Here is a 43047-nt window from a genome sequence, read left to right on the forward strand (position 1 = left end):
GATCGGGTTCGTGCACGGCCAGGCAGATGCCCGGCTCGACCATCCCGATTTCGGCTATGCCTGGCTGGCCTCGCGCTATTTCGACATGATCGAGACGGCGATGGCGGACATCGCGGGCATCGCCGATCCGCGGCTGGTGGTGGCGCTGGCGCAGGTCGCGGGCGATGCCGACGGCAATGTCCCGCTCGGCCAGCTGGACCTGATCCGCGACGACCCCCGCGTCGTTTACGGTGGCACCCAGATGGAGTTCCAGAGCCTCTATCCCTCCACCGGCGGCAGCGACCATATCCATCTCTCGCCGCAGGGCTACCTGCATCTGGGCGAGACGCTGGGCCATTACCTGGGCGAGGCGCTGATCGGCCGGGCGGAGGATCCGATCCTCGTCTCCTCGGTCACCGCGCTGGCCCCCGACCTGCTGGAGGTCGCCTTCTCCGGCGTGGGCACAAGGCTGGTCGAGGACCGCTCGATCTTCGAGGACAACCCCGCCATCTCCGCCCCGGACCATTTCGGCTTCGCGCTGAGCCGCCCGGACGGCACCCGGCTCGCCATCGAGGAGGCCTGGATCTCGGGCGCGGACACGGTGCGGCTGCGCCTGGCCGAAACTGCCTCGGGCGCGATGCACCTGTCGCTCGGGCTGCATGGCCAGGATCTCTCGGACCGGATCGACGACGGCGCCTATGAAAGCTGGAACGGCACCAGCCTGCGCGATGCCGCGGCAGAGGCGGCGGTCTTGCCGCAAGGTTATGACGGCGATCTGCGCGCAATCCTCGAATTCGCCCCTACTCAGGAGGCCGATTTCTGGCTATAGAACCGGGTCAGTGCAAACGGTTGGGACCTGCATGATCCGCGTCGAGCGTAACGAAGATCTCCGGGTCCTGGCCCGCGAGCGGCCGGATCCGGCACAGAAGCGCATCCTTCTCTCTTTTACCGGCATCGGCAACCGCATGGGCGGCATGGATGTCCAGAGCCCGGAATTCTTCTCGGCCGGCAATGCGTTCGACAACATCCTCTTCATCAGCGACCTGAAGCGCAGCTGGGGCAACAATTTCGACCTCGCGGCGCTCTGCGCCCGGCTCGCCCCCTATCTCGAGGGGCGCGAGATCTACGCCCTGGGCAATTCCATGGGCGGCTTCCTGGCGATCGCCTCGACCTGCCACCTGCCGGTCACCGCGGTCGCGGCCTTCGTCCCGCAATTCAGCGTCGTGCCCGAGCTCGTGCCCGAGGAGACCCGCTGGCAGGACTACATCTCGGGCATCAGCGAATGGCGCATCCCCTCGCTCGAGGGCCGGTTCAACGCGACGACGCGCTACTATGTCTTCTCCGGCAGCACCGCCGAGGAGGGCATCCATGCAAGCCGCTTCCCGGTGCAGCCGAACCTGTTCCACGCGAGGCTGCGCCCGGCGACCCACGGGCTGGCACGCGCGCTGAAGGATGAGGGCACGCTGCGCGACGTGATCTCGGCCGTCTGGGAGGGCCGCCTCGACGCGCAGGGGCTAGCGAAGCTCTCGGGCCGCAAGGTCGAGATGCTCTCGGGCGGCGAGGAGAGCGGCGGCGCCATGCTCGACCGGCTGAAGCGGCTGATGCCGCGCAGCCCCGGATTTCCCCTGAGCCGCAAGAACTGATCCGCCCCCGCGGCGGCCAGCGCGGCCAGGGACCGACTGCGCGCGCTGTGGCCCTGCCGGGACAGGCGGCCGGAATTGCCCTGGCACATGCTGCGCCCCTGCGCTCTGGCCCCTGCCGCCCTGCCCGGCGGGAAGCGGCGCGGCCGCCTCCGCCGGGCATCCCGGCAGGCGGACCAAGGAGCAGCTGCCTGCGCGCCGCTGCTGCACGCGATCCCGTCCGGATGGCACGCGTCCTGCTTGGGCTATGCAGGACGCCAACGGCCCCCGCTCCCCGGGGGCGCTGCCAGAGGAAAGGATCCCTACCCATGGCCATGCAAATCGAAGCCGACCTGTGCACCTCCTGCGGCGATTGCGAACCGGTCTGCCCGACCGGCGCCATCATCCCCAGGAAGGGCGTGTTCTTCATCAAGGCCGATATCTGCACCGAATGCGCCCCCGACCATGACATGCCGCAATGCCTCAGCGTCTGCATGGAAGACGGCTGCATCATCCCGGCGGAATGACCGTGGCGGGCTCCGCACCGTCGCGCCGCCAGCTGCGCCAGACCCTGAAGGTGGTCTCTGCGGGCGACGGCTATGCCGAGCTCGAGGCGGCCCGCGCCGAAGCCTGCGGCGCCTGCGCGGGCCGGGCGGGCTGCGGCGCCGGCGCCCTGGCGGAGATGGCCGCCAAGGGCGACTGCCGGACACTGCGCCTGCCCACCGAGATGGGGCTCGCCCCGGGCGACCGGGTGGTGGTTGCGATGGAAAGCGGCGCCTTCCTCTCGGCGGCGATGCGCGCCTATCTGCTGCCGCCCGCCGCGCTGGCGCTGACCGCCGCGATCTCCGCCGCAGCCGGGCTGCCCGACCTGATTGCCGCCCTGCTCTGCCTGCCCGCCCTTGCGCTGGCGCTGCTGCCGCTGCGCCAGGCCGAGCGCCGCGGCCGCCTCGGCGGCAGCCTGCGGATCGAGGGACGCGCGCCGGACGCGCCGCAATGAGGCGCCGCGCGCTCCTGCCGCTCGGGCTGTGCCTCCTTCTCGCGCTCGCCCTCTTCTGGGGCCGCCAGGCCCTGGCGCCGCGGATCGAGACCCAGGTGCTCTATGTCTTCGGCACGCTGGTCGAGGTCGAGATCTCGGGCGTGTCCGAGCGCCGCGCCGGAGAGGCGACGGCCGCGCTCGGCCAGCTCTTCGCCCGGCTCCACCGCGACTGGCATGCCTGGCGCCCCGGCGAGCTCGAGGATCTCAACGCCGCCATCGCCCGCGGCGAGAGCTTCGAGGCCAGCCCCGCCCTCGCCTTGGTCCTTGCCGAGGGGCAGCGCCTCTCCGCGTCGAGCGGCGGGCTCTTCGATCCCGGCATCGGCGCGATGGTGGAGCTCTGGGGCTTCCACGACGACCTGCCGCCAGAGGGGCCGCCGCCCTCCGCCGCGGCCGTCGCCGCGCTGGCCGCGCGCCATCCGGGCATTGCCGATCTGCAGTTCGACGGGCGCCGGATCAGCTCTGCGAACCCCGCCGTGCAGCTCGATCTGGGCGGCTTCGCCAAGGGCGCCGCACTGGATCTGGCCGCCGCCGAGCTTGCCCGCCGCGGCATCCGCGACGCCGTGCTCAATGCCGGCGGCGATGTCTCCGTGCTCGGCCGCAAGGGCGCGCGGCCCTGGCGCGTGGCGATCCGCGATCCCTTCGGCTGGGGCGCCGTGGCCGCGATTGAGATGCGCCCCGGCGAGGCGGTCTACACCTCCGGCAATTACGAGCGCTATCTCGATGCCGGCGGCCACCGCTTCTCGCATATCCTCGATCCGCGGACCGGCCGCCCGGTGGAGGAGATCGTCTCCGCGACGGTCCTGGCCCGGCAGGGCGCGCTGGCCGATGCCGCCGCGACCGCGCTCTCGGTGGCCGGAGCCGATGCCTGGCGCCAGACCGCCCGGGCCATGGGCATCACCGCCGCGCTGGTGATCGACGGCCAGGGCCATGTCGAGATGACCCCCGAGATGGCCGCCCGGGTCGAGCTGCCCGGCCCCGCCGCGGCGCCCGCCAGCTAGGCCCCTGCCCTGTCGGGAACCCGACAATTGTCGGATCCCCGCCCCTGCCGCCGCCCGCCCGCCGCAGATGGCATGCCCACTGCTCCGCCTCTGCCGTCACCGCCCCTCAAACCAGCCGAGACCCCGCCATGACCCCTGTGACCCGCCGCCGCTTCCTGATGCAGTCCGGTTCCGCTGCCGCCGCCGCGCTCGCGGCCGGGGCGGTCTCCGCCCGCCGCGCCGCCGCCTCGGTGATGATCGTCGGCAGCGGCCCGGCCGGGATCGCCGCCGCGCTCGCGCTGCGCGCCGCCGATCCCCGCACCCGGGTGACGCTGGTCGAGCGCGATCCGGCGCGGCTCGCCCCCGCCGATAGCGCCGCCGCCGCCTTCCGCCGCCCCGCCCTCTCCGAGGACGCCGCCAGCCTCTCCCGCCAGGGCGTGGACCTCCTCCTCGACGATGTCGCCGCGATCGACTGGCAGGCCGGACGGCTGGAGCTCTTCAGCGGCCGCCGCGCCGCCTTCGACCGGCTGATCCTGGCGCCCGGCGTGGCACCTGCGCCGGAGGCGATCGACGGGCTCGATGCGCGGCTCCGCCATGACTGGCCCGCCGCCTGGGGCAGCGCGCGCGAGGCGCGCAGGCTCGCCGCGCAGATCGCCGCCATGCCCGCGGGCGGCAATCTGGTGCTGCGCGTTCCGCAGGTGCTGGCGCATGATCCCGCGCTTGTCGCCGCCCGCGCCGCGGCGCTGGCCGCCGCCCGTCCGGATATCCGCCTGACCGTGCTCGACGCGACCCCGGACGCAGCGCTCCGCCGCGCCTTCGCCGCCCGGGCCTCTGAGGAAACGGCCGCCCGCACGGCGTGGCGCGGCGCCGGCGCGGGCGGCCGCGTCCTCTGGACCGATGCCGCCGCCGGGCGGATCGGCACCGAAGCGGGCGAGATCCGCGCCGATGTGGTGAATTTCCTGCCGCGTCTCGGCGCCGGCGAGATCGCCCGCCGGGCGGGCCTGGCCGATGGCGGTCTCTGGTGCCCGGTCGATGCCGCGGGCCGCTCCAGCCTGCGCGACGCGGCGTTCGTGATCGGCGATGCCGCCGCCGGGGCGGTCCGCGGCATGGCCGCTGCCGTCGATGCCGGCGCCCGCGCGGCCCGGTCCGCCCTCTCCTGACATCCCTGCCCCGGGAGTGGGGCGCGCGCCTCCCCAGGGGAGGCGCCCGGCCGGGGCGGGCTCGATGCCCGTCCCGGCCGGTCTTCCTTCAGCAGGGCGGGCTCAGAACGCCGCCGGGGCGTCGAGCTCGACCACCTGCCAGGGCAGCCCGTGCTTGTTCAGCATTTCCATGTAGTGGTCGGGATCGAGCTGCTCCATGTTCCACACGCCCGGCTCCTTCCAGTTGCCCAGAAGCACCTGCGCCGCGCCGATCATCGCCGGCACGCCGGTGGTGTAGGCCACGGCCTGCGACCCGACCTCGGCGTAGCATTCCTCGTGGTCGCAGATATTGTAGATATAGAAGGTCTTCTCGCCCGAGCCGTCCTTGGCCGGCCCCGTCGCGATATCGCCGATGCAGGTCTTGCCGACGGTCTTCGCGCCCAGGTCGCCCGGGTTCGGCAGCACGGTCTTCAGGAACTGCAGCGGGATGATCTCGACGCCGTTGTGCATCACGGGCTCGATCGAGGTCATGCCCACGTTCTCCAGCACCGTGACGTGGTTGATATAGGCGTCGCCGAAGGTCATCCAGAACCGCGCCCGCTCGATCTCGGGGTTGTGGGCCGACAGGCTCTCCAGCTCCTCGTGATACATCAGGTACATGTTCTTCTCGCCCACGCCGGGGAAGTCGAACGCGACCTTGGTGGTCATCGCCGGGCTCTCGATCCACTGGCCGCCTTCCCAGTGGCGCGCAGGCGCGGTCACTTCGCGGATGTTGATCTCGGGGTTGAAGTTCGTCGCGAAGGGCAGCCCGTTATCGCCGCCATTGCAGTCAAGGATGTCGAGCACGCGGATGCCGTCGAGCTTGTGCTTCTTCAGCCAGGTCGCATAGACCGAGGTCACGCCCGGATCGAAGCCCGAGCCGAGGATCGCGGTCAGGCCTGCCGCCTTGAACTTGTCCTGGTAGGCCCATTGCCAGCTGTATTCGAACTTGGCCTCGTCCTCGGGCTCGTAATTCGCGGTGTCGAGATAGTCGACCCCGGCCTCCAGGCAGGCATCCATCAGCGCCAGATCCTGGTAGGGCAGAGCCAGGTTGACGACCAGCGCCGCGCCGGTCTGCCGGATCAGCGCCGTGGTCGCGGCCACGTCCATCGCGTCGATCCCGTAGGTCGCCACATCGACCCCGGTCCGGCCCTTCACCTCCGCCGCGATGGCGTCGCATTTGGACTTCGTCCGGCTTGCCAGGTGGATCTCGGTGAAGATCTCCGGATTCATTGCCATCTTGTGCACGGCGACAGAGCTGACCCCGCCGGCGCCGACAACCAGAACCTTGCCCATATGTCTCGTTCCTTCCCGTGAAGCGTAAGATTGAGAGGCCGCGCGGCTGACCGCGCGACCCGAGGATTGAGAGATGCCATGCCTGGCTGACAGGGGGATGACGGCCAATGGCCGCCGCCTGCCTGCGGGGCGTCACTCGAAATAGGTATAGCCGCCAAGGCTGTCCTTGTAGGCGGCGATCATCGCCCGGCGCTCGGCCGAATTGACCGTGCCCTTGGCCACCGCGCGTTCCACCGTCTTGCGGAAGGCGTCGAGGCAGTCGCCCGGATCGTATTCGACATAGCTGAGCACCTCGGCGATGGTGTCGCCCTCGGTCTCGTGCACGATGTTGAAGCCGCCGTCGCCCGTCAGGCTGACCGTGACGACATTGGCATCGCCGAAGAGATTGTGCAGGTCGCCCAGCGTTTCCTGGTAGGCGCCGACGAAGAACACGCCGATATGGTAGGGCTTGTCCTCTTCGAGGTCATGCACCGGCAGGGACTTGTGGATGCCGTCGCCGAGGATGAAGCTGTCGATCTTGCCGTCGCTGTCGCAGGTGATGTCGGTCAGCACCGCGCGGCGCGTCGGCGTCTCGTTCAGCCGCTGCAGCGGGATCACCGGATGCAGCTGGTCGATCGCCCAGACATCGGGCAGCGACTGGAACAGCGAGAAATTGCAGTGGTAGTAGTCGACGAAGCTCTCCAGCGCCTCCGACAGCGCCTCGCCCGCGCCGTTCTCCTGGATCACGGTATGCAGGCGCTTGAGGATGTAGAGGAAGCAGCGCTCGGCGGTGGCGAGCTGGCCGATATCCATCTGGCCGCGGCGGAACAGCGCGCGGATCTCGTCGCGGTAGTAGACCGCGTCGTTGAAGCATTCCTGCAGGCGGCCCGGCTTCACGTATTCCTCGATCGCCACCATGTCGTGGAGGAAATGGTGCTCTTCGTCGGTCAGGTCGGGGCGCTGCGGCACGCCGTAGAGCGTCGCGTCGAGCACGTCGAAGATCAGCATGGAGCTCAGCGCCACCACGAAGCGGCCCGACTCCGTGACCAGCGTCGGATGCGGATGCCCCGCCTCGTCCATCGCGTAGCCCACGGTCTCGACGATGGCGGCGGCGTATTCGTCCACCGTGTAGTTGACCGAATTCTCCGAGGCGCGCTTCTCGCCCGTGTAGTCGACGCCGAGCCCGCCGCCCATGTCGAGGAAGGCCAGCGGCACGCCGATCCGGCGCAGCTCGGCATAGAAGCGGCAGGCCTCGGTGACGGTGCGGCGCACGTCGATCACGTTCGGCACCTGGCTGCCCAGGTGGTTGTGCTGCAGCACCAGGCAGTCGAGGAAGCCGGTCTCGCGCAGCCGCTCCACCAGGGTCACGATCTGGTCGGCGCCGATCCCGAAGGACGACCGGTCGCCCGAGGAGGAGGCCCATTTGCCGGTGACGACCTGGGTCAGCTTGACCCGGACGCCGAGCATCGGCTTGATCCCCAGCTCTTCGGAGACGCGCTTGACGATCTCGAACTCCTTCAGGCTCTCCAGCACGATCACCGTGCGGAAGCCGAGGCGCAGGCTGAGGATCGCCAGCCGGATGAACTCGTCATCCTTGATGCCGTTGCAGATGATCAGGCTTTCCTCGGCCAGCGGCTGCGCCAGCGCGACGATCAGCTCGGGCTTCGAGCCCGCCTCCAGCCCGTAATTGTACTGGCGGCCGGATTCGACCAGGCGGCTGACCACCTCGGCCTGCTGGTTCACCTTGATCGGGAAGACGCCGCGGTACTCGCCCTTGTACTCGTTGGCCGCGATCGCGCCCTGGAAGGCCTCGTTCAGGCGGCGCAGGCCGATATCGAGGAACGACTCCACCCGCAGGAGGATCGGCGTGGCGATGCCGCGCTCGTTGAGCCCCTCGATCAGCGAGGGCAGCGAGACCGGGATGGCCGAGCCGTTCGTGCCGGGATCCGCGACCGCCACGTCGCCATTGGGCAGGACATGGACAAGCCCCTGGCCCCAGGCGCCGACGCCGTAGAGATCGGTGGCCGCGGATGCGGTCTGCTGGTCCTTCATGGCTGTCTCCCCATGCCCGAGAATCTTGCGCACGCCATACTTCATTCTGAGGACAACACAAGCAATGCCTGAATGGTTTCCGGTTTTCGCGGCGCCCGGCTCAGCGGTGCTGCATCAGCGGACGGATCTGGCATTCGGGCAGCAGCCGGGCCGTGTCCTCCGCCGTGCAGAGCCGCGTGGCCGGGGTCATCACCGCCGCGCAGGCGGCCGCCGTGCCGTGATGCAGCGCCTCGACCAGCCCCTCGCCGCGTGCCAGCGACAGCACCGCGGCGGCGACGAAGCTGTCGCCCGCGCCGATCTTCGAGACCACGGGCACCCGTGCCGCGCGGCAATGGGTGACTGCCTCGCGCGTCGCCAGCACCGAGCCGTCGGCGCCGCAGGCGATGATCACCGCCTCCGCCACGCCGCGCGCCACCAGCGAGGCCGCGAACTTGCCCGCCCCCTGCACGCCCGGGAGCTTCTCTCCCGCCAGCTCGCAGGCCTCCAGATTGTCAAAGCGCAGGAGCGCGGGCACCGCCGGGGCGCCCTCGGCCATGGCAACATGCCGCAGCGCCGGCCCCGAGGTGTCGACCGCCAGCCGCGCGCCGCCGGGCGCCAGCGCCGCCGCCAGATCCAGCGGGAAGCTGTCCGGCACCCCCGGCGGCTGCGAGCCCGAGAGCACGATCCAGGCGCCCTGCCCCGCCATCGCCGCGCAGGCCGCCATCGCCGCCGCGGTGGCCGCCGCGTCCCAGTCGGGCCCCGGCATCACGAAGCGGAACTGCAGTCCGGTGCGCCGGTCGGTGACCGCCAGGCTCTGCCGGGTCTCGCCCGGCGCCTCGAGCACATGCGGCGCGATGCCCTCGCCTTCCAGCAGCCCGCGCAGCTGCGCGCCGATCGCCCCGCCGAGCGCCACCACCGGCAGGCTCTGCCCGCCCAGCGTGCGGATCGCGCGGCTGACATTGATGCCGCCGCCGCCCGGGTCGGTCTTCGGCGCGGTGCAGCGCAGCTTGGGTCCGGGACGGATATCCGTGGCCGAAGTGGCCAGATCCAGCGCCGGGTTCAGGGTGACGGTGAAGATGTCGCTCTGTTCCAAGCCGGGGATCCTCCGAGTCTGTCCGGGACGCTGTGCTGCCACAGGCTTAGCGCGGAACGCCGCCCCCTGGCCAGTGCGCGGCCGGTCGCGCCCCGGGCCCGGGCCCGGCCAGAAGATGCGCCGCGCCGTCGCAGAGGTAGCGCTCGGCCAGCTCCAGCGTGCCGGCGGTATAGCGTTCCTGCCCGGCCCAGTCGGCGGTTTCCGTCTCGCCATGGCTGCCGATCCAGGCCGTCAGCAGGAGCCGCCGGAAAAGCACCAGATCGGGGATCATCGCGACATGCTCCGCCGCCAGCTCGGCGCGGCTGCGATAGCCCGCAACCCAGGCGGCCAGCAGCTCCGGCATGACCGGCCGGGCCTCGAGAAAGCTCGCCGCCGCGGCGAAGTCGTAGGCGAACCAGCTGAAGCCGCAATCGTCGAAATCGATCACCGAAAGCCCCGCGGGCCCGTCGAGCAGGTTCGCCAGCCGCAGATCCGCATGGATCAGACCGAAGCGGTCCGGGCCGCGGCCATAGGCTTCGCAGCGCTCCTTCAGCCGCGCCGCCAGCCGGTCCAGCAGCGCCCGCCCCGCCGCGTCGAGTCCCGGCGCCGCGCGCCAGTCGCCCCAGAGCGGCCGCGCCCCGAAGGCCGCCTCCCAGTCCCAGGTCTTGCGGCGAAACCCCGCGGGCGGCGTCCAGGCCGCCGCCTGGGCATGGAGGTCCGCGCTGATCGCGCCGAGCTGGCGGAACCCGGCGGCGAGATCGCCCTCGGGATCGGGCTCCTCGCCCGGCACGAAGGCGAAGGCCACGACATGCCGCGTCCCGTCCTCATGGGCGAAGCCGCCGATCCGCGCGCCGTCGCGGCAGGGCAAGAGCTCGGGCACCCGCGCCGTGCCCGCTTCGGCCAGCGCCGCGATCCAGTCGAGCTCCGAGGCGATCTCCGCCCGGTCGTGATAGCCCGGCCGGTGCACGCGGAAGACCCGCGGCGCGGCGTCCGGCGGCTCCGCCAGGAATGTGGCGTTCTCCGACAGGGCCATCAGCCGCAGCGGACAGTCCTCCGCCAGCCCCCATTGCGGCAGCGCCGTCCTCAGCCCGCGCTCCAGCGCGCTGACGAATTCCTCACCGTAAAGCCCGGCCATGCCGCCCTCCTCCGTTTGCCGCGCCCTCTCATGGCAAGCCGGGCCGCCGGGATCAACCGCTGCCGGTGTCACGGAATTTTCGCGCTGCCGACATTCCGCCGCAACCTGGCCGCTCCAGTCTCGGCCGGACCGACCCGGAGGAGCCATGCCGAGCCTGACTGTCCGAAACCTGCATCTCTTCCGTGGCGAGGCCGCCCGCCTCGACGGGCTGTCGCTCGCGGTCGGGCCGGGCGAGATCGCCTGCCTGATCGGCGGCGGCGACAGCGGCGCCGGGCTGCTCCTGCGCACGCTGCGCGGCCGCTACCGGCCCGATGGCGGCCGCATCTTCGTCGGCAGCCGAGATGTCACCGACCTGCCGGGGCGCCGCCGCGGCTTCTCCGCCTGGCCGCCGCTGCCGGGGGCCGCGCCGGGGGTGATCCTGCTCGGCGACCCGCCCTTTCCCGCCGATCCCGCCGGGCGCGCGGCCTGCCGGGCGAAGACCCGGCAGCTCGTCCGGGAGGCGGGCCATGCGGTCCTCTGCGCGACCGCCGACATTGCCGCAGCGCTGTCGATTGCCGACCGGCTCTACGTGCTCGAGGCCGGGCGCATCGCCCAGGAGGGCCCGCCCGAAGAGGTCTACCGCGCCCCCCGCTCGCGCCGCATCGCCGAGCTCGTCGGCCCGGCGAACCTGATCCCCGGCGAGGTTCTGGGCGAGGCCGAGCCCGGGCTCTGGCTGGTGCGCACGCCCCTGGGCGAGCTCTCGGTGACCGGGATGGAGCCGCAGGCGCGCCATGTCACGCTCTGCTGGCGCCCCGAACGCGCGCTCGAGGGCGAGGGGTTCGCCAATACCCTGACCGGCATTCTCACCGGCCGGGTCTTCCACGGCCCGCTGACCGAGCTGGAGCTCGATCTCGGCGGGCTGGCGCAGCGGCTCCTCCTGCCGCGCGCGGCCGTGGCCGAGGGCGCGCCGGTGACCTTCCATGTCGCGCCCGAGGATCTGGCCTTTCTCGACCCGGCGGCCTGAGCCGCCGCAGGGCTACTTGGCGTCCTTGCGGTCGAGCAGCTCGGCCTCGGGATGGATCGGCCGGTAGATCTCCACCCGGTCGCCCTCCTTCACCGGCTTGTCGAGCTTGGCGACCGCGCCGAAGATGCCGACCTTGTTGACCTCCAGGTCGATCTCCGGGAACTGCGCCAGGAGCCCCGAGCGCTCGATCACCTCGCGCACCGTGGCGCCCTCGGGCACCTCGATCTTCATCCAGACCTGGGCCGACTGCTTGGCAAAGGCGACGCCGACATTCATGCCTCTTCTCCCCTGGTGTCGGGCTTAAGCACGCCCGCGGCGGTGAAAACCTTCTCGATCCGGGCGTCGAGCGGATCGCCCGCGCGGTCCTCGGCGCGCTTGTCGAGGATCGATTTCAGCGCCAGCAGGAAGCCCAGCATGATGAACCCCCCGGGCGGCAGGATCAGGATCAGGAAGCCGCCGTAATCCGGGATCAGCGTCATCTCGAGGAAGCCGAAGGCATCCCCGAGCAGCACGTCGGCATTGGCGAAGAGCGTGCCCGAGCCGAGGATCTCGCGCGCCGCGCCCAGCACGACCAGCGCCGCAGTGAAGCCCAGCCCCATCATCAGCCCGTCATGGGCCGATTGCAGCGCGCCGCGGCGCGAGGCGAAGGCCTCGGCGCGGCCGAGGATCGCGCAATTGGTGACGATCAGCGGGATGAAGAGCCCCAGCACCTTGTGCAGGTCATGCACCCAGGCATTCAGCGCCATGTCGACCACCGTCACGATGCAGGCGATGATCAGCACGAAGGCGGGGATGCGGATCTCGGGCGTAATCGCGCCGCGCAGGAGCGACACGGCCAGCCCCGACATGACCAGCACCGCCAGCGTCGCCAGCCCCATGCCGAGCCCGTTCGTCGCCGTCCCGGTCACCGCCAGCAGCGGGCAGAGCGCCAGTAGCTGGCCGAAGACGATATTGTTGTCCCAGAGCCCGTTGCGGGCGATCTGTCCGTAGACCGACATCAGCTGGCCTCCTTCGGGGTCAGGATTTCATCGCGATGGGCGGCGAAGAACTCGAGCCCGCCCTTCACGGCCGCAACGACCGCGCGCGGGGTGATGGTGGCGCCCGAGAACTGGTCGAAGACCCCGCCGTCGCGCTTGACCTTCCAGTCCTCGGGCGCCGGATCGCCAAGCGAACGGCCGTCGAAGCCGAGGATCCAGTCGTCCTTGGCGGTCTCGATCTTGTCGCCCAGCCCGGGCGTCTCGGCATGGGCGAGCACCCGCACGCCGAGGATCGCGCCCTCGGGGTCGAGCCCGATCAGCACCTTGATCGCGCCGCCATAGCCGTAGCCCACCCGCTCGAAGGCGGCGGCGGTGACCTTTCCGTCCCGGGTCGCCTGGTAGACCGTGACCGGCGCCGCGCCGTCCATGACCTCGATCCGGTCCGAGGCCAGGTCGTTGTCGTGCAGCCCGTCCGGGATCACCTGCACCAGCGAGGCATTCAGATCCTCGGTGGCGCGGTCCGCGATCGGGCCGCGGGCCAGCTCGTCGGAGATCGCCAGCACCAGCGCGGTGAAGAGCGCGAAGAGCGCCAGCAGCACACCATGGGCGGCCGGGGCCTCGCGGAAGGCCGAGAGCCTCGCGGAGAGCGCGTTCATGCCTTGTCCCCCTTGATCGCAAGCGGCTTGCCCCTGCGGTCGCGGCCGAAGATGCGCGGACGGATATAGGTGTCGAGAAGCGGCGTGCAGGCGTTCATCAGGAGGACCGCGAAGGCGGCGCCCTCGGGGAAGCTGCCGAAGGTGCGGATCAGCACGATCAGCACGCCGATCGCCGCGCCGTAGATCAGCTGCCCCGTCAGGGTCAGCGGCGAGGTGACGTAGTCGGTGGCGATGAAGAACGCGCAGAGCATCATCGCGCCCGAGCCCAGATGCCAGGCCGGGGACGGGAAATGCGCGGGATCGGCCAGCCAGAGCGCGCCCGAGAGCGCCGCCGCCCCGCCCAGCACCGAGACCGGGATGTGCCAGGTGACGACCCGCGCCAGGATCAGCAGGATCCCCCCCGCCAGCAGCAGTACCGCCGAGGTCTCGCCCAGCGATCCGGCGACATGGCCGATGAAGAGGTCATGCAGGCTGAATGTCTGCGGCAGGATCGTCTCCAGCGTCGCGCCGCCGTCGAGCTGCGCGGTGACGAAGCCCAGCGTCGAGGCGCCGGTATAGGCGTCGATTTGCGGCGCGGCGCCGAAGGTGATCGCCAGCGCCTCGTGGAAGCCCGGCGCCCCGGCCGTGCCCGGCGGCTCGGGCAGGACCCAGGTGGTCATCTGCACCGGCAGCGCGATCAGCAGCATCGCGCGGGCGACCATGGCCGGGTTGAACAGGTTCTGCCCCAGACCCCCGAAGACCTGCTTGCCGATGACGATGGCGATGAAGCTGCCCGCGACGCCGACCCACCAGGGCGCCCAGGGCGGCAGGGTCATGGCCAGAAGCCAGCCGGTCAGCACCGCCGAGCCGTCGAAGAGGAACCGCTCCAGCGGGCGCCGCGCCAGGAGGAGGCAGGCCGCCTCGAACCCGGCCGCGCTCGCCACGGTCACTGCGAAAAGCAGCACCGCGGGCCAGCCGAACTGGTAGAATCCCATGCCCGTCGCGGGCAGCAGGCAGATCATCACCATGACCATCGTGCTGCCGACGGTCAGGCGCGAATGGGCATGGGGCCCCGAGACGATGGCGTGTCCGGCAGTCATTCCGCAGCCTCCTTCGATCCCGCAGGCCCGTCCCGCTCCGGCGGAACAGCCGGAGCCTCCCCGGCCGGGCCCGGTTCCGCCGCTGCCGCCGCCGCGGCGGCCTCGGCCTCCTTGCGCTTCTTCTCCTCGGCGGCCTTCTTCTTGGCCGCCTGCATCGCCTTGTGCTTCTCCATCGCCGCGCGCTTGGCCGCCGCGACGGCCTCCTCGCGCGCGGTGCGGGCCTCGGCCAGGCGCTTGGTCTCCTCCTGCTGGTGCTTCTGGCTCTGCTGCGCCGCAAGCTTGCCCTTGGCGTAGTTGAAGCTCTGCACCAGCGGGATGTTCGACGGGCAGACATAGGAGCAGGATCCGCAGGCGACGCAATCCATCAGCCCGATATCGACCGCGCCTTCCAGATCCTCGGCGCCGATCCGCGCCTGCAGCTCCAGCGGCGTCAGCCCGCAGGGACAGACGGTGACGCAGCCCGCGCAGCGGATGCAGGGCATCGACTGCTCCGGCCGGGTTTCCGAGCGCTCGAGCGCCAGCACCCCGTTCGTGCCCTTGATCACCGGAACCCGCACCGAGCGGATCGGCATCCCCATCATCGGCCCGCCCAGCAGCAGCCGGTCCGGCTCGCCCTTCAGCCCGCCGCAGAAATCGAGGATCTCCGAGACCGGCGTGCCGATCATCACCTCGAGGTTCTTCGGCTCGGCCACGCCGCGTCCCGAGACCGTCAGGAAGCGGCTGACCAGCGGCTCGCCATAGCGCACCGCCTTGTGGACCGCATGCGCCGTCGCCGCGTTATGGACGATCACGCCCAGCTCCGCGGTCAGCGCCCGGGCCGGCGTCTCGAGCCCGAGGACCGTGCGCACCAGGTGCTTCTCCGAGCCCATCGGATAGAGCGTCGGCACCGCCACCACGCTGGCCTCGGGGGCGGCCGCGAAGATGTAGCGGCGCATCTCGGCGATCGCCTTGGGCTTGTTCGCCTCGATTGCGACGATCACCCGGCCGACGCCGAGCGCCCTGGCCATCATCGCGATCCCGTCGACCACTTCCTCGCCGCGCTCGCGCAAGAGCCGGTCGTCGCAGGTCAGGTAGGGCTCGCATTCGGCGGCATTGATGACCAGCGTGTGCAGGTCGTATTTCCGCCCCAGCCCCAGCTTGACCGCCGAGGGGAAGGTGGCGCCGCCCATGCCGACGATCCCCGCCTCGAGCACCCGCTCGGCGATCTCGTCGGGCGTCGCCTCCTCGGGGCGCAGCCGCTTCAGGCGGGGCCCCCATTCGTCCCTGCCGTCCGGGCGGATGGTGACGGTCATCACCGGCAGGCCGCTCGGATGCGGCGCGGCGAACATGCCCACCGCCAGAACGCGACCCGAGGTCGGCGCATGGACATTGGCCGAAACCGGCCCGCGCGCCTGGCCGATCAGCTGGCCCTTCAGCACGCGGTCGTCGCGCTTGACTAGCGGCTCGGCCTGGGCGCCGATATGCTGCTGCAGCGGCACGCGCAGGATCGAGGGCACCGGCATCTTCTCGACCGGGCGTTCCGCGGTCAGGTACTTGCGGGTCTCGGGATGGATGCCGCCTTTGATGGCGAAGACGCCGGTGGAGCGTTTCAGGGCGTCGAGAGAGAAGAGCTTCATGTCCTGTTCCTCACGCTGCCGGATCATAGGCGTCGGGTTTCGGCCAGTGCCAGTTGCGCAAACTGCGGGGCTTGCCGCGCAGGATGATCGCCTCGGTCGGGCAGACCTCCACGCAGGCCTCGCAGCCGATGCAGGCATCGTTGACCACCGTGTGGATCTGCTTGGCCGCGCCGATGATCGCGTCGGTCGGGCAGCGCTTGAAGCACTTGGTGCAGCCGGTGCAGTGGTCCTCGAAGATGAAGGCGACCACCGGCTCCTGCTCGACGAAGCCGCCGGCATCCGCGCCGCCGCCGCAATCGACGCCCATGATGCCGGCCAGCTTCATCGCGGTCTCGCGCCCGCCCGGCGGGCAGAGCGTCACCGGCGCCGTGCCCCCGGCCACGGCCTCGGCGGCGCCGCGGCAGCCGGGAAACGAGCACTGGCCGCAATTGGTGCCCGGCAGGGCTTCTTCGATTTCGTCGACGATCGGCGGGGTTTCGACATGGAACTTCCGCGCGGCGACGCCGAGCACGACCCCGAGGCCGAGGCCGAGAGCGGACATGGAGGCGATGGCTGCGATCATGGATGCGTCCTCAATTGGCGACGAGGCCGGCGAAGCCCATGAAGGCCATGGACAGGAGGCCGGCAGTGATGAAGGCGATGGGCGGGCCCTGGAACGGCCCGGGGATGGCGGTGCGGGCCATGCGCTCGCGCATGCCGGCGAAGATCACCATGACCAGCGTGAATCCCGCCGCCGAGCCGAAGCCGTAAAGCAGCGACTGGGCGAAATCGTGCTCTTCCTGGATGTTCAGCAGCGCCACCCCCAGCACCGCGCAGTTGGTGGTGATCAGCGGCAGGTAGATGCCCAGCCCGCGATAGAGCCCGGGGCTGACCTTGCGGATGACGATCTCGGTGAACTGCACGATGGCGGCGATCACCAGGATGAAGGAAAGGATGCGCAGGAATTCCAGCCCGAGCGGCCGCAGGAGCAGCGTCTCCACCACCCAGGAGGAGGCCGCGGCCAGGGTCAGCACGAAGGTCGTCGCCAGCCCCATGCCGATCGCGGCGTCGAGCTTGCGCGAGACGCCCATGAACGGGCAGAGCCCGAGGAATTTCACCAGGACGACATTGTTCACGAGGGCAGTGCCCAGGAGGATCATCAGATAGTCTTCCATCGGCTCTCCAGTGGTGGCGGGGCGCGGTCTGGGGCTATCCAAGCACGGGACGTGCCATCTCCCGCGCCGGGCCGCCACGCGCGGACTCCCTCTCCCCTGGCGGGGGAGAGGGCCGGGGCGAGGGGGCGCCAGCGACAGCGCGAGGGGCGCCCGGGACGGGGCGCTGTCGGATTTCCGACATTTTGTCAGCCGCACGGACCCGCAGCCCGCCCGGACCCCGCCGGGCCGGAGATGGCACGGCGCATGCTCGGTCCTCCGAAAGCCCCGCAGCCGCCAGGGAGTCCCGCCCGTGCCATCCGCGATCACGCTTGCCCGCCCCGGACCCGGCTCGCCCGTCGAGCTGGCGCCGGGCGTCCACTGGACCGGCGCGCTCGATCCCGGACTGCGGGTCTTCGACGTGATCCTGCGCACCGCCAACGGCACCACCTACAACGCCTATACCGTCCGCGGCAGCGCAGGCGTGGCGGTGATCGACACGGTCAAGGCCGAGTTCGCAGGCGCCTTCTTCGAGCGGCTCGAGCAGGTGGCGCGCTACGAGGAGATCACCGCGCTGGTGCTGAACCATCTCGAGCCGGACCATACCGGCGCCGTGGCCGAGCTCCTGCGCCGCGCGCCGCAGGCCCGCATCCATGTCGCCCCGCGCGGGCTCGACATGCTGCGCGCGCTGCTGAAGGACGAGTTTGCCGATTACGAAGTGGTCCGCGTGCGCACCGGCGACACGGTCTCGCTCGGCGACCGCAGCCTGCGCTTCCTGACCACGCCCTATGTCCACTGGCCCGAGACGCAATGCACCTATCTCGAGGAGGAGGGGCTGCTCTTCACCTGCGACCTGATGGGCTGCCATTTCTGCGACGAGCGGCTCTTCAACGACGCGGTGGGCGATTTCCGCTTCTCGTTCGAATACTATTTCGACCATATCATGCGGCCCTTCCGCCGCCATGTCTCCGATGCGCTCGACCTGATCGAGCCCCTCGAGATCGCGATGATCGCCCCCGCCCACGGCCCGGTGCTGCGCAGCCACCCGCGCGAGTACATCACCCATTACCGCCGCCTCGTGACCAAGCGGCTGGCCTCGGAAGTCGCGCAGAAGACCCTGCTGATCTTCTATGTCAGCGCCTATGGCGCCACCTCGCAGATGGCCGCCGCGGTGGCCGAGGGCGCGGCGGAGAATGCCGATGTGCGGGTCTCGCTCTTCGATCTGGCGGTGGGCGAGGTCGCCCCCTTCGTCGATCTCGTGGAGGAGGCCGACGGCATCGTGCTCGGCACGCCGACGATCAACGGCGATGCGGTCAAGACGGTCTGGGACCTGCTGGCCTCCTTCGTCGATATCGAGACCAAGGGAAAGCTCGGCGGCGCCTTCGGCAGCTACGGCTGGACCGGCGAGGCCGTCGCCATGGTCGAGAGCCGCCTGCAGGGGCTGAAGATGCGCGTCCCGGTGAAGGGGCTGCGCATCAAGCTCCACCCGACCGAACCCGAGCTCGAGGACTGCCGCGGCTTCGGCCGCCAGCTCTCGGCCCATCTCACCGGAACCGCGGAGCCGCGCGAGATCGATTTCGCCTCCCTCTGACCCTGAAAGGAGCCTGCCATGGCCACTGCAAAGCTGACCTTCTCCGACGTGGCGCTGACCGTGAACGTGCCCTCGGGCACGCGCATCATCGAGATCTCCGAGAAAGTCGGGGCCGGCATCACCTATGGCTGCCGCGAGGGCGAATGCGGCACCTGCCTGACCAGGATCGAGTCCGGCGCCGAGAACCTGACCGAGCCCTCGGTCCTGGAGCAGCGCGTCCTGAAGGAGAACATGGCCGCCCGCGACGAGCGCCTCGCCTGCCAGTGCCAGGTGCTCGGCGGCGAGATCAAGGTCCGGCCCGCCTGAGATCCCTCACCGTCAGGAGGGTGTCCGCCTGCCCCGCGTCCGGTCCCGGCGCGGGGCTTTTTTCTGCCTGCACGGCCCTGTCTCCCGGTCCGGCCGGGATGATTTGCATCTACATTAATCTTTAGGCGGCAGGCTTCGGGCACTGCCCGCGCCTTCACCGCCGCGCCCGGCCGCGCCGGCTTTTTCCGCCGCCGCACGGCAAATAATCGTGGACAGGACCGGTTCCAGCCGGAATACATGAATAATCACGTTAATACGGGAGCGCACAGACATGACCCCGCCTCGCATCGCCATCATCGGCGCCGGTGCCATCGGTTCGGTCCTGGCCGCGCGGCTCTGCGGGGCCGGGCTCGACGTGACGCTCGTCGCCCGCGGCGCGCGCCTGGACGAGATCGCCCGCGACGGCATCCGCCTGGCCGACCTCACGGGGGCGCATCATGCCCGCCCGGCCGTGGCCACCGCGCTGCAGGAACCGGCCGACGCGCTGTTCCTCTGCGTCAAGGCGGCCGCGCTGGAACCGGCGATCCGCCAGAACCTGGCCGGGATCGGGCCGCAGACGCGGGTGATCCCGCTGGTCAACGGCATCCCCTGGTGGTTCTTCGACGATCTCGGCCATGCCGTCGAGGCGGTCGATCCCGGCGGCAGGCTCCTTTCCATGGTGCCCTTCGAGCAGATCGTCGGCGCGGTCACGATGATGACGGCCTCCTTCGGCGATGGCGGGCTGGTCTCGACCATTCCCCACCAGCTGGCGCTCGGGCCGACGGTGCCCGACGGGCCGCGGCCGGTCGACCTGGCCGATGCGCTCGACGCGGCGGGCATTGCCGTCGACCGCGCCGACTATGTCCGCCCGCTGGTCTGGCAGAAGCTCGGGCTGAACCTGGCGACCAATCCGCTCTCGGCGCTGACCGGCGAGACGCTGGCCGAGATCGCCGCCAATCCCGCCAGCCTCGCCCGCGCCACCGCGCTTGCGCAGGAGCTGGAGGCGCTTGCCGCGGCCTGGGGCGCGCGAGTGGATGTCTCGGACGGGCTCGGCGCAAAGCTGGCCCGGGCGGGCGATTTCCGCACCTCCATGCTGCAGGACGCCGAGGCCGGGCGGCCGCTGGAGCTGGCGCCGATCGTCCATGCGCCGCTGGAACTGGCCGCCGCGCGCAGTATCCCCATGCCCGAAACCCGGCGCCTGCTGGCGGATCTGACCGCCCGCCGCGCCGCCTGATCCGGAGACCGACATGACCCTCCAGACCCCCGAGCTGGCGCAGGCGAAGACCGAGGCGGAGCTGCGCGTGCAGCTTGCCGATTTCTACCATCTGGTCAGCTATCTCGGCTGGACGGAGCTGATCTTCAACCACATCTCGGTGCGCGTCCCGGGCGAGGGCCATGCCTATCTGGTGAATCCGTTCGGGCTGCATTACGACGAGGTCACGCCCGAGAACCTCCTCAAGGTCGGCGTCGACGGCCGCAAGATCGAGGACAGCCCCTTTGACGCGAACCCCGCGGGCTTCGCGCTGCATGGCGTGATCCACGAGCACCGCGCCGATGTCGGCTGCGTCGCCCATACCCACACCACCCCGATCAGCGCCATCACGCTGAAGGAGGGCGGGTTCGAGCATGACAGCTTCTACGGCGCGCAGCTCTTCGGCCGGGTCGGCTACCACGCCTTCGAGGGCATCACCCTCTATGACGAGGAACGGGCGCGGATGCTGGCCTCGCTCGGCGACAGGCACGTGCTGGTGCTGCGCAACCACGGCATCGCAGTCTGCGAGGCGGATATCCCGCGCACCTTCATGCTGCTCTGGACAGTGCAGCGCGCCGCCGAGATCCAGTGCGCCGCCAATGGCCTGCCCGGCGCGAACACGCCGCTGCCCGCCGAGATCAAGGAGAAATGCGCCAATGATGCCAAGCGGCTGGTCGATGGCGCGCGCTTCGCCGAGCTGCTCTTCGACGCGATGGTGCGCAAGATGAAGCGGGACCGCGGCGCGGCCTGAGTCGTCCGGGCGGGCTTCGCGGCCCGCCCTTTTTGCAGGCGAGATGCCCCGCTGGAAGCATCTGCCCGCAAATCCGGCAAGGCCAGGCACAAGGGCCGCCGGGATACGGATGCGGCGCCGCGGGAAAAGGCCGAAGGGTCGACCGTCGGCGCCAGACGACAGATTCAATTCAACAGGGAAACATCCATGACCATGACCCGGCTGGCCCCCGCGGCCCTCGCCCTCGCCTTTGCCCTTCCCGCCCAGGCGGAAGTGAAGCTGACCGTCGCCAACTGGCTGCCGCCCTCCCATCCGCTGGTCTCCGAGGTGATCGTGCCGATGACCGAGCAGATCAGCGAGGCCACCGGCGGCAATGTCGCGCCGATGATCCTGCCCGCCCCGCTGGGCCCGCCGCCGGCGCATTTCGACTTTGCGGTCAACGGCGTCGCCGACATCACCTTCGGCGTGCAGGGCTATTCGCCGGGCCGGTTCAAGACCACCAACCTGGCCGAGCTGCCCTTCCTCGGCGACAGCGCCGAGGCCATGTCGGTCGCCTACTGGCGCACCTGGGACGCGATGCTGAAGGACGCGGGCGAATACGACCAAGTCAAGGTGCTGGCGGTCTTCACCCATGGCCCGGGCGAGATCTTCATCCGCGAGGGCGACGTGGCCGATCCGGACGTGCTGACCGGGACCAAGCTGCGCGTCGGCGGCGGCATCGTCCACGAGGTCGCCACCACGCTGGGCGCCGTGCCGGTCGAGGGCCCCTCCTCCAAGGCCTACGAGCTGCTGAGCCAGGGCGTCGCCGACGGCATCCTCTTCCCCTATGAATCCGTCAACTTCTTCGGCCTGATCCCGCAGCTGAAGGAAGGCATCTCGGTGCCAGGCGGGCTCTACAACACCTCCTTCTACATTGTCATGAACAAGGCGAAATGGGACAGCCTGAGCGCCGAGGACCAGGCCGCGATCGACGGCGTGACCGGCGAGGCGCTGGCGCGCATGGCCGGGCAGATGTGGGATCGCGCCGATGCCAAGGGGCTGGAGGCGATGGAGGGCAAGCTGGCCGTGACCCCCGCCACCGACGCGCAGATCGACGCCTGGACGGCGGCGCTGCAGCCGGTGGTCGACGCCAAGCTGGCCGAACTGGCCGAGACCGGCGTCGATGCCGATGCCGCGCTGGCGATGTTCCGCGACGAGATCGCAAAGGCCGAAGCCGAATGACGCAGAGCCCCGCCGATCCGATGGCGCGGGGGCCCGGGGCGGCGATGTCCCCCGGGCCGGGCCATGCGCTCTGGCCCCGGCGCCTGCTGGCGGGGCTCTGCGGCGCGATCCTGCTGGCGATGATGGGGCTGACGGTGGTCGACGTGCTCGGCCGCTACCTCTTCAACCATCCGCTCAACGGCGCCACGGAACTGACCGAGCTGCTCCTGGTCTCGGTCATCTTCCTCGGCCTGCCGGCGGTCTGCCTCGATGACGAGCAGGTCACGGTCGACCTCCTGGTCTCGGCCTTCCCGGACTGGGTCCAGCCCTGGCGCAAGGCGGCCCTGGCGCTGGTCTCGGCGACCGTGCTGGGGGTGGTGGCCTGGCGGCTCTGGCTGCACGGCGCGCAGATCGCGGGCTACAATTCCGTGACCAACTCGCTGCGCATCCCGGTGGCGCCCTTCGCCTACGGCACGGCGGTCTGCACCGCCGCCTCGGTGCCCGTGACCCTCTATGTCGCCATCCGCGACCTCGCGCGCAGCCTCAGGACCTGATCGATGGACTTCCTCGCCTCCTGGCCCGTCGGCATGGGCGTCTTCTTCGCGGCGGTGCTCCTGGGCATGCCGATCGCCTTCGCGCTGACCGCCATCGGCGTCCTCGGCACGGCGGCGGTCATCGGCTGGACGCCCGCGCTGTCGCTCTTGTCGACGACCTTCTTCGAGCAGGGCCGCGCCTATAACCTGTCGGTGCTGCCGCTCTTCCTGATGATGGGGAATTTCGTCGTCCAGTCGGGCATCGCGCGCGATCTCTACGACGCGGCCCATGCCTGGCTGCGCCACCGCAAGGGCGGGCTCGCCATGGCGACGGTGATCGCCTGCGGCGGCTTCTCCTCGGTCTGCGGCTCCTCGATGGCGACGGCGGCCACCATGTCGAAGATCGCCCTGCCCTCGATGCGCCGCTTCGGCTATCCCGACGACCTCTCGACCGCCTCGATCGCCGCGGGCGGTACGCTGGGCATCCTGATCCCGCCCTCGGTGATCCTGGTCTTCTACGGGATCATGACCCAGCAGGATATCGGCAAGCTCTTCCTGGCGGGCATCATTCCCGGGATCATCGGCGTGCTGGGCTATGCCGCCGCCGTCGCCATCTCGGTGAAGATGCGCGGCATCGCGCTGGCCACCGAGCCGAAGCTGCCGCTGGCCGGGCGGCTCCGCGCGCTGCGCGGCACGGCCGGGGCGCTGGTGCTCTTCGTCTTCGTGATGGGCGGCATCTACCTGGGCGTCTTCACCCCGACCGAGAGCGCGGGGATGGGCGCGGCCGGCGCGCTGCTGCTGACGCTCCTGTCGGGCAAGTTCACGCTGGCGGGCATGGTCGCGACCCTCTTCGACACGGCGAAGACCACGGCGATGATGTTCTTCATCCTCTTCGGCGCGCTGACCTTCACCAACTACGTCAACCTCTCGGGGATGACGGCGGACATGCAGGCGCTGGTGACGGTCTTCGGCTCCGGGCCGGTGCCGGTGATCCTGACGATCCTGGCGATCTACCTGGTGCTGGGCTGCGTGCTCGAGGGGCTGTCGATGATCATGCTGACTGTGCCGATCTTCTATCCGGTGGTGGCGGCGCAGGGCTTCGACCTGATCTGGTTCGGCGTCTTCGTCGTGGTCATCACCGAGATCAGCTACATCACCCCGCCGGTCGGGATGAACGCCTTCGTGCTGCGCTCGGTGGTCAAGGACGTGGAGCTGAAGACGATCTTCCGCGGGCTCGGCCCTTTCGTCGCGATGGACGTGCTGCGCGTCGCGCTGCTCATCGCGGTGCCGGGGATCGTGCTGCTGCTGCCCTCGCAGATGTAGGCCGGTTGCTGCCGCCCTCCGGGGCGGCAGACCTGCATCCATTGCATGGCCAAATCGCGCCAGCCGCAGGCTGCGCCTGTGCAGGTTCCAAGATGGGCATGCCGGAAAAAAAAGAAGCGCGGCGGCCCAGGGAGGAGGAGGGGCCACCGCGCAATTCCAAGGCTCAGGGAGGAGGAGGAGCCAATGGAAACTCTTTCGCACGTCGCCGTGCGGTGAGAGAGATATGCGATTGCAGGTGCAGAATCGCAAGAGGTCCTTCGGAAAATCTGCCTTGCGCCTGACGCATGGCTTGCCGGGCCAAGCGCGGTGGGTCAGATGCGCTCCAGCTCCGCGCGCTCGCGGTCGAGCATGAGGTTGATCGCCTCGGGGCTGAAGGGCTTCATCAGGCTCGGCCCGACCGAGAGGTCGCGCGCCCGCGCCATCAGGCTGGCGGTCAGCACATGGGCGCCGTTCAGCGCCGTGGCAAAGCGCAGCCGCATCGGCCGCCGCAGCGCCGCGATCGCCGCCAGCGCACCCTCGCATTCGGGATGGATCAGGTCGGCGTCGATCAGCAGCAGCACCGGTTCGTCCCCGTCGCGGAGCGCCAGCGCCATGGACCCGCTATCGGCGAAGACCCGGCAGGCCCAGCCATGCGAGTCGCCGAAGGCGGCGAGAACCTCGGCAATGCCGGCATCCGGCTCGATTATGATCAGGCTGGGGCGGCTCGCGGCGTGCTGCGATGCTGCGGCGCACGCAGTGCTGTTCCCGGAAGCGACTGGTCTCAAATCCATTATACCGAACTGTCTAATCGGGTGTTTCCTTGGAAGGGAAAACTACCACCGGTTGCAATTTCGGGTCAATCACGGATCCAGGACGGCCGATTATGTAACTTTCTGAAAACTCGCGTGAACAGCACAGCGCCCGACCCGGGGGCCCGGCGCGCCGGTCAGCCCAGCCGGTCCAGCGCCGCTGTCAGGGCGTTCTCGTGGATCGGTTTCGACAGGATGGTGTTGCCGTGGAATTCCTCGGGCAGCTGCGACATGCCGTAGCCGCTGGCGAAGACGACCGTGCCGCCGGCCTCCTCTATGCGGCGGGCGATCTCGAAGCTGGTCTCGCCATGGCCGAGATTGACATCCAGTATCGCCAGCCGGATCGGCTTGCGGTCGAGCAGCTCGCCCGCACTGCGCAGCGTGAAGGCGGTCGACACGTCGCTGAAGCCGCGCTCGGCAAGGATCTCGGCCATGTCGATGGCGACGAGAACCTCGTCATCGAGGCACAGGACGGGCAGCGTCTTGAGGTCGATCTTGAGGTCAGATGGGGCTGGGTGCAATCCGTGTGGCATTGTCGTAGGGCATCTCGATAGTGCAGGTAAGACCGTTGGCATGCCAGTCGAACGCAATCCTCCCCTCCAAGGTTCCCTCGATCATCGCATGAATCAGCGTCGTGCCGAATCCGTTGCCATCCGGCGCCACGATCTCGCCCTTGCAGGTCTCCGTCCAGACCAGCCGCAGCAGGTCGCCGTCGCCTTCGTCGACCCGCATCCAGCGGATCGCCAGATGCTCGCCTTCGGGCGAGAGCGCGCCGTATTTCGCGGCATTGGTCGCCAGCTCGTGCACCGTCAGGCCGATCGCCAGGCTCGCCCGCGCGTTCAGCCGCAGCTCGGGGCCGTGGAAGGAGATCGCCTCCTCGCCGTAGACATCGTGCAGCTCGGGGCGCAGCAGGTCGGTGATCCGCGTCGACTGCCAGTTGCCGTCGGTCAGCAGCGCATGGGTCCGCGCCATCGAGTCGATCCGGTCCGACAGGGTGCGCAGCACCAGCTTGGGGTCGCGGCGGTCGCGCTTGGCGCGGTTGATCAGCGCCTTGACGTTGGCCAGCATGTTCTTCACCCGGTGCTGCAGCTCCAGCATGATCCGGCGCAGCTGGTCCTCGGTCTCGCGCTGCTCGGTGATGTCGCGCACGTTGCAGCCGATCGCGGCGACCCCGCCATCCCCGGCCAGCGGATAGAAATCCACCACCCAGGCGCGGTCCTCGCCGGGAAAGACCGGGCTGGACCCGACCACTTCCATGCCGATCACCGCCTCTCCGGTCTCGGCCACCTGGTCCAGCGCGGCCACGATCTCGGCCGGGGCATTGGGGAACAGCATCTCCACCCGCGCGCCGACATGGGCCTTGGCCGGCAGGCCGTCTAGATCGGCCAGCGTCTGGTTCACCCGTCGGAACCGGTGCTCCAGATCGAACAGCGCCATGCCGATCGGGCTGGCGCCGTAGAGCTCCTCGACCTCGATCATCCGCCGCTGCGCCTCCTCGCGCGCGGCTTCCGCCTCGGAGGCGTAGCGGCGCAGGTCGGTCACGTCGACCAGGGTGAAGACCACGCCCTGAAGTGTGCCGGTCTCCTGGCGGCTCGGGGCGATCCGGGCAATCAGGTTGCGCGTGCCGTCAAGCGTCGCCAGCTCGATCTCGTCGAGCTCGCCGGCCAGCAGCGCCGAGCGGCAGCTCTCGATCAGCTCCTCGGCCGGGATCAGCGCGGCGATGTCCTCCAGCGGGCGGCCGAGATCGGCCTCGACGAAGCGGAAATAGTCCTGCGCGCGCGGCGTGAAGCGGCGCAGGTTCAGCGCGTCGTCGAGGAAGACCGTGGCCAGCCCGGTGGATTCCAGGAACCCCGCCAGGTCGCCGTTCACCGCGTTGAGCTGGGCGATGTTGGTCTGCAGCTCCTCGTTGATGGTCGAGAGCTCCTCGTTCGAGGATTGCAGCTCCTCGTTCATCGACATCATTTCCTCGTTGGAGCTCTTCAGCTCCTCGTTCGAGGTCTCGAGCTCCTCCACGGTCGAGCGGATCGTCTGGCGGGCATCGTCCAGCTCGTTCTCCAGCTCGCGCACATAGGCGTCGTCGCGCGCGGCGCTGGCGGTCAGCATCAGCGCGTCGGGATCGCCCGGGCCGAGCGTCTCGAAGAGCATGTACTTCTCGCCCGAGGCGAGCCGCTTCGCGGTCAGCAGGATCTTGCGCGGCGCGCCCTGGATCTCGATGGTCACCTCGGCCGAGACCGGGCTCTGCACGGCGGAGTCCTGATGCGCCAGCAGCCGCCGCACCGGCGCCACCAGCGGATCGATCGCCAGCGAGACCAGGTCGTAGCGCTGGTCGCCCGAGGGCACGCGCAGGTAGTCTTCCGCTCCGGGCGCGGCATAGCTGACCGCGTTCGACGGGCTCAGCACGACATAGGGCGGCACATGCGCCTCGAGGATCGCGCGCTCCACCTGGGCGCGGGGACCGTTGCCGCTGAGCGCCGGGGCCATTTCGCTGCCCATCCGCGGCTGGGTCTGCGACAGCCGGCCAAGCGGCAGGTCCAGCGGCCGCGACAGCTCGCTGTTGCGCCGGAAGATCCGCGTCGGGCCGTCGAAATCCTCGAACCGGTCGGACACGCCGGTGGGGTTCTCGGAGAGCCCCAGCATCAGGAAGCCGCCCGGGTTCAGCGCGTAGTGGAAGACATTCGCCGCCACCTTCTGCAGCTTCGGCTCGAAATAGATCGTCAGGTTGCGGCAGGAGACCAGGTCGAGCTTCGAGAAGGGCGGGTCCTTGATGACGCTCTGGTAGGAGAAGCGCACCATGTTGCGCAGCCGTTTGCCGACCTCGTAGCCCTCGGGGGTGGAGATGAAGTACTCCTGCAGGTAGGCCGCCGGGATCTCGTCCACGGCGGAGGCCGGGTAGAGGCCGCGCCGCGCCTGGGCCAGCGCGTGCTCGTCGATATCGGTGCCGAAGATCACCACCTGCGGATGGGCGCTGGTGCGCGACAGCTCCTCGCTGAGCAGCATCGCCAGGGTATAGGCCTCCTGCCCCGAAGAGCAGCCCGGCACCCAGATCCGCACCTCCTCGTCATGGCCGCGGCCCTTGAGGATCTGCGGCAGCACCGTGGTGCGCAGCTTGTCCCAGGCCTCGGGGTCGCGGAAGAAGCCGGTGACGTTGATCAGGACGTCATGGATCAGGCGCCGCGCCTCGTCGCGGTCGCGGATCAGCGTCTTGACGTAATCCGCCGGCGAGGCGATCCCCAGAACCGACATCCGCAGGCTCAGCCGCCGCATCAGCGTCGAGTGCTTGTAATGGGTGAAGTCGTGCCCCGTGTGGTAGCGGACATGCTTGAAGACGGTGTCGATGAATTCCCGGTCGCTCTCGATCGCCGGTTCCAGCCCGGACTTGCGGTCGAAGAAATCCGCCAGCGCGTCGACCATCTCCTCGGTGCGCAGGATCAGGTCCACGGCGCCGGTGGCGATGGCGCTCTTCGGCATGCCGTCATAGCGCGACTGCACCGGGTCCTGGGCGAAGACCAGCCCGCCGGCGGCCTTCAGAGCCTTGATCCCCTCGGCGCCGTCGCTGCCGGTGCCGGACAGCACGATGCCGACGGCGCGGTCGCCGCGGTCGCGCCCGAGGCTCTCGAAGAAGACGTCGATCGGGCGGCGCTGGCCGCGCGGGCTCTCGAAGCTGGCGAGCTTCAGCACGCCGTTCTCGATGGTCAGCGCCCGGCCCGGCGGGATCAGGTAGATGTTGCCCGGCTCCACCGCCATGTCCTGGTGGATGGTATGGACCGGCGTCTCGGTGCGCTTGCGCAGCAGATCCTGCAGCAGGCTCTCGTGGTCCGGGTCGAGATGCTGGACCAGAACCATCGCGATGCGGTGGTTCACCTGCAGCCGCGAAAACAGGTCCTGGAACGCCTCGAGCCCGCCCGCGGAGGCGCCGACCCCGACGATCACGCCTTCTCCGCGGCTGCCTGCCGCTTGTCCGCTTTCCGTTCCGTCCATATCTTCTCCGCAGCTCATCGCCAGACCGTCCAGAGGCTTACCTATATCAATGTCGATTGCCAGCAAGACGCGCCAGTTCATTCTTGCCGCCCGAATTCCCCTCACCCTCGCCGACACGACCCTGCCCGACGTGCCGCTCGTGCTCGCCAATGCCGCCTTCGAGGCGCTGACGGGCTATGACGCGGCCGAGGTCGAGGGGCGCAACTGCCGCTTTCTGCAGGGCGGCATCGAGCAGCCCGAGGCGCGCGACGAGATCCGCGCGGCCCTTGCCGCCGGACGCGAGCTGCAGGTCGTGCTGCGCAACCGCCGCCGCGACGGCAGCGAGTTCGACAACCTCCTCTTCATGTATCCCGTCGGCAAGGGGCTGTTCCTCGGCTCGCAATTCGAGCTGCCGCGCGTGGCGCGGATCGTCAGCTCGGTCGCGCGCCACCAGGAGATCGTCGGCATGGCCAATTCGCTGGCCGAGGAGATCGCGGGGCAGCGGCTGAAGCTGAACCGCAATTCCTCCGACGCGCTGGCCCAGACAGTGCGGACCTGGATGCGCCACGGCCGCTGAACCCGCCGGAGGGAAATCCGCCCGAAACCTGCCGGCCCTTCCATGCGTTGAGCCCCGGGACCGCCGCGCGGTCCCGCTGTTGCGTTCGTGCATGAAGGTAATCCGGATGATCCCTCTCCCGCTGACCGTTCTGTCCCTTGCCGCCCTCGCCGGCGGACTCGCCTCCGCCGCCGCCATGGCCCGCCGGGTGATCCGCCACCCGCCGCACATGAAGGTCATGGTGCTGGTCTGGCCGCTCTGCGCGCTCTTCGCCGGGCCGCTGGTCCTGTGGTTCCACGCCCGCTACGGGCACGGCCATGCCAGCGAGGACACGCCCTTCGCGGCGGTGGTGGCCAAGGGCACGCTGCATTGCGGGGCGGGCTGCACGCTGGGCGACATCCTCGCCGAGACGCTGGCCCTGCTCGTTCCGGCCGTGCTGGTCCCGTTCGGCTATCCGGGGCTCTTCGGGAACCGCATCTTCGCCGTCTGGGGGCTGGATTTCGTCTTCGCCTTCGCGCTGGGGCTGGCCTTCCAGTATTTCGCCATCGCGCCGATGCGCGGGCTCGGGCTGAAGGACGGCCTGCGGGCCGCGCTGAAGGCCGATGCCGCCTCGCTCGCCGCCTGGCAGATCGGCATGTACGGCGCCATGGCCGTCGCCCATTTCGCGGTCTTCCCGCGGATCGCGCCGGGGGCGGAGGTAACCGCCGCCGACCCGCTTTTCTGGTTCGCCATGCAGATCGCCATGATCGCGGGCTTCTGCACGGCCTATCCGGTCAATGCCTGGCTGATCCGCGCCGGGATCAAGGAGCGGATGTGAGCCCCGCCCTGGCGGGGCCCGCAGGGCTCAGGAGGCCAGCCGCGCCTTGCGCCGCGCGACGCGGGCGCGGATCGCCTCGATATCGGTGACCGGCGTCGCGGCGAAGAGCTGCCTGGTATAGGGGTGCTGCGGATCGGCGAAGAGCGCCTCGCGGCTGCCCTGCTCCACCACCTCGCCCTTGTTCATCACCATCACCTCGTCGGCGAGGAAGCGCACCACCGAGAGGTCGTGCGAGATGAAGACATAGGTCAGGCCGAATTCCTGCTGCAGCTCGCCCAGCAGGTTCAGCACCTGCGCCTGCACCGACAGGTCGAGCGCCGAGACCGGCTCGTCGAGCACGAGGAGCGCGGGGTTCAGCATGATCGCCCGCGCGATGGCGATCCGCTGCCGCTGCCCGCCCGAGAACATGTGCGGATAGCGGTTGAAATGCTCGGGCCCCAGCCCCACGCGCTTCAGCATCGCCTCCGCCCGGTCATGCCGCTCGGAGGCGGGCATGTCCGTGTTCAGCATCAAGGGCTCCATCAGCACGTCGCCGATCTTCTGGCGCGGGTTGAGGCTGCCATAGGGGTTCTGGAACACCATCTGCACCTTGGAGCGCAGCGCGGGCGGCACCCGGCCGCTGCCGATGGCGACCGGCTCGCCCTGGATCCGCAGCGTGCCGCCCGAGGCCGGGTCGATCAGCGCGATGATCCGCGCCAGCGTCGACTTGCCCGAGCCCGACTCGCCGACGATGGCCAGGGTCTTCCCCTGCTCCACCGAGAAGCTCGCGCCCTTCACCGCCCGCAGCATCTTCGGCTTGCCGAACATGCCGGCGGAGATCACGTAGTCCTGGGTCAGGCTCTCGCCTTCGACGACGATCATCGCGGGGCCTCCTCGATCAGGAAATCGGAGACGGTGGGCAGCCTGCCATCCACCGCATTCTCGGGCAGCGCTGACAGCAGCGCCCTGGTGTAGGGATGCTTCGGCGCCTCGAAGAGCGTCAGCACGTCGGCCTCCTCCATGCGCTTGCCCTTGTACTGCACGACCACGCGGTCGGCGGTCTCGGCGACGACGCCCATGTCGTGGGTGATGAGGATCAGCCCCATCCCCTGCTCTTCCTGCAGTGTCATCAGCAGGTCGAGGATCTGCTTCTGGATCGTCACGTCGAGCGCGGTGGTCGGCTCGTCGGCGATCAGGAGCCGCGGCTTGGTGGCGATCGCCATCGCGATCATCACCCGCTGGCACTGCCCGCCCGACATCTGGTGGGGATAGCTCTTCAGCCGCCGCTCTGGCTCGGGGATGCCGACCGCCTGGAACAGCTCCAGCGCGCGGGCCTTCGCCTCGCGCGAGGACAGCCCGGCATTCAGCCGCAGCACCTCCTCGATCTGGAACCCGGCCGTGTAGGACGGATTCAGCGAGGCGATCGGCTCCTGGAAGATCATGGTGATCTCGCGGCCGATCAGGCGGCGGCGCTCGGCCGCGCTCATCGTCAGCATGTCGCGCCCGTCGAAGGTCATCTCGTCGGCCGTGACCGTGGCGGTGTCCGGCAGCAGCCCCATGACGGCGAGCATCGAGACCGACTTGCCCGAGCCCGACTCGCCGACGATGGCCAGCACCTCGCGGGCATCGACATGGACGTCGATCCCGTCGACGGCGGTGAAGCTGCCGGTGGAGGTGGCGAAGCGGACGGTGAGGTTGCGGATGGTCAGAAGGGACATGGCTCAGCTCCGCTTCAGCTTGGGATCGAGCGCGTCGCGCAGCCCGTCGCCCATCAGGTTGATCGCCAGCACCGAGACCAGGATCGCCAGGCCCGGCAGCGTCACCACCCACCAGGCGCGCAGGATGAATTCCCGCGCCTCGGCCAGCATCGTGCCCCATTCGGGCGCCGGCGGCTGCGCGCCCATGCCCAGGAAGCCGAGCGCGGCGGAGTCGAGCACCGCCGAGGAGAAGCTCAGCGTCGCCTGCACGATCAGCGGCGCCAGGCAGTTCGGCAGGATGGTCTTGAACATCAGCCGCATGCGGCCGGCGCCCGCGACCTGCGCGGCGGTGACGTATTCGCGGTTCTTCTCGGCCATCACCGCGGCGCGGGTCAGGCGCGCGAAATGCGGCTGGTAGACGATGGCGATGGCGATCATCGCATTGGTCAGCCCCGGCCCCAGCACGGCGACGAGCACCAGCGCCAGCAAGAGCGACGGGAAGGCCAGGATCACGTCCATCACCCGCATCAGCACGGCATCGACCCAGGCGCCGAAGAACCCGGCCAGCAGCCCGATCAGGATGCCGCCGACCAGCGCGATCGAGACGACGACGATGCCGATGAAAAGCGAGTAGCGCGCGCCGAAGATCAGCCGCGAGAGGATGTCGCGCCCGACTGCATCTGTGCCCAAGAGGTACTCGGCGCTGCCTTCCGCGGTCCAGGCCGGCGGCACCAGCAGCGCGTCGCGGTACTGCAGGATCGGGTCATGCGGCGCCAGCAGCGGCGCGAAGACCGCCGTGAGGACCAGGAGGACGAAGACGGCAAGCCCGGCGACGGCGCCGCGGTTCTGGCGGAAGTAGAACCAGAACTCGGCCAGCATCCGGCGGCGGATCGTCCAGGTGGATAGACGTTCGGGGGTCATGTCGGTCATTTGTGCCGGATCCTCGGATTGATGAGCCCGTAGGTCAGGTCGACGATCAGGTTCACGATCATCACGATGGCGGCGATCATCAGCAGGCCCGACTGCACCACCGGGTAGTCGCGGCGCGAGATGCTGTCGATCATCCACTTGCCGATGCCCGGCCAGGAGAAGATCGTCTCGGTCAGGATCGCGCCGGCCATCAGCACGCCGACCTGCAGGCCGATCGTGGTGATGACAGGGATCATCGCGTTCCTCAGCGCATGGACGGAGACGACGCGGCGCTGGGTCAGGCCCTTGGCGCGGGCGGTGCGGACATAGTCCTCGCCCATCACCTCGAGCATGGCCGAGCGGGTCTGCCGCGCGATCACCGCGAGCGGGATCGTCGCCAGCACGACCGAGGGCAGGATCAGGTGGCTGACCGCGGAGGCGAAGGCGCCCTCCTGCCCCGAGAGCAGGCTGTCGATCAGCATGAAGCCGGTGACGTTGTCGAAATAGTAGAGCAGCGAGATCCGCCCAGAGACCGGGGTCCAGCCGAGCGTGCCCGAGAAGAAGATGATCAGCAGCAGCCCCCACCAGAAGATCGGCATCGAGAAGCCCACCAGCGCCCCGGTCATCGAGATCTGGTCGAAGAGCGAGCCGCGCTTGATCGCGGCGATGACGCCGACCGGCACGCCCACGAGCGTGGCGATCAGGATGGCGCAGACGGCCAGCTCCACCGTCGCCGGGAACAGCGCCAGGAACTCGCCGAGCACCGGCTTCTTGGTGACGAGCGACGTGCCCAGGTCGCCGTGGAAGAGCCGTCCGAGGAAGTCGAGATACTGCACCAGGAAGGGCCGGTCATAGCCCAGCTGCGCCGAGAGCTCGGCATGGCGTTCCGGAGAGATCCCCCGTTCGCCGGCCATCAGCAGCACCGGATCGCCGGGCAGCACCCGCACGAAGCCGAAGGCGACGATGGTGATGCCGATGAAGGTCGGGACCAGGTAGAGCAGCTTTGCGAGAAGAAATCGGAGCATGCGTCCTCCATGAAATCGGGCGCGCCCCGCGGACGCGCCCGGCAAGTGTCAGGAAACCGGATTTACTCGGTGATGTCGACGGTTTCGAAGGTGAAGTCGCCCAGCGGGCTCATCACGAAGCCTTCGACATTGGCGCGCATCGGCACGTACTGGGTCGAATGCGCGATGGTGGCCCAGGGGGCCTGGTCCTTGAACACGACCTGCGCCTCTTCGTAGAGCTTGGTGCGCTCGGCCTGGTCCTGCACCTGCTTGGCGCGGGTGATCAGGTCGGAGAACTCGTCGTCGCACCACTGCGCGCGGTTCGAGCCGCCGTCGCCGGTCGCGGCGCAGCTGAGCAGCACGGCCAGGAAGTTGTCGGGATCGCCGTTGTCGCCGGTCCAGCCCAGGATCACCGCGCCCTCGCGGGACGGATCGGTCGATTTCTTCAGGTACTCGCCCCATTCATAGGAGACGATTTCCACTTCGACGCCGATCTCGGCGAAATCGGCCTGCATCAGCTCGGCCGTGCGGCGGGCATTGGGCATGTAGGGGCGCTGCACCGGCATCGCCCAGATCTGCATCTTCAGCCCCTCGACGCCTTCCTCGGCCAGCATCGCCTTGGCGGCCTCGGGATCGTAGGGATCGTCCTCGATCGCGTCGTTATAGGACCACATGGTCGGCGGGATCGGGTTCTTGGCGACCTGGCCCGCGCCCTGGAAGACCGCGTCGATGATCGCCTGCTTGTTCATCGCCATGTTCAGCGCCTTGCGGACCTTCGGATTGTCGAAGGGCGGCACGGTGGTGTTGTAGGCCAGATAGGCGACGTTCAGGCCCGGCTGGCTGTCGAGCTTGAGGTTCGGGTCGGACTTGATGTCCGCCAGGTCGGCCGGCGAGGGATAGGGCATCAGGTGGCATTCGCCGGCCTTCAGCTTCTGCAGCCGCACCGAGGCGTCGGGCGTGATCGCGAAGACCAGGTCGTCGATCTTCGGCGCCTCGCCGTAGTAGTCGGCGTTCTTCTTGTAGCGGATCACCGCGTCCTTCTGGTAGGCGACGAAGCTGAACGGGCCGGTGCCGATCGGCTTGTTGTTGAAATCCTCGGTCGTGCCCGCGTCAGCCAGCGCGTCGGCATATTCGGCCGAGACGATCGAGGCGAAGGGCATGGCGAGGTTGGCCATGAAGGGCGCCTCGGGACGGGTCAGGGTGAATTTCACCGTGTAGTCGTCGATCTTCTCCATCGAGGCGATCAGGTCGCCCATTTCCATCGCGGAGAAGTACTCGTAGGTCATCCCCGGCAGGTAGGCGTGCCAGGGATTGTCCGCATTGCCCTGGCGGTCGAAGGAGAAGATCACGTCATCGGCGTTGAAGTCGCGCGACGGGGAGAAGGCGTCGTTCGACTGCCATTTCACGCCCTGGCGCAGATGGAAGGTGATCTCCAGCCCGTCCTCGGAGATATCCCAGCTCTCGGCCAGATCCGGGATCACCTCGGTGGTGCCCTTCTTGAACTGCACCAGCTTCGAGAAGATCGGATGGGCCGAGGCGTCGAAGGTCGTGCCTGCGGTATAGGGCGCGGGATCGAAGCCCTCCGGAGAGGCTTCGGAACAGTAGATGAAGGTCTTGGCGGAGACCGGCGCAGCAGCGCAGAGCGCCAGCGCGGAGACCGCGGCCAGGCGGCGGACGAGACGGTACATGGGTTATCCTTTCACTCTCTGTTGTGCGCGGGAAGCAGGGCTGGCCTCGTACTGCGGACCGTCTCCTCATATTCCCCCTTCCCGCTGTGTCCCGAATCTTGAGCGATTGGTCAATCTTTGACGCCGCGCAACCGCGGGAAATCGGGGAGGACCGGCCGAAAGTCGCTTTTCCGGGCGGCGGGCCGCGCCAGCCCCGGCCGGCGGCGGAAACCCGCGCCGGCCCGCCGACCGGGCGGTCTAGCCGCAGGCCCGGGCGCGTCGCGGGGGAGGCGCTTTGTCTCCGGCGCCCCTATATTGCTCCGCACAGGGTCCGGTCCCGGACACGATCAAGCAGCTTTCTGGAACGGATTTCTCGACGCACATGGAGATCGTCGCACTTACCACCATCACCGCCGGCCTGTTTCTCGTCGTCGGCCTGTCCGAGCCCCTGGCAGAGCGGCTCCGGCTCCCCTTTAGCGTGATCCTGGCAATTGTCGGGATCCTGATCAGCTTCGGCTCGGCGACCTTCCTGCAGCTGGATTTCGCCAATTCGCTGAACTTCATCGCGGCCTATCTGAACGACCTGCCGATCCGCGCGAATGCCTTCCTCTACATCTTCCTGCCGACGCTGATCTTCCAGGTGACGCTGGGCATGGACATCCGGCGGATCCTCGACGACTGGGTGCCGATCCTGCTCCTGGCGGTGGTCGCGGTGGTGGTCTCGACGCTCTTCATCGGCGGCGCGCTCTACTGGATGGGGATCACCTCGCTGATGGTCGGGCTGCTGGTCGGCTCGGTGGTCTCGACCACGGACCCCTCGGCCGTGGCCAGCATCTTCCGCTCGCTCTCGGCGCCCAAGCGGCTGGGCCGGATCATCGAGGGCGAGAGCCTCCTGAACGACGCCGCCGCGATCGCGCTCTTCGGGCTCTTCATCACCTACGTGATGGTCGGCATGCCCGACCCGACCGTCGGCGCCGCGCTGGAGCAGTTTCCCTACCTGATCGCCGGCGGCGCGATGGCGGGCTGGATCATGGCGCGGATTGGCGTCTGGCTGATGGCGCTGCTGAACCGCTTCGAGCTGGCGCAGGTCAGCGTCTCGGTCTCGCTGCCCTACCTCTCCTACGTCATCGCCGAGCAGTTCCTCACCGCCTCGGGCGTGATCGCCGTGGTGATCTGCGGGCTGACGCTGAACTTCGCCGGGCCCGGACGGATCGACCCGGCGCGCTGGAACAAGCTGACCGAGGTCTGGGACATCCTCGCCCACTGGGCCGGGGCGCTGATCTTCGTGCTGGCCGCCATCCTGATCCCCGATCTGATGGCCACCGCGACCTGGGTCGATGCCGGCTATGTCGCCGTCGTCGCCCTGGCCGCCTTCGCCGCGCGCGGGGTGGTGCTGTTCCTGCTCCTGCCGGCGCTGACCCTGGCGAAGGTCTCGCCCAAGGTGGAGACCCCCTACAAGGTGGCGATCCTCTGGGGCGGGCTGCGCGGCGCGGTCACCCTGGCGCTGGCGCTGGCGGTGACCGAGAACGCCCGGGTGCCCGATGCCACGCAGCGCGTTGTGGGCATCCTGGCCACCGGCTACACGCTCTTCACGCTGATCGTGCAGGGCACCACGCTGCGCACCGTGATCGGCTGGCTGAAGCTCGACCGGCTCTCGCCGATCGACACGGCGCTGTCCAAGCAGGTGGTCGCGGTCGCCCTGCAATCCGTGCGCGAGCGCGTCGCCGTGGCGACCGAGAACTACGACCTGACCCGCGACATCGCCCGCGCCGAGGCCAAGGAATTCGGCGAGAGGCTCGACCGGGCGGTCGAGGCCGCGGAGGGCGAGGAGGGCATCGGCGACCGCGACCGCATCACGCTGGGCCTGATCGCGCTGGCCGGGCACGAGCGCGACCTGGTCGACCGCGGCTTCGAGGCGGGGCTGATCTCCTCGCGGGTCTACGAGCAGGCGCGCGGGCTCTCTGCGCATGTGATGGAGGCCACCCGCACCGGCGGGCGCTCGGGCTACCGTGCCGCCTACCGCCGGGGGCTGGGCTTCAACGACTGGTTCCGCCTGGCGGTGGCGCTCGACAACCGCACCCGGATCTCGCGCCCGCTGGCCAACCTGACGGCCAACCGCTTCGAGTTCCTGCTCGGCCAGCGGCTGGTGATGAAGGGGCTGCACGATTTCATCGACACCCGCATCCGCCGCATCCACCGCCGCCGCGTGGCCGAGCTGCTGCACGAGCTGGTGGACCGACGGATCGAGACGGTGGAACAGGCGCTGGAGGGGCTGAAGCTGCAGTATCCCGGCTATGCCGAGGAGCTGGAGCGCAAGTTCATCCGCCGCATCTCGCTCCGGCTGGAGCGCGGCGAGATGGACGACCTGCTGGAAGAGGGGCTGATCGGGCCGGAGCTGCACCAGACCCTGGTGGCGCGGATCGAGGGGCTCCTGGCGCGCGAGCGGGTGCGTCCGAAGCTCGACCTGACGCTGCGGCGCGCCGACCTGGCGCGGCAGCTGCCGCTCTTCGCGGATCTCGACGACAAGACGGTGAAGCGGCTCGGCCGATCGATGCTGACCCGCTATGCCGGGCCGGGCGAGCTGGTGCGGCGGCGCACCGACACGCCGCGCTCGGTCTTCTTCATCGCCTCGGGGGCGGTCGAGGTGCGCAGCCCCAAGCAGACCTACCGCCTGGGGCGCGGCGACATGTTCGGCCAGATCGCGATGCTGACCGGGCGCAAGTTCCGCGGCGACGTCACCGCCATCGCGCCGACCACCATGCTGGTGCTCGACGAGACGCGGTTCCTGAAGATCCTGCGCAAGAACAAGTCCGTGCGCGACGCGATCATGAAGACCGCGGAAGAGCGCGAGCTGACCGAGGAGGGCTGGGAGCGGCTGCGGATGCTGGTCGGCACCGCGGAGTAGTCCGCCCCCTGCCCGCGCCGAGGCCTCAGCCGAGCACGGCGGCCACGCTCTTCGCCGTGGCGGCCGCGATGCGGTCGGCCTCGGCCTCGGTCAGGCAGAAGGGCGGCGCGAAGCCAAGGATGTCGCCCTCGGGCATCGCCCGGCCGATCACCCCCTCGCCTGCCAGCGCGGTGGCGATGGCCGGGCCGACCTTGCGGGCCGGATCGAAGAAGGCGCGCGCGTCGCGGTCCTCGACGAATTCCACCGCGCACATCAGCCCCTCGCCGCGGATCTCGCCGACATTGGCGTGATCCCCCAGCGCGTCGCGCAGCGCGCCCTGGAAATAGGCGCCGACCTTGCCGGCCTGCTCCACGAGGTTCAGCTCGTCGATCAGCTTGAGGTTCGCGACGCCCGCCGCGGCGCCGATCGGGTGGGCCGAATAGGTCCAGCCATGGCCGATCGGTCCGTTCTCGTCAGTGCCCTGCTCCAGCACCTTCCACATCCTGTCGCCGACGATCGAGCCCGAGAGCGGCGCATAGGCCGAGGTCAGCCCCTTGGCGATGGTGATCAGGTCGGGCTTCAGCCCGTAATGGTCGGAGCCGAACATCGAGCCGAGGCGGCCGAAACCGGTGACGACCTCGTCGGCGACCAGCAGGATGTCATGCTTCTCCAGGACCGCCTGGATCGCTTCCCAGTAGCCTGCGGGCGGCGGCACGATGCCCCCGGTGCCCAGCACCGGCTCGCCGATGAAGGCCGCGATCGTTTCGGCGCCCTCGCGCGCGATCAGCGCCTCGAGCTCGGCGACGCAATGCGCGGTGAACTCCGCCTCGCTCTGCGCGGTGTCGGCGCGGCGGTAGTAGTAGGGCGCCTCGGTATGGATCACCTGCGCCAGCGGCAGGTCGAACTTCTTGTGGAAGAGCCCCAGCCCGGTGAGCGAGCCGGTCATCAGCCCCGAGCCGTGATAGCCGCGCCAGCGCGAGATGATCTTCTTCTTCTCCGGACGGCCGAGGATGTTGTTGTAGTACCAGATCAGCTTGATGTTGGTCTCGTTGGCATCCGAGCCGGAGAGGCCGAAATAGACCTTCGACATGTGCGACGGCGCGCGGTCGAGCACCATCTGCGCCAGCGTGATCGAGGCCTCGGTGCCGTGGCCGACATAGGCGTGGTAATAGGCCAGCTCCTTCGCCTGCTCGGCGATCGCCTCGGCGATCTCCGGCCGGCCGTAGCCCACGTTCACGCAGTAGAGCCCGGCAAAGGCGTCGAGCAGCTCGCGGCCGTCGCGGTCGACGATGGTCGAGCCCTGCGCGGTCTTGATGATCCGGCTCGGGGTCTCGCCGCGGGCGTGCTGGGCGAGATGGGTCGAGGGGTGGAAGAAGCTCTCCCGGTCCCATTTGGCGAGCTGGTCATTGGTCAGCATGTCATATCCTCTTTCGCTATCGGTTGCAGCCCGTCATGCCCAGTCGCGGCAGACGTACTTGATTTCCATGAAGTCCTGCATGCCCGCGCGGGCGCCTTCGCGGCCCAGCCCGGACTGCTTGACGCCGCCGAAGGGGATCGGCGCGCCGGTGACCTTGGTGCGGTTGACCGCCACCATGCCGTATTGCAGCGCCCGGCTGAGCCGGTAGATGCGCCGCGGATCCATCGCATGCACATAGGCGACGAGCCCGTATTCGCTGTCATTCGCGCGGGCGACGGCCTCTTCCTCGGTGTCGAAGGGCAGGACCGGCGCCACCGGGCCGAAGGTCTCCTCGCGCAGGATCGCGGCCTCCGCCGGAACATCCGCCAGCACGGTCGGCTCGAAGAAGAGCGGGCCGAGCGGGCTGACCTTGCCGCCGCAGGCGAGCTTGGCGCCCTTGGCGAGCGCGTCGGCGACATGCGCCTGCTGCTTGGCGATGGCGGCGGCATTCATCAGCGGGCCGATATCGGGATCGTCCATGCCGCGCCCCAGCGTCAGCGCCTTCACCGCGGCGGTGAACTTCTCGCAGAAGGCGTCATAGACCGGGCGCTGGACATAGATGCGGTTGGCGCCCAGGCAGTCCTGGCCCGAGGTGGCGAATTTCGCCTTCACGGTCTCGGCCACGGCGCGGTCGAGATCGGCCTCGGCGAAGACGATCACCGGCGCGTGGCCGCCGAGCTCCAGCACCAGCTTCTTCACCGTCTCTGCGGACTGGCGGTAGAGGAGCCGCCCGACCTCGGTCGAGCCGGTGAAGCTGAGCGCGCGCACCCGTGCATCGCCGGTCCAGGCGCCGACGATCTCGGGCGCATGGCCGGTGATGACGTTGAAGACGCCCGCGGGCATGCCCGCGCGCTCGGCCAGTTCCGCCAGCGCCAGCGCGCTGAACGGGGTCTCGGCCGAGGGATGCGCGACGACGGTGCAGCCCGCGGCCAGCGCCGCGGCGGCCTTGCGGGTCAGCATCGCCGAGGGGAAGTTCCAGGGCGTGACGAGGGCGGCAACGCCGACCGGCTCCAGCCAGAGCTCCATCTCGGCATCGGGCAGATGCGAGGTGACGCTCTCGATATTGGGCCGCTTGGCCTCCTCTGCATAGTATTCGATGAAGGCCGCGGCATAGTCGATCTCGCCGCGGGCCTCGGAGACCGGCTTGCCCTGCTCGAGCACCATGATCCGCGCCAGATCCTCCTTCGCCCCGAGCATCAGCCCGTGCCAGCGGTTCAGGATCGCGGCGCGCTCGTGCGGCAGGAGCCGCGACCAGGCCGGGAAGGCGTCGTCGGCCGCATCCACGGCCTGGCGCGCCTGCGCGGCATCGAGCGCGGCGACATCGCCCAGATGGGCGCCATTGGCGGGATCGGTGACGGCGAAGCTGGCCCCGGAGGTGCCCGAAGTCCATTTGCCGCCGAGATAGGAAAATGAGCGCAGAAGGCGCTTGTCGCCGATATCCGGCCGGGCCGAGATCGCAGTGTCGAGCATGGCAGGGTCTCCTTTCCCCGGCAGAATGGCCTGCGGCGGGCAGAGATGGAGACCGGATATCCTCCGCCGGCAGGCGGTCCGGACTGCGCAGAGGGCGCCTGGCAGGCCGGATGGGCTGGCGCAGGGCCCGGCCGCGGCAAGGCGCGACTCGGCCGCCCGCAGCGCCCCTGCCCCGGCCTCCGCCGGATCGGGCCAGCCCGCCGCTCCGGCGGCAGCGTGCCTGTCCGGCCGGGCAGGCTCAGCCGCCCGAGAGCAGCTCCAGGGGCGGCAGGCCGCCGCCCTTCACCTGCTTCGTCACCACATAGGTGAAGTAGCGCGCGATCCCGATCCGCTGGTCGAGCAGCGCATCGATCAGCCGCTGGTAGGCGTCGACATCGCGGGTCACGATCTGCAGCAGGTAGTCGAAGCCGCCGCCGAGCGCCCAGCAGGCGGTGATCTCGTCATGGCCGCCCACTGCGGCCTCGAAGCGGCGGAAGCTGGCCTGGGTGTGATCGGCGAGCTCGGCGGCCACGAAAACCGTGACGGAGGGGCCGAGGGCGCGCAGGTTGATCTCGGCGCGGTAGCCCTCGATCAGCCCGGCGCGCTCTAGCTTGCGCAGCCGCTCCCAGGCGGGGGTCGGCGACAGGCCGACCTTCTCGGCCAGGGCGGCCTTCGAGATCCGCCCCTCTCGCGCGAGCACGCGCAGGATCTCGATGTCGCGGGCGTCGAGCTTGATCACGGGCGCGGTCCTCCGGCTGTTCGGGCCTCTCCCTCCCGCCCTAGCCCGGGCAGGCGGGGCGCTGCAATGCCCGCCTGCCCCGCCGCCGCCCCGGACCGGGCGCCGCAGGCGCGGGACCGGCGCTTGCGGGCGGGTCTGCCCGCAGGATAGGCTCGGCCGGGATCCGTCCCGGCAGGGGCCGGATCCGCACCTTCCCGAAACAGCCGAGTGGCCTCGATGACCGGTTCGCCCAGACTTCTCCAGACCATCTTCCTGTCGCTCGGCACCGCGCTGATGGCCGGCTGGATCCTGATCATCGGCAAGGCGGTGATCGTGCCGGTGCTGGCGGCGGTGATCGCGGTCTACGTGCTGATCAACGGCGCCGCCTGGCTGCGGCGCTGGACGGTGCTGCGCCGCTGCCCCGGATGGCTGCTGCATACCGCGATCCTGGCGGCCTTCGTGATCGGGCTGTTCTCGATGGCGGCGGTGGTGGCGGTGACGCTGGAGGAGATGGTCGACCGCGCCCCGGCCTACCAGCGCAACCTCGAGGCGCTGGCCGTGCGGCTGGCGGGCACCTTCGGCGCCGAAAGCGATCCGACCTGGGACGACCTGCGCGGCATGATCTTCGGCCAGCTCGACCTGCCCTCGCGCATCGGCGCGCTCTTCGCCTCGCTGACGAGCGTCCTGGGCTCCGTCTTCGTCGTGATCATCTATGCCGGCTTCCTGATGGGCCAGTGGCCGAGCTTCCCCGGCAAGATCGCCGACGCCTTCGGCGCCGAGGGCAAGGGCGCCTGGGTGCTGGAGATCGGCGGCGAGATCAACCGCAAGATCGGCGACTACCTGACCGTGAAGACGCTGGTGAACATCGTCCTCGGCCTGCTCTGCTACGGCGTGCTCTGGGCCGTCGGAGTGGATTTCGCGCTGTTCTGGGCGGTCTGCATCGGGCTGCTGAACTACATTCCCTACCTGGGCTCCTGGCTGGGGGTGATGCTGCCGGTGATGCTCTCCTTCGCGCAGTTCGGCGAGATCTGGCGGACGCTGCTGCTGACGGCGCTCCTGACGGCGATGCAGATCTTCGTCGGCTCTGTGCTGGAGCCGCGCTGGATCGGGCGGCAGCTGAATCTCTCGCCCTTTGTCGTGATCCTGGCCCTGTCCTTCTGGTCGGCGCTCTGGGGCATCCCGGGGGCGATCCTCGCGGTGCCGCTGACCAGCGTTCTCGTCATCATTTTCAACGAGTTCCCCGGAACGCGGCCGATCGCGGTGCTGATTTCGGACGTGGCCCAGCGAGAGGCCCGCGCGTCCGGATCCGGACCGGCTGCGGCGGCGGACCAGCCGGGCTGAGCAGCGGCCCCGGGGCGGTCCGGGACGACGGAAAGGGTTTTTTCATCCAAAGGGCCTAGGCTCAGGACTCGTTCCGACTCACAGCCAGAAGATGACGGTTGCGGCGAGTGCGATCGCCGAGAAGAAGGTCTTCGGGCATCGGTCGTAC

Annotated in this window: 40 protein-coding genes (1 of these 40 cut by a window edge); 18 read left to right on the plus strand and 22 right to left on the minus strand. The window is 69.5% G+C overall.

The features are described from left to right. The 6 genes from FGX59_RS18480 to FGX59_RS18505 all read left to right on the plus strand — a co-directional run. On the plus strand, window positions 1-808 hold the 3' portion of the coding sequence (locus FGX59_RS18480) for a hypothetical protein (RefSeq protein WP_138468608.1). Its footprint begins 860 nt before the window's first position; only the last 808 of its 1668 coding nucleotides appear in the window; its start codon lies beyond the left edge, outside the window; the stop codon is at window positions 806-808. A gap of 31 nt (window positions 809-839) precedes the next feature. Then, a complete protein-coding gene (locus FGX59_RS18485) occupies window positions 840-1622 on the plus strand; it encodes a hypothetical protein (RefSeq protein ID WP_138468609.1) in 783 nt (260 codons plus the stop codon). A 305-nt stretch (window positions 1623-1927) separates the two neighbouring features. Then, window positions 1928-2125, plus strand: a complete 198-nt coding sequence (locus tag FGX59_RS18490) for a 4Fe-4S binding protein (RefSeq protein ID WP_138468610.1) — start codon at window positions 1928-1930, stop codon at window positions 2123-2125. A 2-nt stretch (window positions 2126-2127) separates the two neighbouring features. After that, on the plus strand, window positions 2128-2595 hold the full coding sequence (locus tag FGX59_RS18495; protein ID WP_171060707.1) for a SoxR reducing system RseC family protein: 468 nt from the start codon (window positions 2128-2130) through the stop codon (window positions 2593-2595). Next, complete coding sequence (locus FGX59_RS18500) at window positions 2592-3632, plus strand: FAD:protein FMN transferase (RefSeq protein WP_138468612.1); 1041 nt, start codon at window positions 2592-2594, stop codon at window positions 3630-3632. Before FGX59_RS18495 ends, FGX59_RS18500 begins: the two co-directional genes overlap by 4 nt. Window positions 3633-3760: 128 nt before the next feature. Beyond that, window positions 3761-4771 carry an FAD-dependent oxidoreductase gene (locus FGX59_RS18505; protein WP_138468613.1) on the plus strand — a complete coding sequence of 337 codons (1011 nt, stop codon included), beginning with the start codon at window positions 3761-3763 and terminating at the stop codon, window positions 4769-4771. 102 nt (window positions 4772-4873) lie between these two features. Here the strand turns inward: FGX59_RS18505 and FGX59_RS18510 are convergent, their stop codons facing one another. The 4 genes from FGX59_RS18510 to FGX59_RS18525 form a co-directional block, all read right to left on the minus strand. Further along, window positions 4874-6085, minus strand: coding sequence for a saccharopine dehydrogenase family protein (locus FGX59_RS18510; RefSeq protein ID WP_138468614.1), 1212 nt, complete (start codon window positions 6083-6085; stop codon window positions 4874-4876). A gap of 132 nt (window positions 6086-6217) precedes the next feature. Further along, window positions 6218-8116 carry a biosynthetic arginine decarboxylase gene (gene speA / locus FGX59_RS18515; protein ID WP_138468615.1) on the minus strand — a complete coding sequence of 633 codons (1899 nt, stop codon included), beginning with the start codon at window positions 8114-8116 and terminating at the stop codon, window positions 6218-6220. Window positions 8117-8216: 100 nt separating this feature from the next. Beyond that, a complete protein-coding gene (locus FGX59_RS18520) occupies window positions 8217-9188 on the minus strand; it encodes a 1-phosphofructokinase family hexose kinase (RefSeq protein WP_171060704.1) in 972 nt (323 codons plus the stop codon). Window positions 9189-9234: 46 nt separating this feature from the next. Further along, window positions 9235-10302 carry a phosphotransferase enzyme family protein gene (locus FGX59_RS18525; protein ID WP_138468617.1) on the minus strand — a complete coding sequence of 356 codons (1068 nt, stop codon included), beginning with the start codon at window positions 10300-10302 and terminating at the stop codon, window positions 9235-9237. Between the two features lie 145 nt (window positions 10303-10447). On the opposite strand from FGX59_RS18525, the gene FGX59_RS18530 reads away from it, so the two are divergent. Then, window positions 10448-11305 (plus strand): TOBE domain-containing protein, encoded by an 858-nt coding sequence (locus FGX59_RS18530; protein ID WP_138468618.1) that lies wholly within the window; start codon window positions 10448-10450, stop codon window positions 11303-11305. Window positions 11306-11317: 12 nt separating this feature from the next. Here the strand turns inward: FGX59_RS18530 and FGX59_RS18535 are convergent, their stop codons facing one another. The 7 genes from FGX59_RS18535 to rsxA are packed head-to-tail and all read right to left on the minus strand — an operon-like array spanning window position 11318 to window position 16787. Then, on the minus strand, window positions 11318-11581 hold the full coding sequence (locus FGX59_RS18535) for an RnfH family protein (protein WP_138468619.1): 264 nt from the start codon (window positions 11579-11581) through the stop codon (window positions 11318-11320). Beyond that, window positions 11578-12303 carry an electron transport complex subunit E gene (locus FGX59_RS18540; RefSeq protein ID WP_171060708.1) on the minus strand — a complete coding sequence of 242 codons (726 nt, stop codon included), beginning with the start codon at window positions 12301-12303 and terminating at the stop codon, window positions 11578-11580. The genes FGX59_RS18535 and FGX59_RS18540 overlap by 4 nt, the downstream gene beginning before the upstream one ends. Further along, complete coding sequence (gene rsxG / locus FGX59_RS18545; protein WP_138468621.1) at window positions 12303-12938, minus strand: electron transport complex subunit RsxG; 636 nt, start codon at window positions 12936-12938, stop codon at window positions 12303-12305. Before rsxG ends, FGX59_RS18540 begins: the two co-directional genes overlap by 1 nt. After that, entirely contained in the window at window positions 12935-14017 is a 1083-nt protein-coding gene (locus FGX59_RS18550; protein WP_138468622.1) for an RnfABCDGE type electron transport complex subunit D, read from the minus strand. Before FGX59_RS18550 ends, rsxG begins: the two co-directional genes overlap by 4 nt. Continuing rightward, window positions 14014-15633: an electron transport complex subunit RsxC gene (gene rsxC / locus FGX59_RS18555; RefSeq protein WP_138468623.1), complete on the minus strand. Its 1620-nt coding sequence runs from the start codon at window positions 15631-15633 to the stop codon at window positions 14014-14016. The genes FGX59_RS18550 and rsxC overlap by 4 nt, the downstream gene beginning before the upstream one ends. 10 nt (window positions 15634-15643) lie before the next feature. Beyond that, complete coding sequence (locus FGX59_RS18560; RefSeq protein ID WP_138468624.1) at window positions 15644-16195, minus strand: RnfABCDGE type electron transport complex subunit B; 552 nt, start codon at window positions 16193-16195, stop codon at window positions 15644-15646. A gap of 10 nt (window positions 16196-16205) precedes the next feature. Then, window positions 16206-16787, minus strand: a complete 582-nt coding sequence (gene rsxA, locus FGX59_RS18565; RefSeq protein ID WP_138468625.1) for an electron transport complex subunit RsxA — start codon at window positions 16785-16787, stop codon at window positions 16206-16208. 289 nt (window positions 16788-17076) lie between these two features. Between rsxA and FGX59_RS18570 the strand changes: the two genes are divergently transcribed. The 7 genes from FGX59_RS18570 (at window position 17077) to FGX59_RS18600 (ending at window position 23677) form a co-directional block, all read left to right on the plus strand. After that, complete coding sequence (locus tag FGX59_RS18570; protein ID WP_138468626.1) at window positions 17077-18354, plus strand: FprA family A-type flavoprotein; 1278 nt, start codon at window positions 17077-17079, stop codon at window positions 18352-18354. Window positions 18355-18372: 18 nt separating this feature from the next. Continuing rightward, window positions 18373-18660: a 2Fe-2S iron-sulfur cluster-binding protein gene (locus FGX59_RS18575; RefSeq protein ID WP_138468627.1), complete on the plus strand. Its 288-nt coding sequence runs from the start codon at window positions 18373-18375 to the stop codon at window positions 18658-18660. Window positions 18661-18931: 271 nt separating this feature from the next. Then, window positions 18932-19873 (plus strand): ketopantoate reductase family protein, encoded by a 942-nt coding sequence (locus tag FGX59_RS18580; RefSeq protein ID WP_138468628.1) that lies wholly within the window; start codon window positions 18932-18934, stop codon window positions 19871-19873. Between the two features lie 13 nt (window positions 19874-19886). Next, window positions 19887-20642, plus strand: coding sequence for a class II aldolase/adducin family protein (locus FGX59_RS18585; protein ID WP_138468629.1), 756 nt, complete (start codon window positions 19887-19889; stop codon window positions 20640-20642). A gap of 186 nt (window positions 20643-20828) precedes the next feature. Further along, window positions 20829-21842, plus strand: coding sequence for a TRAP transporter substrate-binding protein (locus FGX59_RS18590; RefSeq protein ID WP_240722554.1), 1014 nt, complete (start codon window positions 20829-20831; stop codon window positions 21840-21842). Then, the gene (locus FGX59_RS18595) at window positions 21839-22375 is read left to right on the plus strand and encodes a TRAP transporter small permease (protein WP_240722556.1); all 537 of its coding nucleotides are present in this window, start codon (window positions 21839-21841) and stop codon (window positions 22373-22375) included. The genes FGX59_RS18590 and FGX59_RS18595 overlap by 4 nt, the downstream gene beginning before the upstream one ends. 3 nt (window positions 22376-22378) lie before the next feature. Continuing rightward, window positions 22379-23677, plus strand: coding sequence for a TRAP transporter large permease (locus tag FGX59_RS18600; RefSeq protein ID WP_138468630.1), 1299 nt, complete (start codon window positions 22379-22381; stop codon window positions 23675-23677). A 311-nt stretch (window positions 23678-23988) separates the two neighbouring features. Here FGX59_RS18600 and FGX59_RS18605 read toward each other — a convergent pair whose 3' ends face one another. The 3 genes from FGX59_RS18605 to FGX59_RS18615 form a co-directional block, all read right to left on the minus strand. Continuing rightward, complete coding sequence (locus tag FGX59_RS18605) at window positions 23989-24270, minus strand: hypothetical protein (protein ID WP_138468631.1); 282 nt, start codon at window positions 24268-24270, stop codon at window positions 23989-23991. Between the two features lie 332 nt (window positions 24271-24602). Further along, entirely contained in the window at window positions 24603-24986 is a 384-nt protein-coding gene (locus tag FGX59_RS18610) for a response regulator (protein ID WP_171060709.1), read from the minus strand. Continuing rightward, window positions 24967-28395, minus strand: a complete 3429-nt coding sequence (locus tag FGX59_RS18615; RefSeq protein ID WP_240722558.1) for a chemotaxis protein CheB — start codon at window positions 28393-28395, stop codon at window positions 24967-24969. The genes FGX59_RS18610 and FGX59_RS18615 overlap by 20 nt, the downstream gene beginning before the upstream one ends. 97 nt (window positions 28396-28492) lie before the next feature. Here FGX59_RS18615 and FGX59_RS18620 point away from each other — a divergent pair, with 97 nt between their 5' ends. Both FGX59_RS18620 and FGX59_RS18625 read left to right on the plus strand, forming a co-directional pair. Then, complete coding sequence (locus FGX59_RS18620) at window positions 28493-28999, plus strand: PAS domain-containing protein (protein ID WP_171060710.1); 507 nt, start codon at window positions 28493-28495, stop codon at window positions 28997-28999. A 106-nt stretch (window positions 29000-29105) separates the two neighbouring features. Further along, window positions 29106-29795: a DUF4396 domain-containing protein gene (locus FGX59_RS18625; protein ID WP_138468635.1), complete on the plus strand. Its 690-nt coding sequence runs from the start codon at window positions 29106-29108 to the stop codon at window positions 29793-29795. 27 nt (window positions 29796-29822) lie between these two features. Here the strand turns inward: FGX59_RS18625 and FGX59_RS18630 are convergent, their stop codons facing one another. From FGX59_RS18630 to FGX59_RS18650, 5 genes are all read right to left on the minus strand, one after another. Further along, window positions 29823-30656: an ATP-binding cassette domain-containing protein gene (locus tag FGX59_RS18630; protein WP_138468636.1), complete on the minus strand. Its 834-nt coding sequence runs from the start codon at window positions 30654-30656 to the stop codon at window positions 29823-29825. Then, window positions 30653-31492, minus strand: coding sequence for an ABC transporter ATP-binding protein (locus FGX59_RS18635; RefSeq protein WP_138468637.1), 840 nt, complete (start codon window positions 31490-31492; stop codon window positions 30653-30655). Before FGX59_RS18635 ends, FGX59_RS18630 begins: the two co-directional genes overlap by 4 nt. Window positions 31493-31495: 3 nt before the next feature. Next, window positions 31496-32401: an ABC transporter permease subunit gene (locus FGX59_RS18640; protein ID WP_138468638.1), complete on the minus strand. Its 906-nt coding sequence runs from the start codon at window positions 32399-32401 to the stop codon at window positions 31496-31498. Continuing rightward, window positions 32398-33405, minus strand: coding sequence for an ABC transporter permease subunit (locus FGX59_RS18645; RefSeq protein ID WP_138468639.1), 1008 nt, complete (start codon window positions 33403-33405; stop codon window positions 32398-32400). Before FGX59_RS18645 ends, FGX59_RS18640 begins: the two co-directional genes overlap by 4 nt. A gap of 62 nt (window positions 33406-33467) precedes the next feature. Further along, window positions 33468-35072, minus strand: a complete 1605-nt coding sequence (locus FGX59_RS18650; RefSeq protein ID WP_138468640.1) for an ABC transporter substrate-binding protein — start codon at window positions 35070-35072, stop codon at window positions 33468-33470. A gap of 361 nt (window positions 35073-35433) precedes the next feature. Between FGX59_RS18650 and FGX59_RS18655 the strand changes: the two genes are divergently transcribed. Then, a complete protein-coding gene (locus FGX59_RS18655) occupies window positions 35434-37956 on the plus strand; it encodes a cation:proton antiporter (protein WP_138468641.1) in 2523 nt (840 codons plus the stop codon). A gap of 25 nt (window positions 37957-37981) precedes the next feature. On the opposite strand, the gene FGX59_RS18660 is transcribed toward FGX59_RS18655, so the two are convergent. The 3 genes from FGX59_RS18660 to FGX59_RS18670 form a co-directional block, all read right to left on the minus strand. Beyond that, entirely contained in the window at window positions 37982-39352 is a 1371-nt protein-coding gene (locus FGX59_RS18660; protein ID WP_138468642.1) for an aspartate aminotransferase family protein, read from the minus strand. 33 nt (window positions 39353-39385) lie between these two features. Beyond that, on the minus strand, window positions 39386-40861 hold the full coding sequence (locus FGX59_RS18665; protein WP_138468643.1) for an NAD-dependent succinate-semialdehyde dehydrogenase: 1476 nt from the start codon (window positions 40859-40861) through the stop codon (window positions 39386-39388). 238 nt (window positions 40862-41099) lie between these two features. Then, a complete protein-coding gene (locus FGX59_RS18670) occupies window positions 41100-41576 on the minus strand; it encodes an Lrp/AsnC family transcriptional regulator (RefSeq protein ID WP_138468652.1) in 477 nt (158 codons plus the stop codon). A gap of 219 nt (window positions 41577-41795) precedes the next feature. Here FGX59_RS18670 and FGX59_RS18675 point away from each other — a divergent pair, with 219 nt between their 5' ends. Next, window positions 41796-42899, plus strand: coding sequence for an AI-2E family transporter (locus FGX59_RS18675; RefSeq protein ID WP_138468644.1), 1104 nt, complete (start codon window positions 41796-41798; stop codon window positions 42897-42899). Window positions 42900-43047 lie beyond the last annotated feature (148 nt).

It is taken from the genome of Poseidonocella sp. HB161398, from assembly GCF_005870025.1.
GTDB lineage: Bacteria > Pseudomonadota > Alphaproteobacteria > Rhodobacterales > Rhodobacteraceae > Mangrovicoccus.

What these genes read in the sequence shown, in the direction of transcription:
- FGX59_RS18525 (WP_138468617.1), bottom strand. Translation starts at nt 10,302, where the DNA reads ATGGCCGGGCTTTACGGTGAGGAATTCGTCAGCGCGCTGGAGCGCGGG.
- FGX59_RS18550 (WP_138468622.1), bottom strand. Translation starts at nt 14,017, where the DNA reads ATGACTGCCGGACACGCCATCGTCTCGGGGCCCCATGCCCATTCGCGC.
- FGX59_RS18505 (WP_138468613.1), top strand. Translation starts at nt 3,761, where the DNA reads ATGACCCCTGTGACCCGCCGCCGCTTCCTGATGCAGTCCGGTTCCGCT.
- FGX59_RS18540 (WP_171060708.1), bottom strand. Translation starts at nt 12,303, where the DNA reads ATGTCGGTCTACGGACAGATCGCCCGCAACGGGCTCTGGGACAACAAT.
- FGX59_RS18645 (WP_138468639.1), bottom strand. Translation starts at nt 33,405, where the DNA reads ATGCTCCGATTTCTTCTCGCAAAGCTGCTCTACCTGGTCCCGACCTTC.
- rsxC (WP_138468623.1), bottom strand. Translation starts at nt 15,633, where the DNA reads ATGAAGCTCTTCTCTCTCGACGCCCTGAAACGCTCCACCGGCGTCTTC.
- rsxA (WP_138468625.1), bottom strand. Translation starts at nt 16,787, where the DNA reads ATGGAAGACTATCTGATGATCCTCCTGGGCACTGCCCTCGTGAACAAT.
- FGX59_RS18635 (WP_138468637.1), bottom strand. Translation starts at nt 31,492, where the DNA reads ATGTCCCTTCTGACCATCCGCAACCTCACCGTCCGCTTCGCCACCTCC.
- FGX59_RS18625 (WP_138468635.1), top strand. Translation starts at nt 29,106, where the DNA reads ATGATCCCTCTCCCGCTGACCGTTCTGTCCCTTGCCGCCCTCGCCGGC.
- FGX59_RS18605 (WP_138468631.1), bottom strand. Translation starts at nt 24,270, where the DNA reads ATGGCGCTGGCGCTCCGCGACGGGGACGAACCGGTGCTGCTGCTGATC.
- FGX59_RS18620 (WP_171060710.1), top strand. Translation starts at nt 28,493, where the DNA reads ATGTCGATTGCCAGCAAGACGCGCCAGTTCATTCTTGCCGCCCGAATT.
- FGX59_RS18665 (WP_138468643.1), bottom strand. Translation starts at nt 40,861, where the DNA reads ATGCTCGACACTGCGATCTCGGCCCGGCCGGATATCGGCGACAAGCGC.
- FGX59_RS18530 (WP_138468618.1), top strand. Translation starts at nt 10,448, where the DNA reads ATGCCGAGCCTGACTGTCCGAAACCTGCATCTCTTCCGTGGCGAGGCC.
- FGX59_RS18600 (WP_138468630.1), top strand. Translation starts at nt 22,379, where the DNA reads ATGGACTTCCTCGCCTCCTGGCCCGTCGGCATGGGCGTCTTCTTCGCG.
- FGX59_RS18575 (WP_138468627.1), top strand. Translation starts at nt 18,373, where the DNA reads ATGGCCACTGCAAAGCTGACCTTCTCCGACGTGGCGCTGACCGTGAAC.
- FGX59_RS18595 (WP_240722556.1), top strand. Translation starts at nt 21,839, where the DNA reads ATGACGCAGAGCCCCGCCGATCCGATGGCGCGGGGGCCCGGGGCGGCG.
- FGX59_RS18580 (WP_138468628.1), top strand. Translation starts at nt 18,932, where the DNA reads ATGACCCCGCCTCGCATCGCCATCATCGGCGCCGGTGCCATCGGTTCG.
- FGX59_RS18660 (WP_138468642.1), bottom strand. Translation starts at nt 39,352, where the DNA reads ATGCTGACCAATGACCAGCTCGCCAAATGGGACCGGGAGAGCTTCTTC.
- FGX59_RS18490 (WP_138468610.1), top strand. Translation starts at nt 1,928, where the DNA reads ATGGCCATGCAAATCGAAGCCGACCTGTGCACCTCCTGCGGCGATTGC.
- FGX59_RS18585 (WP_138468629.1), top strand. Translation starts at nt 19,887, where the DNA reads ATGACCCTCCAGACCCCCGAGCTGGCGCAGGCGAAGACCGAGGCGGAG.
- speA (WP_138468615.1), bottom strand. Translation starts at nt 8,116, where the DNA reads ATGAAGGACCAGCAGACCGCATCCGCGGCCACCGATCTCTACGGCGTC.
- FGX59_RS18560 (WP_138468624.1), bottom strand. Translation starts at nt 16,195, where the DNA reads ATGATCGCAGCCATCGCCTCCATGTCCGCTCTCGGCCTCGGCCTCGGG.
- FGX59_RS18485 (WP_138468609.1), top strand. Translation starts at nt 840, where the DNA reads ATGATCCGCGTCGAGCGTAACGAAGATCTCCGGGTCCTGGCCCGCGAG.
- FGX59_RS18500 (WP_138468612.1), top strand. Translation starts at nt 2,592, where the DNA reads ATGAGGCGCCGCGCGCTCCTGCCGCTCGGGCTGTGCCTCCTTCTCGCG.
- FGX59_RS18510 (WP_138468614.1), bottom strand. Translation starts at nt 6,085, where the DNA reads ATGGGCAAGGTTCTGGTTGTCGGCGCCGGCGGGGTCAGCTCTGTCGCC.
- rsxG (WP_138468621.1), bottom strand. Translation starts at nt 12,938, where the DNA reads ATGAACGCGCTCTCCGCGAGGCTCTCGGCCTTCCGCGAGGCCCCGGCC.
- FGX59_RS18590 (WP_240722554.1), top strand. Translation starts at nt 20,829, where the DNA reads ATGACCATGACCCGGCTGGCCCCCGCGGCCCTCGCCCTCGCCTTTGCC.
- FGX59_RS18675 (WP_138468644.1), top strand. Translation starts at nt 41,796, where the DNA reads ATGACCGGTTCGCCCAGACTTCTCCAGACCATCTTCCTGTCGCTCGGC.
- FGX59_RS18535 (WP_138468619.1), bottom strand. Translation starts at nt 11,581, where the DNA reads ATGAATGTCGGCGTCGCCTTTGCCAAGCAGTCGGCCCAGGTCTGGATG.
- FGX59_RS18655 (WP_138468641.1), top strand. Translation starts at nt 35,434, where the DNA reads ATGGAGATCGTCGCACTTACCACCATCACCGCCGGCCTGTTTCTCGTC.
- FGX59_RS18630 (WP_138468636.1), bottom strand. Translation starts at nt 30,656, where the DNA reads ATGATCGTCGTCGAAGGCGAGAGCCTGACCCAGGACTACGTGATCTCC.
- FGX59_RS18640 (WP_138468638.1), bottom strand. Translation starts at nt 32,401, where the DNA reads ATGACCGACATGACCCCCGAACGTCTATCCACCTGGACGATCCGCCGC.
- FGX59_RS18650 (WP_138468640.1), bottom strand. Translation starts at nt 35,072, where the DNA reads ATGTACCGTCTCGTCCGCCGCCTGGCCGCGGTCTCCGCGCTGGCGCTC.